A 57,671-nucleotide genomic window follows, 5' to 3' on the forward strand; every position below is an offset into this window, starting at 1 on the left:
ACGGCAGTGAGGGCGTAGCCTTTCCCTTGACGGCCTACCCAGAGATGGCTACCATCCAAAATGGACGAAAGTGTGAGCATGAGTTAATATCATTCTCTATATGTCCAAAGTTCGGGGGTTAATCCGTATAAAAGTGTTATGTTCCAATAAAAAAGCACCTGAGTGGGTGCTTGATTTCTCAATGAATCATATCTTTCTGGCAATTCGCCCGATCTCATGTAAATGGGGGATTGACATATGAAACCACCTTCCCAATATCTATATTCATAGGAAGCAGTTCCATTTTATATGAAAGTTCCTCGGTTGAAAATAGAAAAGTTCAGATTTTAACTCAAATTTTTCCGATGACGTTGACTTTTAAAATGAAAAGGCCGGGTTTAGCAATACCCGGCCTTCTTGGTGATAAAATCATGGAACAATTACGTGTCCTTTTTTATTCCTGGGCGGGGGAACAGGGGAGACCAAACACTCAGTAGAGTCCAGTATAGTGTGTAAAGTTGGGTTGGCTGCAAAATAGAAAGAGTCACTAACACTCCTCCTCTTTGGTAGGAATTGTTTTGCCACGAAAGGAGTATGAATGACTTGATCGGCAGCAAGTCGAAAGTTATATCCGTTTTTAATGGTGCCAAGTTAAAGGTTTTCTATTGCCTCTGCAAACCGTTCAAGCAAAAATTCATAGAAGTTACTAAACTCTTCTTTTCCGACATTACCAAAGCAATCCCAGTCAACGACCGGACATTCTTTGTTGTTCATTCGAGAAGTATCAAGGCAATATAACCATTCATCAACATTTTCAATCACTACAAACGCTGGAGGAAGTCCGTATCTTCTATAATTAAGCGTTGTTTTTAAGGTAGTTGAGACCCCTTTGGAAGTAACCCCCAAGACTTCGATTCCTGCTACTCCACCGTGACCAAAAGTTTTTATAAACCACTTATAACTATCAGGTAGAATAACATTCAACTTTACCTCAATCTGTTGAATGTGTTCATATGATATATTTCCGCTAAAGTCGTCTTCTTCGCCATACTTAGCAATTAGTTTAATGATTTCCTTTTTACTCACTATTCTCCTCCTCTTCAGTCTATCTGATCTTTTTCCAGTTGTTCTTTTACTTGTTTGTATCGCCACCTCCAATATTTCCTGCGAAAATTATCATATTGTTTACTTAAAACAGGATCGTTTCTAAAGCTATTCCCGTCTTCTACTAATTTATGTAGCTGCTTATGGTATTGGTCATGAGTCAACTCCATAATTTCCACCATTGGTCCAGCTTCTTTTTGGATAACATGGTGAAGTTCAATTTGTTTGCCATCAGGTCCAATTGGGGGCCGACCTTTTTTCATTCTTTGAAGGTTTGTTAAACCCTCATCATCAACAGCATTCCAGTCAATACCTTTTCTTTGATAAACTCTTCGACTTACATCCCTAGTTTTTCCGCCTACTTTTACTGTACCTTGGAATTGTACAGGAGTGTAGGTTTTGGATTGTTTTAGTTTGCTGTAGACAGAGCTTGCTTTATCTATTTGTTTTGTTGCTTGTCCCGTGTCACTCTTCCCAGCAGCCTTATTATACCCATCCGCCGCTTCATCCGAGCCCTTGATCCACGGTATCGCAAGGGTTCCATCGCCGCCGACTTGGATGTTCCAACCAAACTGCTTCATCGCATGAGCCAGGGGTGGAGCGGCTTTATCGATTAAGATCCCGCCGCCGAAGGTGAGCGCACCAATCACTCCGCCGCTGATCAAAGCTTTCTTCCAATTGAACGTTCCTTCTTTCATCCAATCGAAGGAAAACAGATCGGCGAAGGCTCCGCTTCCACCCCCAAGCTTCGCGGCAACCACTTGCTTAAAAACGGGCCGGCATATCTTCCGACCAAAGAGCCGACACCTTTGTAGGCGGCACCGCCGACACCCAAACCGATCATACCCGCCAGTCCGCCATAGAACATCGATGAGCCGACATCGTGGCCGGAAAACCCCGAAAGGACACCATTCACGCTGCTGCCGCCAAGGATGCTGAATCCCAACGGTCTCGCTCCGGGAACGGGTACAAATAAAAGTCCAACTCCAAGCACATTTAACAGAGTAGCTCCCGGGTTGTCTACGATCCATTGATTGAGATCAAAGCCGGTTAACTTTCTCAGTTTCCCGGAAATCGACCCGAGAGGAGAACCATCCAAGAACCACTTGATTTGGTCCTTCGGACTTCCTTCCTTGAAATCGTCCCATTCCGCTTGGAGTCCGTCGGACAGTTCATCTTTCACCCTTTGAAACTCGTCAGATAGAGTATCGTATCCGGCTTTGGCTCCCTCCATCGCCTTGTCCCAGGTATCAGACAGGTCGTCCCCAAGCTTCTCGAAAAAACCTTTTTCTTTTTGGGGATGGTCCTTCGATGACATTTCGGATTCGGAGTCTGTCCCGCTGGATGAACCACAGCCTTTGAAGTCGTCGTTTCCAACCTTTTGGTTGATACAGTCGATATGAGCCTGGATACCCGCAATAAAAAGCTTTTCCATCGTCGTGGTATACAACATCGCCGCCAGCAAAGCTCCTACAGCCATCATGATGACATACTCGACTGTAGGAGAGCCGGAACGGTCGCATAAAACCTTTTTCAACCGGGTGAATAAATGCAATGAATGCCGGCTCCCCTTTTTCTGAAATCATCAGTAACTTGATTGTACCTAATTTGTAGAAAGACAGGAAATAGTATAAAAGTGTTATGTTCCAATAAAAAAGCACCCGAGTGGGTGCTTGATTTCTCAATGAATCATATCTTTCTGGCAATTCGCCCAATCTCATGTAAATGGGGGATTGACATATGAAACCACCTTCCCTACGGAATATTCATAGGAAACAGTTCCATTTTATATGAAAGTTCCGTGATTGGGAATCGTGTCAATCCGAACAGACAGGATCCCGGGGTTGGGATACCGAATAAAACAAGATGGTCAGAAAGGAGGATCGTCAAGATGCCTGATGAAGCGCTTGTAACCAGCCCATTCGGGGTGGGTGCAGTCATTACATCGTTAATCGCTTTATCCTTTTGGTTGGATCGCAGATTTCGGATGTTTTCCTGGTTGGGGACCGCGATTCTCGTCATAACCGGCGGGGCGGTGTTGGTCAATATCGGCGTGATCCCCCCTTCCATCGGTGTCGAGGAGCTGAATCCGATTTACACCTTCGCCGGCGAATACGGGATTCCCATCGCTATCGTTCTGCTTCTCTTGTCGGCGGATTTGCGGAATTTGCCCAAGGTGGGAAAACCGGCCCTGATCGCTTTTATTTTGGGAGCGCTGGGAACAGCGGCGGGGGCTTTGCTCGGCGTCTGGTTGACGGCTGGGGGGATCGGACCCGAGGCGTGGAAAATCGGGGGACAATTTACCGCCAGTTATATGGGAGGGGGAGTCAACTACGCGGCGGTGGGAAGCTCTCTGGAGACGTCGGAGACGATGTTCGCCACGGGAGCCGCTGCAGATAATATCATGACCAACATTTGGATGATTATGACGGCAGTGATTCCGGTCCTGCTCCGACGTTATTACCCCCGGATGCGCACTCGTGCATCAGGCGGGGAACCTGGCGGCGCGTTCTGGAAGAGAAAAGAAGTTTCCATCTACGACCTGACCACATTGGCGGCAACCGTCTTTGTTATCATCGCCGTTTCCGACTCGGCGGCCCCGGTGATCAACGCGGCAGTCGGCTTTGACATTCCGCCCATTCTCTGGTACACCACCTTGGCCCTTTTGGTGGCTGTACTGACTCCCGCCAACCGTCTCAGAGGCGGGGAGGATCTGGGCAATTTTATTCTGCATTTCTTTTTCGCCACTATGGGGGCGGGTACGGTTTTAAGCACACTGGTTGATAAAGGTCCGACTGTCTTTCTTTTTTTATGCGTTCTGGTGGGGGTCCATGCCTTGATTCTGTTCGGGTTGGGCCGCTGGTTCAAAGTGGAGGTGGAGATGCTGGCTGTGGCCAGCCAAGCTTGTGTCGGCGGCCCTTCTACCGCTCTGGCCCTGGCTTCTTCCCGGAGGTGGTTTTCCCTGGTGACACCGGCGGTTCTTTTGGGCGTTCTCGGTTATGCCGTGGGAAACTATGCGGGAATCGGGATGGCACAATGGATGCGCTGGATGTTGGGAGCGGGTTAAAGGGTTTCCGGTGATTCGGGTTTTTGCGTCAACACCCGGATTAGGAAATCTTTAAAGTCCACGAGTCTCCAGTGTTCGGGTCTTTGGTCCGTTCCTGTGATGATGCAGGGAATCAGCGAATCGGTTTGATGCAGGGAGCCGTGACCCCCGCCTCCCAGATGAGTGGGGGAAGACGGGATCGCCAGTTCATAACCGGGCCGGACGTTGACGACGAGGAAACGCCCCGGATGGGAGTGGTGCGCTCCCCACAACCGGCTGAGCGGATCGGGGTACTCGCCGTATGTGAGCTGTTTTTCCCGGGGATCCTCCTGAAGATCCAGGGTTTCGATGTCTCCTCGGATCTCCCACTTCTGACGGTATGGATCTTGCCAGGGGCCTCCGGGCCGAAATTGAAGTTTTTTATCCTGTCCTGCGTGAAGGACATGAACGTCTTCGTTTTCCTTCCAGGAAATCAGGTCGATCCTGGAATCTCCTTTTAAAACGTCAACCAATTCTCTTTCTCGAATCGAAGGGTTAAGGGTATAGACATAAGCCATTCTTTCATTGACACAGAGAACCAGATCCGTCTCCGGAGTCGCCTTTTGCCCCGGAGCCAGCTGGTTATATTGTTTCAAATGTTGATCGAGGCGTACCACGGCTTCCTTTTTTTCGGATTTCAACCCGGTCTGGCCGCTGTCGCCGGAAAGGATCCATACGGCTTCATTCAATGCCTTTTCCCAGGAACCGAAACTGTCCAGCAGGGATTGCAACTCTTTGTCAAACTTCTTCAACCCGCTGAGATCGGAGGGTCCCTTTTTATGGACGGAGTGATCGGCATCAGAGAAATAGACAAAGGAAAAGTCGGGTAGGCGATTTTTCTTGATGAGATAACGGGTGACTTCCAGGGGAAACGGATCGCTGAATCCGAAACTGCGGGTGATCCCGTCGGGTAAAGAAACCTTTCCTTCCAACGGGTTGGCAAAGGCGCCGAAGGTCAGGAAGTCCGGTCCTTTGACTGGGAGTTCCCGGGGAAGGGAGGTGGGTGCCGAGATCCAGGCCGGAAAGGATAAGGTGTGATCGGTTTTTCCCCGATAAATCAAGCCGTTGATGGAAGCGGACGTAATCCCCCGATCCGCCAAATCTTCATACAGGGTGGGGGTTTGGGTGTTCAGATGTTTTTGGTTCAGGTGGATGATGGCATCCTTCAGGAATTGGTTGGTACCGTCGCGAATAATCTCTCCCAATCCCGTTCCGTAGTTGACGACCCGTTTTTCCGTTTCATCGTACCAGATCAGTCCCGGCACCCGATGTTGATCCGGGTATGTACCTGTCAGGATAGAACTGTCGATGGTGACGGACATGGTGGGGAAAGGACTGACGACCTCCCGCTGATAATGTCCGTGCTTCGTTAAATAGGAGAGCGCGGGCAAATCTCCATTTTCAATTCCTTGGTCAATCGCGTGGGCCATCATGGAATCCACCATCAGCCAGATCACTTTTTTGGAAGAGGGTGCTTTCTGAAGTTTTTTCATATCCTGCTCCTGTTGACGAGGTTTTATCCATTGAAAGGTTAACATCACAACGATCAGAATCAGAGCGGTGAATAAAATCCATTTCATCGTACAAGCTCCCTGTCTGTTGGACTCCGATATTTCAATCGTTTATCAATCCCGCCCCTTTTATTCATGAATGATTATTCACTCATTTCATGGTATACTGTGAACGAACGGAATGGGGAGGGCGAAGAATTGAAACACGAATTTGAATTGACCGTACGCTCCACCGATGTTGACATGATCGGTCATGTGAATCATGCCCAGTACCTCGTTTATATGGAATGGGCCCGTGTGGAATGGATGCGGGGATTGGGCCTGACACTTGGTGAATTGAAGCGAAGACAGATCCTTCCTGTGATTGTCAATGTCAAGGTGGACTATCTCAAAGAGTTGTTGTATGACGAAAAAGCGAAAGTGATCTCCGAACCCCTTCGTAAGGGAAATAAGAGCAGTGTGATCCGGCAGCGGATCCAGAACGGTTCCGGGGACGTGGTTTGCGAAGCGGAAATCACATGGGTGATGATGGATGCGGTTCACCGGAAAGCGACTTCACTGCCCCGGGAAATGGAAGATTGGTTTCAGGCGGTCACCTGTTGAAAAAATCCCCACTGGTGCGCTCGTTGAGTGTATCAGTGGGGATTATATTTTTCCTCCGAACTTCTATTGATGGCTGATCATCATGCTTGGTTTTACTTTTTTCTTTCCGGTGTATTAACATAGAAACGACGTGTGAACAACGTGAAAGACCGATCAACATGTCTGTAGAAGGGGAACGAAGCGGATGCTTGAGACGTTACACTCCAAGACAATACAACAGTTGATGTCTGTCTATCAGGAACTGGAAAGACGACAGGATGAGGTACATTCTTCTAAACTGCTGGATGTGATGCGAAAGGTCTATCGCCGGGAATGGATCGTCGCTTTTTGCGGGCACTTTTCAGCGGGAAAGTCGACGATGTTGAATGCTTTGTATGGAAAAGACTTGTTGCCGACCGGTCCGATTCCAACGAGTGCCAATGTCGTCGAAGTTCGAAGTGGAGCGGATCGTGTGGTTCTTTCTCTGCGTTCCGGCGAAAGGTATGAGTACTCCGGCGAGTATAGCGGTGAAGAGCTGAAGCGGTTGTGTAAAAACGGAGACGAAGTGATCGGCGTTCAGGTTTTTAAAAACACCCAGCACTTGCCTAAGGGGGTGGTGTTGATGGATACCCCCGGCATCGACTCTACCGACGACGATCATCGGATGGCTGCCGAATCAGCGCTTCACTTGGCCGATGTCATTTTTTATATGATGGATTACAATCATGTTCAATCCGAAGAAAACCTGCAGTTTATCAAGGAATTGAAACAGCGTGGGAAACAGGTTTTCCCGGTGATCCATCAGATTGATAAACATCGGGATTCCGAGCTTTCCTTTGAAAAGTATCGGGAGAACGTTGAAGCCTCTTTCCGCCATTGGGGGATTCCGGCGATGGATCTGTTTTTCACGACTCTGCACCAGCCGGACCATCCGTTTAATCAGCTAAACGGGTTGAAAGCGTGCATTCAAAGATGGATTCAGGAAAGAGAAGAGCGGATCGGAGCGAGTGCTCGGAAGGAAGCGGAATACCTCATCCGGGAACACCTCACCCTTCAGGAGACCGCCGACAGGGAAGTCATCCGATCGCGAACCGAGGCGTTGGGGGGCGGACCCGTTCCTCCTTTGGAGGAGTTGGAGGCGAAGTACGACTCCCTGAAACGGGAGAAAGAATCACTGCTTCAGGAGCGGGACCGGGGTCGGGCGGTTTATCTCAGTGGAGTGGAGGAGATTCTGCGGAATGCCTATCTGATGCCCTATGAAGTTCGGGAAGCAGGCGAGCGTTATCTGGAAACGGTCTTGACCGATTTTAAAGTGGGATGGTTTTTTTCAAAAAGAAAAACGGCAAAAGAGCGGGATCGACGCCTCGGTTCCTTCTTCGACAAGCTGAAGAAAACCGTGGACACCCAACTGGATTTTCATATCAAGCAGTATGGGGTGCAGTTTTTAAAACAAAACGGGATTTATACTGAAACCCTGGCTGAACAAATCTATCGCATGGAGAACCCTTTAACCCCTGATCTGTTACAGCAGGCGGTCAAAAGCGGGGCCGGCATGACAGGGAATTATCTTCTCAAATATACGGATGATTTGGTCGGGGAAATCCAAAAATCTTATCGTCGACAGGCGGAATCGATGTTTTCCTACTTTGCCGAACCGCTTCAAAAACGCCTGGATGCCCGGCTGCACGAGGTGGAGAACCAACTGGAATCCTGTGGGTTATATCGGGAAACCGCCCGGTGGATCGCCGAATCGAAACAGCGGCATGAAACATACAGCCGGCATTTGTTTGCACTGTTGAGGGGAGAGAAGGAGCCGGATCCCGATCTGGACCTGTCACCGTTGTTAACGGAAAAGGAACCTGTCAGGGGCGGGGATCCGGCTGCTTCCTTCTTCCACCGTGGAGAGGCGGAAGTGTCTGCAACAGCGGTGGAGGCACCCGGAGCGGAAGAATCGGTCGATATTTCCGAACAAGCGATCGATTCCGTGGAGGGAGTGCTTTCATCCGTCCGTATTTGCGAATCTTCATTGAAGGGTTTGAAGGGGTTTGAAGCTTTCCGAGAAGAGCTGTCGGAAAAGCGGCGAAGAGTGGAAAACAGGCGGTTTACGGCAGCCCTCTTCGGTGCCTTCAGTGCCGGAAAAACCTTCTTTGCCAACGCTTTGATCGGTGAGAAAATGCTCCCCGTCTCGCCCAATCCGACGACGGCCGCCATCAACCGCATCGCTCCGCCGACGGATCAGCACCGCCACGGTGAAGGAATGATTCGGTTTAAATCCCGTGAAGTCCTGTTTCAGGATTTGAACCAGGTTTATCGCCTGTTTCAAACGGAGGCGAACTCCTTGGAAGAGGCGTTACAGGGAATTGATGATTTGCTTTCCCGGTCCTTCCCAAGCCCCCGGCAACAGGCGGCCTTTCCGTTTTTGCGGGCGGTTCAAGCCGGGTATTCCGCCTTTGCCGATTGTTTGGGGATGGATTTAACGCTGGATGCAAAGGCGTTAGGCGATTATGTGGCGGATGAAGGAAAAGCTTGTTTTATTGAAGAGGCGGTCCTGTATGTGGACACCCCTTTAACGGAGAGCGGAGTCACCCTTGTCGACACGCCGGGGGCCGATTCCATCCACGCCCGGCATACGGAGGTGGCCTTTCAGTATATGAAAAAGGCGGATGCCGTCCTGTTTGTCACCTATTATAATCATGCCTTTTCCCGGGCGGATCGCGAATTCCTGATCCAACTCGGTCGGGTGAAAGACATCTTTTCCATGGACAAGATGTTTTTCATTATGAATGCCGCTGATCTGGCCTCGTCCCGGGAAGAGAGGAAAAAGGTGGAGCAATACATTCGGGAACAATTGGTACAGTACGGAATCCGTCATCCCCGGTTGTTTCCGGTGTCCAGTTTGCAGGCCCTGGAAGAGAAACGGGGATGGCGATCCGGGAGAGATTCCGGGCTGGACGTTTTTGAACAAGCCTTCACCGGATTTTTGAAGAAAGACTTGATGCAAGTTTCCCTGAACGGCCTGAGGGGAGAGGTCGAACGGACTCGACAGGCCCTACTCGATCATATCGGGTTTGCCTGTCAGGGGATGGAAGAGCAGGAGCGAAAAAAAGAGGTTTATGCAAAAGAGAAAGTCGCGTTTCTTCAGGTTTTATCGGAATACGATGCCCGGACGGAAGAGTACGGGTTGCGCCAGGAAATCGAGGAACTTTTTTATTACGTGCTCCAACGCTTATTTTTGCGGTATAACGATGCCTTTACCGAAATCATTCACCCCTCCGCTTTTCGGAATAGCGGCGGTGATTCGAAGCGCATCTTGAAGTCCTGTCTGATGGAATTGATGGATTTTGTGCGTCATGATTTAATGCAGGAACTTCGCGCCACCTCCCTGCGGATCGAAGAGTGGATGAGAGGGAAGCTGGAAGCTCATGCCGATGCGATAAAAGGCGAATCCCGAAGGATCAACGAGAATTTGTCATTTTCAGAACCGACCGAGGGAACCTATACCTCTCCCGGACTGGAGACGCCCTTTGAAGCGTTGGATGTGGATTCCTTCAAAAAAGCGCTTTCCACCTTTCGAAACAGCAGATCCTTTTTTGAAAAGAACGAAAAGGTTCGCATGCGGGATGAGGTGAAAAAGGTGTTAGAAAACGCGGCGGCGGAGTACATGGATGAACAGCGGGAGCGGTTTTTGATGCATTATCGGAACGAATGGCGGGAATCGGTGGAACGTCTGAAAGAAAGGATGAGAAAGGAAGGCGTCCGATCTTATGACCTGGTCCTGAGCGGTGAGTCCGAAGCGTCGAATGTTGCTGACTATGAGAAAGCTGAGCGGGAACTGGGGCAACAGATCCTTGCCATGGATCGGTTATTGCAGAGGGAACCGGATAAAACCGTATAGTGAAGAAGAGGAAGAGGCGGCTCCGCGAGAGCCGCCTTTTGATCAAAGTTCGATAAATTTGATCAAAAGGCGTATATTGACAGAAATACCTTCAATCTTTCGTAAAAGTTAAGGTCTTTACGAAGGCTTCAAACAAAATGAATAATAAGAGATGCAACTGTTAGGAGGGATTGAATGGACGGTTATTTTTTCCGCCTCATCAATGGTATGGCGGGGGAAAGTGCTTTTTTAGACGGAATTATGATCTTCATGACGGATTATGCACCGTATTTGTTTGCTTTGGTGCTGATGGCCATGTCCGTGGATTGGACATCCGCCAAAAGGCGGATCGGCGGATGGTTTACCGGGGTTTCCCTCATTATCGCCTTGGGAATCAGTTATGTGATCGGGCAATTTTGGGACCGGGATCGTCCTTTTGTCACCCTTGAAGATGTTCAGGTTTTGGTTCACCATGATGCCGACTCCGGTTTTCCCAGCGATCATACGACAGCGGCTTTCGCCATTGCCTTCGTCCTGTGGAACTACAATAAAAAGCTCGGGGGCGTCATGCTGATATTAGCGGCCTTGATCGGACTTTCGAGGCTGTTTGTCGGACATCATTATCCAACGGATGTATTGGCGGGTGTGGTGGTCGGTTGGATCGCCGCTCAGGCAGCGAAGATGATTCAGAGCAAAGTGATGAAGAAATCTTCCCGTCCTGCGTCGGATCATGCATCCGGCTGAATGAAGCCGCAAACCGAGCGGTTCACTGCAGTCAAAACCCAGCATCCAACCTTTGGTTGGATGCTGGGTTTTTCCATGTTTTGACCGCTTAGTCCGCGTTGATGTACAATTGGCCGTCGGCGGTTTGCCGTGTTTCATTTCCGTATTCATCCTTGAGGATGATCTCGATCTCCGCCCCTTTGATATCTTTCAGATTGGAGGTGGCGGTGTAGAAACCGGCGTAATGCCCTTCCTCCGTTTCCTGCAGCGGGATTTCGGTGAAGTTGGAGGGGAAGTGGCCCTGAGGCAGTCGGATGATGAAGGATGCGTCGAGACCCGGTTCGCTGTCCAGTTCGATTCGGACGGATTCACCGGATTTCAGGTGGATATCCTCTTCGGGTTTCAGCTCGGATACTTCGGGGGCGTGGAATTTAGCGTAGACCACGATTTGTCGGGTCGTCCGGTTCCCGGCTTTATCCGCGGCAGTGACGGTGACGGGGTTCTTTCCTTCATCCAGCAGGATGCGCCGGGTATAGGAGCCGTCTTTCTCCACATCGGCTTTTTTTCCGTTGACTCGCACTTCCTCCAGGTGTTCGTCCGTCGCTTTTCCCCGGACCGTAATCGCTTCTCGGTTGGTTTTCCAGGTATCACGGGGCTCATCGATGGACAAGTCCGGCTGGTCCCGGTCCAGAAAAACCTTGACCGTCTCAGAGGGTTCTGTGGAGCCGTTCTCGGTGGAGGCAGTGGCGGTAAGCGCATTTTCCCCTTTGTTTAACGGAACCTCAACGGTAAAGGAGCCGTCGTCTCGGGCCGGAGTGGAGGCGGTTTCTTCCCCGTTGTTTTGAATGGTCACTCGGGTGGTTGGTGCGGCTTCGCCTTCTACAGTGATGCTGGGATCATTAGTATATGTCCCGTCTTTCGGGGAGGTGATAGACGGAGAGGTGACTTCATAGTCCACCCGGGCGCGGATCATGTAGTTTCCTTCATCTTGGGGACTGGGAGCCCAGGATCCGTCCACCCATTGCCAACTGCGACCGGCATTTTCGCCGTTTTCATCGGTGGCGAGACCGGGGCTGTCAGGGTAAGGATCCGTCTGAATATAGACCATGTAGAAATCGTCGTCTACGAGAATTCCTCGATCGGAAAGATCGACAACGGTCCACTCGCCATTTCTCTGGGCGGTGGCGTCAAAGGGACCGGCAATTTTTCTGCCGGGGGCTCCGTCTTCTCCGGAGGCGTCATAGACCGCCACTTGAAAGTCTGTTCCTCCGGGAGTCGGCCATTCGGTATCCCAGAAGCGGAAAACACCGGAAGTGATCATCGCCCGCTCTTGCCCTTCCTCCAAGGACATTTTGACGGCCCAGCCGTCTCCGGCGTTGTGGAAGGCTCTGGCGTTTTCAGCGGTACCGTCGTCATAACCGATTTCTCCGGGATAACCGATAAAGGGCTTCAGTTTGATATCCTTTTCGGTGGTTTTCTCCCCTTTAACGGTGACAGTGTCCTCCTGTGCATAGTATTGGGGAGCCGACACATGCAGGGTATAGGTCCCCTCATAGGCGGTGATGGAGTATTGTCCGTTTTCATCGGTTTTCACCGGTGCCACAGCCGCATCCTCCATCAGCGTTACGGTGGCACCTTCGACAGGCTTCCCGGTTTCTTGATCCATTATGGTACCGCTCACGGTTCCCCGGGGAATCGGTTCCAGGATGAAGTTGGCATCTGCCGTACCGTCCCGGGGGATCTGGACCTGTTGGTCGGCGGAACGGTATCCGTAGGCTTCCGCTCGAAGGGTGAACGTGCCGGCGGCGTGGGACATCGAGTAGCCGCCGTCCGCCGGATCCGTGGTGACGGATCGCCCGGATTCCAGGACACTCACTTCGGCGCCGAGAGGAAGGGCCGACGGCTGAACGGATGGCTTGTCGCCGGGGGAAGCGGCGGGGGATTGCATTTTTTTCATCCCGGTGGGTTTCAGTTTGGAGGGATCCACTGGTTTCTTCTTTTTGTCCGGGGTGTCCCGATTCTTTTCTTTACCCGGCTTGGTCGGATTCGGGGAATCCAGGGGCGTTTCCCTTAGATAGAGATCATCCAGATACCAGCCCTTTTTCGTAATGCTGTTATCGGATTGGACCTGAAACGCGAGATAAACCCGCTGACCGGCGTATTCCGACAGGTTGGCCTGACCGTCGATCCAGCCGTTGGAGGAGCCGTTGAACTCTTCCAAGGGGTCCCAGTCCTCCTGATCCGTTGATACGAGGACTTGGCCGTAATCATAATCGGTTTCTAACTCATACCATTGCTTGAATTGGAGATAGGTTTCCCCTTCCGGCAGATTGACAGGGGGAAGCAGCAGGGTCATATTGGCTCCGTTTTCATAGTCGCCTTCCAAATTGGTAGCGTATACTTTTTCGCCGGAGACGGCCTCATCCGGTCCGGAGGCGGGTGTCCCCCATTCCCAGGAGTTGTGAAAACCATACGAGATCCAACCGATGGGTATCGACTCAAAATCCTGGCTGTACCCCCGGGTAATGCCGGATTGTACCGGGATTTCATAGGCTTCGGAGGTGACGGGGTTATCTCCGTAGTCAACGATTTTCCAGCGATAGGCGATGTTCGGCTTTTGTACGTCGTCGGCGGGGATGGTCGCCTGGTAGGTTCCTTCCCGATAGTCGCCGGAAGTGCGGGAGGCATTCAATCGCTTCCAATCTCCGTGATCTCCGGAGCGGTACTCCAATACCACCCGGGTTACGCTGACGTTATCCCGGACATCGATGGTCAGGGGAAGTTGCATCTCTTGGAAAGCCTCTGCAGGGGTCTGGTGCCGGTAAGTTGGTTTTTCCTCGTCTTCTCCCTCTTTCATCACTTGTCCGCGGACTTTACCGATGCCCTCGCGGATGGAGGCTACTGCGTCATAGGCGTTGACTCTTCCGTAACCGTAACCGTTGTTGGGGGAGTCGGGAAATTTGCTGTCCGTTCGGGGGACGGCTGTGGTGAGCAAAATCTGTTCCAACTCGTCCACCGTCAGAGAGGAATCAGCCTGTCTCAACAAGGCGATGACACCGGAGATATGGGGACCCGCCATGGATGTTCCGTTCCATCCTCCTTCATATTGACTGCCGGGAACAGAGGAACGGATATTGACTCCCGGGGCGGTGATTTCCGGTTTGATTTCGTCATAGGGAGACGGTCCCCGAGAAGAGAAGGAGGCCAGTTTCTGATCGATATCGGTCGCTCCGGTGGCGAAGGATTCCGGATAGTTGGACGGAGCGGCGATGGTTTCTGCATCATCCCCGCTGTTCCCTGCGGAGAATTCCGGAAAGATATCCGCCGCTCGCCAGTTTTGCACCATGGGTCGGTACCATTCGTTTAAACCCGGTCCGCCGCCCCAGGAATTATTGACGACATCCGGGGCCTTTTCCGGATGGGGATTGCCGTCGGCGTCTGTCGGAGCCAGGATCCACTCCCCGGCCGCCAAAAGGTCAGCATCTGTTCCCCCGGCGGCGGTAAAGGCTTTGACGGCGATCCACTCCGCCCCGGGGGCGACGCCGACAGGGTTGGAACCGTCGGGCTCAGCACCAACCATGGTTCCCATGGTATGGGTTCCGTGTCCGAGATCGTCATAAGGTTCCGTCTGACCCTCCGTGGCGTCAAACCAGCTATATTCGTGGTCGGGCCGATCTGGTCGCTCCGGGCGGTAGCCTCGGTATTGCTTCTTCAGGGCCGGGTGATCCCACTGAACTCCGGTGTCGATATTGGCGACAACGGTTCCGGAACCGTCGATCCCTGTGTTCCAGACTTGGGGAGCGCCGATTTGTTCAATATTCCATTCGATCGATGAGGGATTCGGTGTTTCGTTTGTTTTTTTACCGGCTTTTTGTTTCTCTGCTCCGATCAGCTTTCGGGTCTCGTTGGGGAGGACCTTGTCCACTTCCGGAAGGGAGGCCAGCTGGTTCATCACTTCTTCCGTCCCCGTCACCGCCATCGCATTGACGATAAAGAAGGAACGCATCTCTTGGACACGCCCGTCCTTTTTCTCTTCCTTCACAATATTCTTTGTCCGGTGTTGTGCTTCTATAGCGGTGGATCGAAGGGCGGAGACGACGGCGGAACGCTTCCTCCGTTTCATTTCGGCGGCGGTCTGCTTTTGTTTTTTTGCCTTTTTCAGGGCTTTTTCAGCCGCTTTTTCCGTATCGGCCTGTTCCTTGAACTTGATGAGGAAAGTCACTGTCTTCTTTTGACGAAACTGGTTTTTCAGTTTTTTACTCACTTTGTTCCCAGCGGCGGTTGACTCCTCCGAAAAGGAGGTATTTACTTCGGAAGCGGTTTGGGCAAGGGCGGTTGGAGGTACGATCGTCGACACTATGAGCAGCGCGCTCATCCACCAACTAAAAATGAGAAATCCACGCTTTTTACTTCTTGCCATCGGATTCCCTCCCAAAAATCAATGGCGTATCGGGTCAGTTTCCATTTGATAACCGTGGAGAAACTCTTACGGGGCGGGTTTCTTTGACATTACACCACCTCCTTCAGAGGTTTAGAGCAAAAATTCAATCATTTATCAACCTATTTTATACTATATCGGAAAATATTTCATCCCCTATTTCAATCCCTGTAGAGAGATAAGGGGCGAGGAAGGAGAAAAAGAGGAAAAAACGAATAAAAGAAAAGGTGGGTTTCGGTAATAGGATCGATTGGATTTGTTTTTGAGTGATCAATCATGGTATGTTCCACTGCGGCGATTATCGAAGGGTTGCAGCAATCCTTGTTGACGGATGACATGAAAAAGAGGTGTGAATCGATGGAACCAATGGGTTTACCCACTGAAAACACGATGATTGAACGATTGGGGATCGAATCCCTGAAGTTGTCGCCGGAGAGAGTGGTGATGAAGATGCCTGTCGACTCTCGGGTCCATCAGCCTTACGGCATCCTTCACGGCGGGGCTTCCGCGGCATTGGCGGAAACGGCGGCCAGCATCGGTGCCTGGCTCCACTGCGATACAGAAAAAGAGATCCCTGTCGGATTGGAGATTAACGCCAACCATATCCGGTCTAAACGGGACGGCTATGTCGTCGCTGAGGCCATCCCCTTGCACAGGGGGCGTTCCACCATGGTTTGGGAGATTAAAATCCGGGACGAAGAGGAGAAGTTGATCAGCGCTTCCCGCTGTACGATGGCCATTGTTCCGAATAAGAAGTAAAGGGAGCGGCTTCAGCCGCTCCTCTTTTTGTTTCTATAATGATGAATCTTTTTTTGAGGGGATCAGGTTCAACCGGTAGGTTTCATCTTTGTCACTCGGCGTCATCCGGGTTGGATGATACTGGCCTTGGGTCCAAGGTACGGCCTGGTCATGGTACCAGGGACTCATCACCTGGCCTGATTGGCCGGGGCCGACGACGTCATAGCTGACTCCGGGGTTGGCGAGATCGATGACGGTACGCCAAGAAGCGCCGTGATCCACTTCTCCGGATTTTTTGTTCCATCCCGCGGCCATGACGGTCATTTTACTGCCGCCGACGGGGATGGCTTCCCGGTTAAATAGGAGGTGAAGGGGTTTGATGTCTCCAAGGGGGTGAGAGAAATGCACCTGGTGAAATTGTCCCCATTTCCATTGATCGGAGTTGTCCCCCTGCAATTTTTCCGCCCGATGGACCGCTTGGCGAAAGGATTGGAAGGCCAATTGTTTCAGACCGCCGGCTTCCCGGATCCAGATGCCCGGTTTGCCTTTTCCCGCTTGTCGGATCAGCCGGTCGGTGATGAGATCCCTCCCTTCGAACAATTCCATGGTTTCTTCGTCGATCGAACGGTACAGTTGTTTGGTCAGCTCATCCATCCACAGGTGGAAAATCAGAGGAGCCCCTTGATCGACCTCATCTTGAAAGTCCCATTTTTGAAGGAGTTGTAAGGCGTCCTTTTCCAACGGACGAAGAGATGTGTCGGGCAATTCCTTTAATAAAACGGGGAGCAGGGTTTGGGCTTGCAGGTTTTTCGTGTCGGTTTGCAGTTGTTGCATATCTTCTTTGGTAAAGGTTTGATTCCGGTTGAGTACGTCCCGGATCCGTTGGATTCGATAAGGGGCCGACCAGGTGTGGGTCAGGTGGTAAGGATAATCCTCGGAAGTGATTCGGTTGTTCGCGGTGGCGATGAATCCTTCTTCCGGGTTGTGGAGTGTGGGCAATTCGTCCCAGGGGATAAAACCTTCCCACTCATAGTCGTCGGTCCAGCCGGGTACCGGAAGCAACCCGTCCCCTTTTTTGCGGATGGGGATCAAACCGTTGGCCCGGTAGGCGATTTCTCCGTCCTTGGAAGCGAAGACGAAGTTTTGCGCCGGAACGTGGAAATAAGTGAGGGCTTTTTTGAAATCGCTCCAATTTTCCGCCTGGTTGAACCGGAGAATCGCTTCCAGTTCCGTAGTGGGATCGAGAGCGGTCCAGCGCATGGACAAAGCGGTGGCATTCTTTTTTTCGGGAAGAGCAAATTCGGTGACGATCGGTCCGTGGCGGGTGATCAGAACCTCATGGCGCACGGTTTTCCCGTCTTTGACGGGGATTTCTTCCACGATCCGCTTCGCTTTCTCCCATTCTCCTTCGTATTTGAATTGACGGGGGTTATCGGGGTTTCGCTTTTCGATGTACAAGTCTTGGACGTCCGGATTGACATTGGTTACCCCCCAAGCAATCTGTTCGTTGTGTCCGAGGATGATGCCCGGAACTCCGGCGAAGGTGACCCCGCTCACCTTTCGATCCGGGGAAATCAGCCGGGTTTGGTACCAAATGGCCGGTGCGGCGATGGAGAGATGGGGATCGTTGGCCAAAAGGGGTTTGCCTGATTCGGTTTTGTCCCCGGAGAGGACCCAGTTGTTACTGCCATTATTCTCATGAGGAACAACGGCGGCGGAGAGGAGTTTCGGCAAATGAAGCGAACTGTTTTGGGCTTGTTGGATTACCGTCGGTCCGTCGGGGTTTTTCGGAAACAGTTCCATCGCTTTCTTTTTGGGAAATTGTTGCAGCAAGGTATGGCGGAAGGCTTGTCCTTTCCAGCGTCCTCCCAAGTCATAAGCCATATACTTGCCGATGACGAGAGAGTCGACAGGCGTCCAGGGACGGGGCTGATAGTCCATCAACCGGAATTCCGCCGGCAGTCTTTTTTCCCGGATCGCTTTGTCCATATAAGCGTTGACTCCCTTAGCGTAGGCATTCAGGACTTTTTTGGCACGATCGGAGTACTCCGGCAGGGAGGCCTTTGCCGCTCTCCGTAAACCCAAGGTCCGGAAAAACTTATCCTGATCCAGGGTGTCCCGACCGACCACTTCACTCAGCTGTCCGGAAGCCATTCGTCGGCTCATATCCATCTGAAACAGGCGATCCTGAGCGGTGACATATCCCTGGGCGAAGAAAAGGTCGTTCGCGTTTTCCGCTCGGATCCGGGGAATGCCATGACCATCCCGGAGAACTTCCACTTTTTCCTTGAGTCCGGCCAGGGTAAGGGTACCCTCCACTTGTGGAAGCCGGTCTGCCAGCCACCACCGGCCGTACCCGAGAAAAGCGGCTGACACGGTAAGGAGCAGGGCCAGGCAGATGATGAGTCCCTTTTGCCATCGGCGTATCCGTTTTTTTGGACCGGTTGGCGAAGTCTGGGGTTGTCCGGTCGTCTTCATCGCGATCCCTTCCTTGTCAGAAAAATATTAAAATCGGTGATTGAATACCATTGTATCGGAAAAATTGGAAATCTGCGAGAGGGGATCTTTTATGAGAGGAGTGGCGGTGTCCATTTTTAAATAACCTGTTAAGATAGAGATAGTGCCCCATCGGGTAACCCAGTAGGGAGGGTGGCAGGCTGGCGTAGATCCTTTGCACTCAGGGGAGCACAAGTCTCGCCTGAGTGCAAGAGATCGGAGACAGCCTGCCAGCCCGACCGTCCCCAGCAAGAGATCAAAAACAGATCAAAGTGGCTTGAAGGAGTAATAGATTAAGAAGGAGGAGAAACATGCCGGATCAGAGGATGGATAAAGAACAGACGGTGATGGAAAGCGGAATCCATCGAGACTTTACGGATGATATGACCTACGGAGACTACCTCCAGCTGGATAAAATTTTATCCAGTCAGCAACGGTTGTCCGGCCACCATGATGAGATGTTGTTTATCATCATCCACCAGGCCAGCGAACTGTGGATGAAGCTGATCCTTCACGAGTTGGATGCCGCGATTGCCTGTGTTCGCCGGGAGGAGTTGGAGCCGGCCTTCAAGATGTTGTCTCGGGTGTCGCGGGTTCAGCTTCAGCTGATTCAATCCTGGGAGGTCTTGTCGACCTTGACGCCGGCGGAGTATATGCAGTTTCGGGACCGGTTGGGCCGGTCATCCGGGTTTCAATCCTATCAAAATCGACTGATCGAGTTTGCACTCGGGTATAAGAACCGCGATGTTCTAACGGTTTATCGCCATCAACCGGAACTCCATCAACGACTGAGCCAAGCGTTAAACGAGCCGAGCCTTTACGATGCGGCGATTCGTGCTTTGGCGGCGAGGGGGTTGCCTATCGATCCAGAATGCCTCGACCGGGACTGGTCTCGGGATTATCAGGCAAATCCCAGCGTGGAGCAAGCTTGGCTGACTGTATACCGGGATGTTGGAAAATATTGGGATTTGTATGAATTAGCGGAAAAACTGGTGGATATCGAGGATCGGCAGCAACAGTGGCGGTTTAACCACATGAAGACCGTGGAGCGCATTATCGGTCACAAGACAGGGACAGGGGGTTCCTCCGGGGTCGCCTATCTGAAGCGCGTGTTGGACCATCGCTTTTTTCCCGAACTTTGGAACTTGCGCACACAACTGTAAACCACCAAAAGGGGGAACTCGTATGACACGATCTTTCGACCCGTCCCTGGAGAAAGCGAAAGCACTGGATCGGGAAGATGACTTGTCCGGTTTTCGCGAGGAGTTTTATATCCGGGAAGGGAACATCTATCTGGACGGAAATTCCCTGGGACTCATGTCCAAACGGGCGGAGGCCGCGCTTTCGGAAGCGGTTGCGGCTTGGCGGGATTACGGGATTGATGGTTGGACTGACGGGAAGTACCCGTGGTTTACCCTGTCGGAATGGTTGGGAGAGAAAACAGCTCCCCTGGTAGGGGCAGAGGCCGATGAGGTAGTGGTTACCGGATCCACTACCGTCAACCTTCATCAACTAACATCCACCTTTTACCGGCCTGTGGAAAACCGGACGAAAATCCTGGCGGATGCCCTCACCTTTCCGTCGGATATTTATGCTTTACAGAGTCAGTTGCAAATTCGCGGACTCGACCCGGAAGAGCATTTGATCCGGGTTCCCAGCCGGGACGGCCATACGCTGCGAGAGGAGGATCTGATCGCGGCCATGACAGAGGAAGTGGCTTTGATCGTCCTCCCCTCTGTCTTGTACCGAAGCGGTCAGCTGCTGGACATGAAACGGTTGACAGCGGCGGCGAAGGAGCGGGGGATTCCGATCGGTTTCGATCTGTGCCATTCAATCGGAGCGATCCCTCACCGGCTGTCGGAATGGGGGGTGGATTTTGCTTTCTGGTGCAATTACAAGTATTTGAACAGCGGTCCCGGGGGAACCGGCGGTCTATACGTCCATCGAAAGCATTTCGGCCGGTCGCCGGGGTTGGCAGGCTGGTTCAGTTCCCGGAAGGATGTCCAGTTTGATATGGATCATCGGCTGACCCCGGCGGCAACCGCCGGTGCCTTTCAGATCGGCACTCCCCATATTCTGAGTGCCGCCCCCCTGATCGGATCCCTGGAGCTCTTTGCGGAAGCGGGTATTGACCGATTGCGGAAAAAATCCCTGTCCCAAACCCGCTATTTGATGGATCTGGTGGAACACGAACTGGCCGGGATGGGCTTTTCCTTCGGCCATCCGACGGAGGATGAACGTCGGGGAGGCCATGTTTGTCTTGTCCATGACGAGGCCGTTCGGATCTCCAAGTCCCTGAAGGAATACGGTGTCGTTCCGGACTTTCGGGCACCGGACGTGATCCGGCTGGCCCCGATAGCCCTGTACACCTCTTATACTGAGGTTTGGGAAGCGGTGCGGCGTTTGAAGAAGATCATGGAGGAGAAGCATTACGAAAAATACGAGAAAAAGCGGGGGGTGGTCGCCTGATGTGGATCGATATTTCGCAGCGATTGGAAGAAGGGATTCCTAGTTGGCCCGGGGATACGCCTTTTTCCTATGGGGTGGTCTGCACCAAGGAGGAGAGCGGATCGGTCAATGTGGGTCAGATCACGATGAGTGCCCACACCGGTACCCACATTGATGCTCCCTTTCATTTTGACAGCCAGGGGAAACGGGTGATCCAGCTGGAAGTGGACCGTTACACCGGCCCGGCCCGAGTGATTCATCTCCCCGGTGTCCGCCGGATCGATCGGGAAGCATTGAAAAAGGCGGATCTCGATGGGGTGTCAAAGCTTCTGATTCGGACCGATGCTTGGACCGACCGCCGCTCCTTTCCCCGATGGATTCCTCCGGTGGAGCCGGAAGTGGCCCCTTTTCTTGCGGAAAAGGGCATCCGATTGATCGGGCTGGACGTTCCATCCGTCGATCCCTTGGACAGCAAGGAACTGCCGGCCCATCACGCTCTGGCCCGCTCAGATATCCATATTCTTGAAGGGGCGGTGTTGGACCGGGTGAAAGCGGGAAACTACGAACTCATCGCGCTCCCTCTTCCTTTGACAGACGCGGACGGAAGCCCGGTTCGGGCCGTTCTTCGCCCCTTGTAATCCCTTGACTCCAACCACCCTTTTCCCCCGAGGGGAAAGGGTGGTTTTTATTGTGGATTTATGAATTTAAAAGGACATAAAAAAGATTAAAGTTCAAGTTTGATTCGTTTATCCAATATTACGATTAGCTAAATAAAATCCACCGATTGCGATGATTGCCGGTATAAATGGGGATAGAAAGCCTTTTGTGCATTTTGAAGTCCGTCCATCCATTCACCTAAACTGAAATAACAACCGAATATCCCATCCATTAGCTTAAAGTACCGAATTTATTTCTGGAATTTCAAATCGGGAGGGGATTAATGATGTGTGGAATCGCCGGTTGGGTGGACTGGGAACAGGATTTAACCCATCAACGTCCCGTATTGGAGGAAATGGCCGAAGCCCTCTACTGGCGGGGGCCGGATACCAGCGGGTTCCATCTTTCTTCGCGGGCCGCTTTTGCTCATCGCCGTTTAATTGTGATCGATCCCGAAGGCGGCGTTCAACCGATGGTATATCGTCAGGGAGATCATACTTATGTCTTGACGTACAACGGAGAAATTTATAACTTTCAGGAGATCCGGAAGGAGTTGCGGGACCAGGGCCATCGTTTTAAAACTCGTTCCGATACGGAAGTGGTGCTGCGCGCCTATATGGAATGGGGGGTGGATGCCGCCAAGCGGATGAACGGCATTTTTGCCTTTGCTGTCTGGGACGAAGGAAAACAGGAATTGGTATTGGTCCGGGACCATTTGGGAGTCAAGCCTCTTTTTTATGCCCGGCGGGGTTCTTCCATCATATTCGGCTCCGAGTTGAAAGCATTGTTGGCTCATCCCGATGTAGAGGCGTCGATCGGGAAGGATTGGCGGAGCTGTTTGCGATGGCACCGACGAAAACACCCGGTCACGGGATTTACCGGGATGTGAATGAAGTTCGGCCGGGTCACTTTATCCGGTTCAGCAGAGACGGAGTCCAGGAGCGGGCCTACTGGAAGCTGGAGAGCCGTCCTCATACCGACGATTTGGAAACAACGGCTCAGCGGGTGCGGGAACTGCTCCACGATACGGTGAAGCGCCAGCTTGTCGCCGATGTTCCTGTGGTTTCCCTTTTGTCCGGCGGACTGGACTCCAGTGGATTGAGTGCGATCGCTCAACGGTTTTACCAACAGGAAGGGAAAGATCCGCTGCATACCTATGCCATCGACTTTGTCGGCAGCAGCCGGGACTTTCGGGAGGACCCGATCCGGCGCAGTCTGGATACACCGTGGATTGAAAAAATGGTGGATCATATCCAAACCTCTCACCATATGGTGACGCTGGATACCCCGGATTTAATCGAAAATATGGACGTTCCGTATCAGGCTCACGATTTACCGGGAATGGGGGAAATGGAAACGTCGCTGTACCTTTTGTTTAAAGCGATTAAAAAGGATGCGACGGTGGCCCTGTCCGGGGAGTCCGCCGATGAGGTGTTCGGCGGTTATCCCTGGTTTCACTCCCGGGAGGTGTTAGAAGCCGACACCTTCCCTTGGTTGGTGACGATGGGGGATTCCGATCGCCGTTTCCGGATTCTGTCCGACGATGTGAAGCGGGCGATTCGTCCGGAGGAATATATCCAGGACCGATATCGGGAAGCGATTCATGAAGTGCCCCGTTTACAGGGGGAGAACCGAAAAGACGCCCGGATTCGGGAGCTGTTCTATTTGAACCTCACCCGCTTTCTGCCGTTATTGTTGCACCGTAAAGACCGTATGAGCATGGCTTGCGGGTTGGAAGTCCGGGTGCCTTTTTGCGATCATCGTTTGGTGGAATATGTCTGGAACATTCCTTGGGAGATGAAAACCGTCGACGGAATTGAAAAGGGGATTCTGCGTCGGGCTTTTGCTGATGTTTTGCCGGAAGGTGTGACCAAGCGGCGCAAAAGCGCTTATCCCGCCACGACCAACCCCACTTATTTGGAGGCGGTTCGTTCCCGGACGGAACAAATTTTGGACGATCCCTCGTCGCCGATCCTTCCTTTGATCGATCAAGAGAACATCCGTCGGGTAGTCCGCGGAGAGGCACAGGATGTGGATTCGTTCGGTATGAAAGGGATCCTGGAGCGCATCATCCAAATCGACGGTTGGTTGCGGGATTATCGAGTTAAGGTGTCCTTATAAGATCCGCGGCATGTGGAACCGGAAAAACGATCCGCCCCCTTCGATGTTCGAAGGGGGCGGATTCATATACAGACAAACCGCGATGGATTCAATCCGGGGACTCCTCTCCGATATATTCCGGAAACTCTTCCAAAAACGTGCGGGCGGCTCCTTCGTATTCCTCATCGGGGATATCCTCCAGCCGGTCGCCTTCAAGGGCGAAGAAATAGAGATCCCGGTCCGGTTGTTCGCGGTTGTAATACATCCCGATCAACCGCCCCTGATAGTGAAAAGTGGCTCCCAGTACGACAGAAATGGTCGTGTCTTCAACCTCCAACTGTCGGAAGAAAACGGGCTCCACCTGGTCCAGCACCATTTCTGCATAGGTTTCTCCGGGGTATTTCAAATGGAGGGAATCCCCCTCCTCTTCAGCGAGAAAGAGCTGTTTTTTCGCCTCTTTGGACCAGACAAGCAAGAGATGTTTGACATTTTCATGGACAAATACGTATTGATGAGGCGTTTGAAAGCGAACGTTCATCAAAAAAGTCCCCCTTCTCCGGTACGTCCGTAAGCCCACTATATCACGGGGCTGGAGTGGGAGAAACAGGGTCTTCCCTTGACATGGAACACGGTCGCCTGCATGGGCGACCGTTGTTTTACTAGTACCCCACAGGCAACTTTGATCTGTTTGATCCCTTGCTGGGGGTGGTCGGGCTGGTAGGCCGTCTCCGATCTCTTGCAAAAAACGCATAGTGAGACCGGGGAGCGGAGCGAACGAGGCGAGACTTGTGCTCCCCTAAGTGCAAAGGATCTACGCCGGCCTACCACCCTCCCAACTTGGACCAGATGGGGCACTAGGACTCAGGATTCCTGATCCAGCACTGTAATATAGGCGATCATCGGGCCGTTGGCCTCAGCGGTGTGATGGTTGTGGCAAACCAGTTCATAGGTGCCGGGTTTGTCGGCGACGAAGTTGATGGTTGTCGTTTTACCCTTTTTTACGGTTCCCTTCCGGTCGTATCCCTGAAGGGTGAAATCATGCTGTTTTCCATGAACACCGTGCAGTTTCAATTTCACCTTGTCTCCCCGGTTGACCACGAGACTTCCCGGATCCCACCGGTATACCTCTAGTTCTTTTCCATCGACTTTTGTTTTGTATTCTGTTGTCACCAGGTGGAAGGTTTTTTCTGTCTGGGTTTCCGAAGAAACCTGCTCTACCTCCTCAATCACCGTTTTCCCGCCGAACCACGGGATCGGGAGCAGGGCAGAGGTTGCGATGAGAACAAAGGCAAAAGCGATACTCAGATACAGCCACTGTCGCGAGGTCGTCATGCAAGACCTCCTTTCTCTGTTTTTTATCCAATTATCGACGAAAGAAACCCAATACAAACCTAAAATTTGGATATTGTATAACAGGTGATGTCCTGCATATAATAAGAACAAACGTTCTGGATGTGATGCAAATGGTGGATCAGGTGTTAAAACGGGGATGGAGACGGGGCGAGGTAACACAGATCATCTACCTGGACCGACAAGGACGGATGACTCAGCGCCGTATTCGGATTTATACACTCAACGGCGAAGAAGTTGAAGCGTACTGTTGTGAGAGGCGCGCTTTCCGCCGCTTTAAGCGGCAGGGAATCCTGGCGGCGATGAAGGAGGAGAGAAGAAGTGGACCGTGGCAATAAACTGTGGGAAGGGCATCGCATGATCCTGCCCGAGCATGTGGAACAGTATCAGGAAAGTCGACAGAAACAGTTTGTTCCTCCGGTACTGGACGAACAGCAGATGGAAGAGTTGAATCGGACTGTACGATATGCAAAGGAGTCGGACCGCCGGCTTCGGTGGCGGGTTTATAATGATCAAGGTCCTTATGAGGTGGAGGGGCGAGTCGGACGGATCCGGCCCGTTCAAGGCTGGGTCGAAGTGATCGCCGACGGGGGACGGATACGGATCTGGATTTCCCGGTTGTTAGATGTACAGCCGATTTAGGCGGGATTTTGCGTTTTCGAATCTTCACAGAGGGGGCTGTGCCGGTATTTTCGTCGACTCTGAACCATGCTATACTGTACAGGGAACATCGTGAGCAAGGCCGCGCGGGGGGTCACAAATTCGACGGATCATCCCGGGCGATTCAGGAAAGCAGGAGGGTGAGGAAGGATGACGGACACAAGTTCCAACCATGAAAACCGGGAAAATGATTTCCTCGATATGGTGATCGGTACGGCTGTAGCAACCGGTTTTTTTATGGGGATTGCCTTGATCGGGGGCATTCTCGCTGTCATATTGAGGTGAAACGCGCCGAGAAACAGAGGGCTGACCAAACAGCCCTCTGTTTTGTGGATTTTATGTGAATCGCGGGGTCCTACATACGAAGGGGAAGAGGTTGGCAAAACCCCTTGACTATTCTATACTTTAAGAGAGCCGAGAGGTTGACCCGGTGGAATGCTGCGCGATGCGTATCGATAGACGGACTGGCGGTCTCTTGCCGGGACATTGACCACTTGCCGCGTCCCTTCAAAATCGCGATCTGGTCGTCATCGCCTGATCACGGGGAAAACTGATCCGGTCTTTTTCGTGTGTCATGAAGAAAAACAAATCAGAGGATAGGGGGATGGGGCATGAACGTACATGAATATCAAGGAAAAGAAGTATTGAGACAGTACGGGGTTGTCGTTCCCCGGGGCCAAGTTGCCTTTACACCGGAAGAGGCGGTGGAGGCGGCCGAAAACCTCGGCGGCGAGTTGTGGGTAGTCAAAGCGCAGATCCATGCCGGTGGTCGCGGGAAAGCCGGCGGGGTGAAACTGGCCAAGAGTCTGGATGAAGTGAAACAGTTTGCCTCAGAATTGCTGGGGAGCACCCTGGTGACTCACCAGACCGGCCCGGAAGGAAAAGAAGTGAAGCGCCTTCTGATTGAAGAAGGTTGCCGAATTAAAAAGGAATATTATGTCGGTATGGTGATCGATCGATCCAACAGCCGGATCACCATGATGGCTTCCGAAGAAGGCGGCACGGAAATCGAAGAGGTGGCGGCGCGCACGCCGGAAAAGATTTTCAAGGAAACCGTCGATCCGACAGTGGGACTGCAACCGTTCCAAGCCCGTCGTCTGGCCTTTTCCATCGGAATTCCCAAAGAAATGGTCGGCAAAGCGGTTAAGTTTATGCTGGGTTTGTACCGGGCATTTGAACAAAAAGATTGCTCCTTGGCGGAAATCAATCCCCTGATCACCACTGAAGATGGACAAGTGATGGCCTTGGACGCCAAACTGAATTTTGATGACAATGCCCTGTACCGGCACAAGGATATCGCGGAATTCCGGGATCTGGACGAGGAGGATCCCAAGGAAATCGAGGCATCCAAGTACGATTTGAGTTATATCGCTCTAGACGGCAACATCGGATGCATGGTGAACGGAGCCGGTCTGGCCATGGCCACGATGGACATTATCAAACACTACGGCGGGGAACCGGCCAACTTTCTGGATGTAGGGGGCGGCGCCACAGCGGAAAAGGTGACGGAAGCCTTCAAGATCATCCTGGATGACCCGCATGTGAAAGGGATTCTTGTGAATATCTTCGGCGGTATCATGAAGTGCGACGTCATCGCCGAAGGGGTCGTGGAAGCGGCGAAACAAGTCGGTTTGGACCGTCCGTTGGTCGTCCGTCTGGAAGGAACCAATGTGGAACGGGGGCAACAGATTCTGGGTGAATCCGGACTGAAAATCACTGCGGCGGATTCCATGGACGACGCGGCGGAAAAAATCGTTTCGCTGGTCCGATAAGGCAGAAGCTCCATACCATCTGGAAAGGCGGGTTCAATCTTGAGCATTTTTGTCAATAAAGACACAAAACTGATCGTTCAGGGAATTACCGGATCCAATGGTCTGTTCCACACCAAGCAGGCGATTGAATACGGGACACAAGTCGTCGCCGGAGTCACCCCCGGTAAGGGAGGGACCGAGGTGGAAGGTGTTCCGGTTTTCAACACCGTCGACGAGGCGGTTAAAGCGACGGGAGCCAACGCCTCCGCCATTTACGTTCCCCCGGCTTTCGCCGCTGATGCCATCATGGAGGCAGTGGATGCGGAATTGGATTTGGCGGTCTGCATTACCGAGCATATCCCCGTTCAGGATATGGTCAAGGTGAAGCGGTACATGGAGGGCAAGAAAACCCGGTTGGTCGGTCCGAACTGCCCTGGTGTGATCACCCCCGGTGAGTGCAAAATCGGAATCATGCCCGGATATATTCATACGCCGGGAAAAGTGGGTATCGTTTCCCGCAGCGGGACGCTTACTTATGAAGCGGTTCATCAGTTGACGGTCCGGAACATCGGACAGTCCACCGCCGTCGGAATCGGCGGAGATCCGGTCAACGGGACCAACTTTATCGATGTGTTGCAAGCTTTCGAAGCAGACCCGGAAACCGCCGCGGTAATCATGATTGGTGAGATCGGCGGAACGGCGGAAGAAGAAGCGGCCGAATGGATCCAAGAGCACATGACCAAGCCGGTGGTCGGCTTTATCGGCGGTCAAACGGCACCTCCCGGAAAGCGGATGGGACATGCGGGCGCGATCATTTCCGGCGGTAAAGGAACGGCGGCGGAAAAGATCGCCAAGCTGGAAGAGTGCGGGGTTACCGTCGCTCCGACACCGGCGGAGATCGGAGAAACTCTGAGTCGGGTCCTGGATGAGAAAGGGCTGCTTTCTGACTGCATCACGAAGAATTGACATCTGACGCTTTGGGCTTCCCCGGGGACCTCGATGAGAGGTCCCTGATTTTTTTGGAAAAGGGGATATGTCGGTGAAAAAAGACTGGGATGAGCGGGCTGGGCTGATTGCTCTTCATCAACTGCAGGGAGTGGGTTGGCACACGCTGAATAAGATGGTACAGGCGGGTTGGGAGCCGGATCGACGAATGACGGAGAGGGAAGGAACACGGTTGGTCGAGGCGGGGGTTCCTGGAAAAACCGTCGACCGGATCCGTGAAAAGTGGACGCCGGATTTTGTGCGGCGGGTGATAAAGGAGTTGGACCGGCGGGAAATTATCCCTTTGACCCTGTGGGATTCGACCTATCCTCAGATGCTCAAAGAGTTGTCTCAGCCTCCTTGGGTGCTTTATGTCAAAGGGGATTCATCGTTATTGTCCGGCCCGTGTCTCGCTGTTGTGGGGACGCGAAAACCGAGCTCCTACGGGAAACAGGCGACGCATTCCCTATCGGAAAACCTGGCGGCTCAGGGCTGGGTCATCGTCAGCGGCATGGCGGCAGGTGTGGACGGTGAAGCCCATCGGGCGGCATTGGACGCGGGAGGGAAGACTGTGGCGGTTTTAGGGTCGGGAGTGGACGTCGTTTATCCGAAACACCATCGATCCCTTTACCAAGAGATTTTGAAGCGGGGGGCCGCTTGTTCGGAAATGCCTCCCGGAACTCAGCCTCACCCCGGACTTTTTCCCCAGAGAAACCGGGTGATCAGCGGGCTCAGCTTCGGGTCGCTGGTGGTGGAGGCGGCGGAGCGGAGCGGATCGCTGATTACGGCAGATTTCAGCATGGAACAGGGAAGAGAGGTTTTCGCCGTTCCGGGTCCGATCACATCGGAGAACAGCCGAGGAACCAACCGTCTGATTCAACAGGGAGCCAAGTCTGTCCTGCAAGCGGAGGATGTACTGGAGGAGTTCCCATACTTGACACAACTCCGACCGGTGATGGAGGCGGAAGATCCACTTCCGGAACTGGGTGAATCCGAGAAAGAGCTGTTGTCATTGTTCACAGAGAGCCCGGTGGCAGTAGATGCATTGGCAGAGAAGTCGGAACGCCCTATCGGGGAAATTCATCAACATCTCTTGTCCTTGCAAGTCAAGGGGTATATTCGACAGCTTCCCGGAGCACAGTTTATAAAGGTGTAGGGTGTTGAGCGCCGGACGGGGAATCTTTTCATCCCTGTCTGGTCTTTTTTTGCTTGAAAATTCCATTTTTATGAAGCGGCCTTTGCTCAACGGTGGTATGGTTCGAACACGATCCCGCCGCCTAAAATATATGGATTCATATACCTGGATGCGAGTGTGATGATTCTTTAAGAGAAAGGCAAGACCGGGGTAGGTACTGGCGTTTGAGCGGAAAGCGTGATAAGGTGACAGGTGTCCGTCTTCCTTACCCAGCCAAAAAATTTAACGGATATTGCTTGATTCACCAAAAATTTGTTATGTTACAGGGGTAACCGTTGGAAAGGGTACCAAGGGCTCGGTTCCTTCAGCGCCGCTGAAGGAATCCTTGAGTTGTGATCGTGGAGTATAGAGGGGAGGTCACGGGATGGCGGATTCACTCGTCATCGTTGAGTCGCCCGCAAAGGCAAAAACCATCGGCAAGTACCTGGGTAGAAAATACATCGTAAAAGCGTCGATGGGTCATGTGCGGGATTTGCCCAAAAGTCAATGGGGCGTGGATACAGAAAATCAATTTAAACCGAAATACATTACGATCCGGGGCAAAGGGGATGTGCTGAAAGAGCTCAGGAATGCCCGTAAGAAAGTGAAGCGGGTTTATCTGGCGGCAGACCCCGACCGGGAAGGGGAAGCGATTGCTTACCATCTGGCACACAGCCTCAACTTGGAAATGGATGAACAGTGTCGGGTTGTTTTTAACGAAATTACGAAACCCGCTGTGAAGGAAGCCTTTAAGCATCCCCGAAAAATCGATATGGACCTGGTGGAGGCACAGCAAGCCCGGCGCATCTTGGATCGCCTGGTCGGTTACGGAATCAGCCCGCTTCTGTGGAAAAAAGTGAAAAAGGGTTTGAGTGCCGGGAGAGTCCAGTCCGTCGCCGTCAAGCTGATTATCGATCGGGAAAAGGAGATCCGTAATTTCCAACCGGAGGAATACTGGACAGTGACGGTTCAGCTGCTCGCCGGTGAGGAGATCTTTGAAGCCAAATTTTACGGTTACGGCAAGAAGAAAACCGAGCTCAAGTCCGAAGCGGATGTAAAAAAGCTGTTGGAAGCCGTGAAAGGGAAACGCTATTCCGTTGAGGACGTAAAGAAGAGCAAACGGCGAAAAAACCCCGCTCCTCCTTTCATCACTAGTTCGCTTCAGCAGGAAGCCGCCCGAAAACTCCGTTTTCGCGCCGCCAAAACAATGGCCGTGGCTCAACAGCTTTATGAAGGAGTGGAACTGGGCAAAAAGGAAGGCAGCGTCGGTCTGATTACTTATATGCGGACGGATTCCACCCGGATCTCACCGACGGCACAGAAAGAAGCGGGGACATATATCAAAGAGAAGTACGGTGATTCTTATTTACCCGATAAACCCCGCACTCATAAAAAGAAGGCGGGGGCTCAGGATGCCCACGAGGCGATCCGGCCCACCTCCGCCCTGCGCACTCCGGCACAGATCAAACCTCACTTAAGTCGCGACCAGTACCGACTTTACAAGTTGATCTGGGAACGTTTCGTCGCCAGTCAGATGGCACCGGCGGTGTTGGATGCGATCTCCGCCGATATCCGGGCGGGGGAGGCGCTGTTTCGGGCGACAGGGTCCAAGGTGAAATTCCCTGGTTTCATGAAGGTGTATGTGGAGGGCAATGACGACGGAAAAAAGGAAGAGGACAAATTTCTTCCCGCTCTGGAACCCGGTCAGATGCTAAAAAAGAAATCGATTGAACCTAAACAGCACTTCACCCAGCCCCCGCCGCGCTATACCGAGGCCCGCCTGGTCAAGACCCTGGAAGAGAAGGGAATCGGACGCCCCAGCACCTATGCTCCCACACTGGATACGATTCAGAAGAGGGGCTATGTGATGCTGGAAGACAAGCGATTCGTACCCTCGGAGTTGGGAGAAATCGTCCATTCTTTAATGGAAGAGTTCTTTCCGGAAATCCTGGATGTCACCTTTACCGTCCATATGGAAGAGGAATTGGATCACATCGAGGAAGGGAAGGTAAACTGGGTCGAGATCCTGGAGCGCTTTTACGAGAAGTTCGAAAAACGGCTTGAAGTGGCGGAAGAAGAGATGAAGGAAGTGGAGATCCGCGACGAGGTTTCCGATGAGGTGTGCGAGAAGTGCGGCGAACCGATGGTTTATAAGTTCGGCCGCTACGGTAAGTTTCTCGCTTGTTCCGGTTTTCCCGACTGTCGCAACACAAAACCCATCCTTAAAACCACCGGCGTCGATTGTCCCAAGTGTGAAAAAGGGGAAATTGTCGAAAGGAAAAGCAAAAAGCGGCGGACTTTTTACGGTTGCGATCAGTATCCCGAATGTGACTTTGTTTCTTGGGATAAACCGATTCCCCGGAATTGTCCCAAATGTGAAAGCATGCTTGTGGAAAAGAAACGCAAAAAGGAAACCATGATTCGGTGCACAAAATGTGATTTTGAAGAGGAGAAGAATTGACCGTTTCGGGGCGGCTGCGACCTTGGGTTGCAGTCGCCTTTGAAGTGGCAGAATCAGTTCTGTTCCTCTTGTCCTCAAACATTCAGAATTTTATCCTGCGATTATACAATTCGTCTTGCGGTCCGGAAATCCCTGTGTTACCATGAGATGGAGTTTTGACTGGGAAGGATTAACACTTTCTGTTACTTTCTATTCCTTCGATCAAAAACGGATACAGGAACGGAGCCGGAAACAGCAGTGTAGCAAACGGCTGTTTTTTTCTTCTTGGCGGCTTTGAGACGCGTTCAAAAATTGTTTGAAATCATTCCGTAACCTGTTTCGATCCAGGACGTTTGAAGGGTTAGAGAGTTTTTCGGATTACCGTTATGTTGAAGTTGAAATGGAGGAGGAAAGCCGATGGAGACTTTCCACGCGACAACGATTTTTGCGATTCAGCACAACGGGGGCGGGGCGATGGCCGGAGACGGTCAGGTTACCTTTGGCAACCAAGTGGTGATGAAACATAGTGCCAAAAAAGTGCGGCGTTTGTACCGGGGCCGGGTGGTTGCCGGGTTTGCCGGTTCCGTGGCTGATGCGGTTACCCTGTTTGAAAAATTCGAAGCCAAACTGGAGGAGTTTCACGGTCATCTGCCCCGGTCGGCGGTGGAGCTGGCCAAGGAGTGGCGGGCGGATAAAGTGCTCCGCAAACTGGAAGCCATGCTGATCGTGATGGATCAAAATGACCTGTTGTTGGTCTCCGGTAACGGGGAAGTGATCGAACCGGACGACGGGATGTTGGCGATCGGATCCGGGGGCAGTTACGCTTTGTCGGCGGGCAGATCCCTCTCCCGGTATGCCGAGGGTTTATCCGCCCGGGAAATCGCTGAGGCCGCTTTAAACGTCGCCGGGGAAATCTGTGTCTTCACCAATGATCAAATTGTAGTCGAGGAGGTATGATGATGGCGGCAGAAGATCGGAAACCGACACTGAAAGAATGGACCCCGCGGCAGATCGTCAGTGAGCTGGATAAATACATTGTCGGACAGAATTCGGCTAAAAGGGCGGTAGCGGTGGCTTTGCGAAACCGTTACCGGCGGTCGAGGCTTCCGGAGGATCTGAGGGATGAAGTGGTTCCGAAGAATATCCTGATGATCGGTCCGACCGGTGTGGGGAAAACGGAGATCGCCCGACGTTTGGCCCGGTTGGTGGGAGCTCCTTTTGCCAAGGTGGAGGCGACGAAGTTTACTGAGGTCGGCTATGTCGGCAGAGATGTGGAATCGATGGTGCGGGACTTGGTGGAAACGGCGATTCGCATCGTCAAGGCGGAAAAGATGGAAGAAGTGAAAGAAAAAGCGGAAGATCTGGCTGACGAGCGCATTGTTTCCATTCTCGTTCCTGAGGGGTCCAGCGGCAACCAGTTTAAAAATCCCTTAGAGATGTTCTTCCATTCGAATCAGACCTCCCAGCGGTCCCATGACCCGAAGGAGGGAGAAAAGAACCAGGAGTTGGAACAAAAGCGGCGTCAGGTTCGATTCCAACTGAAGAGCGGACAGTTGGAAGACCGGGTGATCGAGATCGAAGTAGAGGATCAGTCATCGATGCTGGATATGTTTGCCGGCTCCGGTGTGGAGCAGATGGGAATCAACATGCAGGAAATGTTGGGCCAATTCATGCCCAAAAAAACAAAAAAGCGACGCCTGCCGGTTCGTGAAGCCCGTAAAGTCCTGATTCAGGAAGAGGGACAAAAGCTGATCGATATGGACCGGGTGCAACAGGAATCGATGAAACGGGTGGAGGAATCCGGGATGATCTTTATCGACGAGGTGGATAAAATCGCCGGCAAGGATCAACAGGGCGGCCCCGATGTTTCCCGGGAAGGGGTTCAGCGGGATATTCTTCCGATTGTGGAAGGGTCGACTGTGATGACCAAATACGGGCCGGTCAAAACGGACCATATTCTGTTCATCGCCGCGGGTGCCTTCCACACGACCAAGCCTGCAGACATGATTCCGGAATTGCAGGGTCGTTTTCCGATCCGTGTGGAGCTGAACGATCTGACAGCGGAGGATTTTGTACGGATCCTGACAGAGCCCAAGGGGGCCTTGTTGAAACAGTACAGCGCCCTGTTGGAGGCAGAAGGCATCCGCGTTCGGTTTACTGATGATGCGATTACGGAAATTGCCAAGCTGGCGGCGGAGGTAAACCGAGGAACTGAGAATATTGGCGCTCGACGTCTCGCTACCATGCTGGAGCGACTCTTGGAGGAGCTTTCCTTTGAAGCTCCGGAGATTACACTGGAAGAAGTTACGATCACGCCGGAATACGTGCGGGAGCGCCTTGACGATATCGTACAAAACCGCGATTTGAGCCAATATATCTTATAAAGGAACCAGCAACCATAGGAGGGTGAATGATGGATTTACGGATGAAAGCACGTGAGATCAATCGTCTTCTGCAGAAGACCGGGGGACAGGCGGTCAGTTTCATGGAAATGGCGGAAGTGCTCCGGGATGTGATCTCCGCCAATATCTACGTAGTCAGCCGCAAGGGGAAAATCCTCGGTTACGGAGTGGTTCAGGAGTACGACGCCGATGAGATGCATCAGGGAGTGTTAAAGGAAGGGCGGTTGCCTGAAGAATACAATGAGTTGTTAAAGTCGGTCCGGCAAACCTCCTCCAATCTGGATGAAGAAAGCGACTACAGTTTCACCCATCATGTGGCCGGCCCCTTCCAACACCGATATACAACCGTGGTACCGATTATCGGCGGCGGTGACCGATTGGGCACTCTTCTTTTAACCCGTTTTGACCAGCCTTTTGTCGATGATGATCTGATTCTGGCCGAATACGGGGCGACCGTAGTCGGGATGGAAATTCTTCAGGTCAAAGCGGAGCAGGCGGAGGAGGAAGCCCGCAACCGCGCCGTGGTTCATCTGGCTGTCGATTCTCTTTCCTACAGTGAATTGGAAGCGGTGGAACACATTTTTGCCGAGCTGGAAGGAAATGAAGGGATTCTCGTGGCCAGTAAAATCGCCGATCGAGCGGGAATTACCCGTTCCGTCATCGTCAATGCTTTAAGGAAACTGGAAAGTGCCGGAGTGATCGAATCCCGTTCCCTGGGTATGAAAGGGACCCATATCAAGATTCTCAATGAAAAGCTGATTCCCGCTCTGGAGAAAGCGAGACGGTAGTGTAAAAAGCCTATTCAGGGAGGGTTGGGGTCAGCAGATCGTTTCCCGCAAGAGCGTGTCCCGGGGAGAATGAATCGGTTCTTGCGACAGGGTGTTTCCTTATGGTATATTAAGTAGCGGTGTGAACACACACGCCGGCGGATGCGGCCGGTCGGTGCCGGCGCAACCGGTCCCGGGCGCAGCGGATGCCGGCGGAGGTAAACAACCAAAAGGAGGAATGTTTGATGGCGGTCGTTTCAATGAAACAGCTGCTGGAAGCGGGTGTTCACTTCGGGCACCAGACCCGTCGTTGGAACCCCAAGATGGAAAAGTACATTTTTACGGAGCGTAACGGGATTTACATCATCGATCTGCAGAAAACGGTCAAGATGATGGAGGATACGTACAACTACGTGCGTGACCTGGCCGCCCGGGACGGCAAGATCCTGTTCGTCGGAACGAAAAAACAAGCACAGGACGCCGTCAGGGAAGAGGCGGAGCGTTCCGATATGTTCTATGTCAACCACCGCTGGCTCGGCGGGACCCTGACCAACTTCCAGACCATCCGCAAGCGGATCAACCGTCTGCACAAGTTGGAAGCGATGGAGGAAGACGGGACTTTCGACGTCCTTCCCAAAAAGGAAGTCGTCATGTTGAAGAAGGAACAAGCTCGCCTGGAGAAATTCCTCGGCGGAATTAAAGGGATGAAAGAGCTTCCGGATGCCGTCTTCATCATTGATCCTCGAAAAGAACGGATTGCCGTGGCGGAAGCCCGCAAGCTGGGAATTCCGATTATCGCGATTGTGGATACAAACTGTGATCCCGATGAGATCGACCACATCATTCCCGGAAATGATGATGCGATCCGTGCGGTTCGCCTGTTCACCTCGAAAATGGCGGACGCAGCTTTGGAAGGGAAACAGGGAGAACAGAATGCGTCCTGAATGAACGCAAGGGGTGGTCGCGGGATGCGTGACCACCTTTTTTATAACTTTAAGGGAGGAAGATACGGATGGCGATTTCCGCGTCTCAGGTGAAAGAACTGCGCGAAAAGACCGGCGCAGGTATGATGGATTGTAAAAAAGTACTGACAGAAGCGGACGGCGACATGGAAAAGGCCATGGAACTGCTCCGGGAAAAAGGGCTGGCCAAGGCCGAGAAAAAGGCGGGGCGTATCGCCGCCGAAGGGATTGTCGAATCCTACATACACGCCGGCGGTCGGATCGGCGTATTGGTGGAAGTCAACTGCGAAACGGATTTTGTCGCCAAAAACGATGATTTTAAGAACTTCGTCAAAGATGTGGCGATGCAGATCGCCGCGATGAATCCGAAATACGTCAGCCGTGAGGAAGTGCCGGCTGAAGAAGTGGAAAAAGAGCGGGAAACCCTGCGCACCCAAGCCCTGCAGGAAGGCAAGCCGGAACACATTGTTGACAAAATGGTGGAAGGCCGGCTTGGAAAATACTACGAGCAAATCTGCCTGCTGGAACAAGCGTTTATTAAGGATACCGACAAAACGATCGGTGAAATGGTAAAGGAGAAAATTGCCAAAATCGGCGAGAACATCTCGATCCGCCGCTTTGTTCGCTATGAACTGGGTGAAGGCCTCGAGAAGCGGGAAGAAGACTTTGCAGAAGAAGTCATGTCCCAAGTCAACCAGTAACGGGGACGGAAAATCCTTTGGGAACACGGCGTGTTCCCTTTTTTTGCAATGACGGAGGGGAGGAATCCCCTTCACCGTGTCGAATTGGATGAATGGGTGGAAACGGGGGTATTGGATGGAACGGCCGCGATACGAACGAGTGGTGTTAAAGCTGAGCGGTGAAGCTTTAGCCGGTGGGCAGGGCTATGGAATCGACCCCAATGTGATCCATTCCATCGGTCAACAATTAAAAGAAGTGATCGAATCGGGAGTAGAGATGGCCATTGTCGTCGGGGGAGGAAACATCTGGCGGGGAATGGCCGGCAGCGCCAAAGGAATGGATCGGGCGACGGCGGATTACATGGGAATGTTGGCCACGGTAATGAATTCTCTGGCTTTGCAGGACGCTCTGGAGAGCGAGGGGGTTCCGACGCGGGTACAGACCTCTATCGAAATGCGACAAGTGGCGGAACCCTACATACGCCGGCGGGCGATTCGCCATCTGGAAAAGGGGCGGGTTGTGATTTTTGCCTCCGGCACTGGAAATCCGTATTTTTCCACGGATACGACGGCTGCACTGAGGGCGGCGGAGATCGAGGCGGATGTGATCCTGATGGCCAAAAACAAAGTGGACGGTGTTTACTCCGCCGATCCGAGCCGCGATCCCCATGCGGTGAAATACGATTCCCTTACTTATATGGAGGTATTAAACCGGGGTCTGGGTGTGATGGATTCTACTGCATCATCTCTGTGTATGGATAACGATATTCCATTGATTGTTTTCAACATCGATCAGCGAGGCAATATTCGCCGCGCCATATTCGGTGAACAAATCGGTACTGTGGTTAGGGGGAATGATTGATGCTGTCAGAAGTGAAACAGCAGACGACGGAACGGATGGAAAAGACAATCCAGAAGCTGAAGAAAGACCTGGCCACTCTGCGGGCCGGCCGTGCCACCCCTTCTCTGTTGGATAAGGTTGTTGTGGAATACTACGGTAGTGAAATGCCGATCCACCAGATGGCCAATATTTCAGCTCCGGAACCTCGTCTCCTGGTGATTCAACCCTGGGATAAGTCGGCGCTGGGAGAGATTGAGCGGGCGATTCTGAAGTCCGATTTGGGCTTGACTCCCAATAACGACGGCAATTTGATCCGTATCTCCATCCCGGCCCTGACGGAACAGCGTCGGGCGGAACTGGTGAAAGTGGTGAAAAAAACCGGAGAAGAGGCGAAAGTGGCTGTCCGAAACATTCGTCGCGATGCCAACGACGAAGTGAAAAAACTGGAGAAGGGCGGAGAGATCTCCGAAGACGATTCCCGCCGCGGTCAAGACGAAGTGCAAAAACTGACCGACCGCTATATCAAAGAGGCGGACCGTTTGGTGGAAGCGAAAGAAAAAGAGATCATGGAAGTATAACAGGGTTCGGCCCCCCTGCTCTGGCAAGGGGGTTTTGTTTTAACCGCATTTCCTTTGTCGGTGAGGGATGGACGCCAACCGCCGAATATTTGTGCAAAAACCCCTCTTTGCTTGCTGTAGAAAAGAGAGGGGAAAGCTGGTATGCTAGAATTGCGTACAAATGCACGTTTAACCGACTTTATGAAAAAGCAAAGAAGCTCTCATCAAAGGATGCGAGGGCTCTGACATCAAGAATTTGCTCATGGGTAGGATAGCGGAGGAATGAACATGATCCAAACGCTGAAACAATGGTTGGCAGGCTATAAAGCGGAGGAAACGCCATCCGAGTCGATTCAACGGAAAACGGCTGAGTTGCAAAAAGGGCCGTTACCCCGTCATGTGGCGATGATCATGGACGGGAACGGCCGGTGGGCAAAGAAGCGCGGATTGCCTCGCATCGCCGGTCATCGCGCCGGGATGCAGACAGTGTGTGATATCATCCGCGCGGCTGATGACTTGGGAATCGAAGTTTTGACATTATATTCCTTTTCTACAGAAAATTGGAAGCGGCCCAAGGAAGAAATCAATTATCTGATGGGTTTGCCCGAGGAATTTTTAAAGATGTATTTAAACGAAATCATGGAACGAAATATCCATGTGCGGATGTTGGGACAGGAAGAAGGGTTGCCCGGTCATACTGTGAATGCTCTTCACCGGCTGAAGGAAGCGACAAAGGATAATACCGGTCTGGAACTTTGCTTTGCGATGAATTACGGATCGCGGTCGGAGATCCTGCGTGCGGTCGAGCGGATTATAGATGATGTCAAATCGGGTAAGATGGATAAGAGCCAACTGAATGAATCTCTCTTCAGCAGTTATCTTTTTACCGCGAATCTGCCGGAGCCGGATCTGATGATCCGCACCAGCGGAGAAGTGAGGATCAGCAATTTTATGTTGTGGCAGCTGGCCTACAGTGAGCTCTGTTTTACTGAGGTGCAGTGGCCGGACTTTTCGCGGGAGAGGTTCTATCAGGCGATTGAAGATTTTCAACGTCGTTCCCGCCGTTACGGGGCGGTATGACGGAAGACGGGTGAGGTTGCGGATGAGACAGCGTATCGTGACGGGGGTGTCGGGGGGATCCGTTTTCCTGGTATTGCTGTGGGTAGGACACTGGTGGTATGCCGGCTTTATCAGCGCTTTGGCGACGATCAGTTATATCGAATTCTGCAGCATGAAAGGCATCCGGTTTAGCCGTCCACAGGCTCTCATCGGATTATGCCTGATGTGGCTTCTTCTCCTTACCGGCATGGCCGACCAGCAAATGATCGGCCCGGGCTGGTTCTTGGACAGTCCGGACAACATTTTGGCAGGGATGATTCTGTTTCTCGTGTTCATGGTTTTGAGCCGGAACCGGCTTCAGGTCGATGAGGCTGCATATCTGTTTTTAGGTTCTTTATACATAGGTTATGGTTTTTCATACATGATCCAAGCCCGGATGATCGTGGACGGATTTATCTGGTCATTGCTGGCGTTGGTGGTTACTTGGGTCAATGACACCGGCGCTTATTTTACGGGAAAACGATGGGGAAAACGAAAGCTTTGGCCTTCCGTTAGTCCCAATAAAACAGTGGAAGGCTCCTTGGGCGGTATTTTTTTATCCGTTCTGGTCAGCGGGTTGTTCGGGCTTTTATACCCGGAGCTCGGTGTCTTTTCCACCGTTTTGTTCATCGGATTTTTGGTCAGTGTCGTCGGACAGGTGGGAGACCTGGTGGAATCGGCACTGAAACGGACAACCGGCGTAAAGGATTCGGGTTCTTTACTCCCCGGTCATGGGGGGATTCTCGATCGGTTTGACAGTTTACTTTTGGTTTTCCCTGTGTTGTACCTCATTCAGTTGATCTAAAAGCGTCCTAAGGAGGATATCGAATGAAACGGCGGTTGATCATCCTGGGCTCTACAGGGTCCATCGGGCAAAATACGCTGGAAGTGGTCCGGGAACATCCGGAGCGCTTTGAAATCGTCGGGTTGGCGGCCGGGAGCAATGTGGACGAGATGGTTCGACAAGTGAACACGTACCGTCCGCCGTTGGTGTCCATGGCTACCAAAGAAGCGGCGGAAGAAGTGCGTCTCCGGTCGTCCTTCCCGGTACGGGTGGTTTATGGGGAAGAAGGATTGTTGGAGGCCGCCCAACAACCTGATGCGGATTATGTCGTTTCCGCCCTGGTGGGCAGCCGGGGTCTGCCTCCCACATTGGCCGCGATCCGGGCGGGTAAGACGATCGGCTTGGCCAACAAAGAATCTCTGGTCATGGGCGGATCCATCGTGATGGAAGAGGCGAAAAAGGCCGGAGTGTCCATTCTGCCCATCGACAGCGAACACTCCGCTTTGTTCCAATGCCTGAACGGAGAGCGGGATGCCTCGGTCCGGCGGATGATATTAACCGCTTCCGGAGGAGCCTTCCGGGATTGGCCCCGGGAGCGCTTGAAAGCGGCGACAAAAGAGGAGGCCCTCCAGCATCCCAACTGGTCGATGGGTGCCAAAGTAACCGTCGATTCCGCGTCCTTAATGAACAAAGGACTGGAAGTGATCGAAGCTCACTGGCTGTTCGGTCTTCCTTACGATCGGATCGATGTCTTGGTTCATCCCGAAAGCATTATTCACTCCATGGTGGAGTTTGAGGACGGGGCGGTTATGGCACAGTTGGGTACACCGGACATGAAAGTACCGATTCAATACGCCCTCAGCCATCCGGAACGGTTGTCGCTGTCGGCAGAACGTCTGGATTTGGCCGCCATCGGTAAGCTGCATTTTCGGGAGCCGGATTTTGAGCGGTTTCCCTGTCTGAAAATCGCTTTTGACTGCGGTCGTGCCGGAGGTACGCTTCCGACGGTGATGAATGCCGCTAACGAAGTGGCTGTGAACCGGTTTTTGGAAGGGGGCGTTCCCTTTTTGGCGATCGAGGAGATCATCCGAGAGGTTCTCAACCGGCATACGCCGACGGCTCGACCTTCGTTGGATGAATTGTTCGAAGCGGACCGTTGGGCGAGAGAGGCGGCACAGCACAGCGGTGCCGCCGTCTGAACCGGGTGGGGATCAATCAAGGGGGTGACAGATCTTGGTGCAGACCATCCTGTGGTTTATCCTGTTGATCAGTTTGCTGGTATTTATCCATGAGCTTGGCCACTTCATCTTTGCCAAACGCGCCGGGATGCTGGTAAGGGAGTTTGCGATCGGCTTCGGTCCAAAGCTGGTTTCCTGGTTTAAAGGGGAAACCCTCTATTCCATCCGTATTTTACCCTTAGGCGGTTATGTCCGGGTGGCAGGGGAAGACCCGGAGGTCTTCGAACTGAAAACGGGTTCTCATTTGGTTCTGGATCGGGATGAAGAGGGACGTGTCGTGCGCATTCGGGCTCCGCAACCCTCCCGGGAAGGGAGTACCTTGCCGATGGAGCCGGAGTACGGAGAAATTGACGACCCGACCGGCTCCGATCTTCCGGGACACCTTCCACCGGTTACTTCCAGCATAGGCGGGAAGCTGTTGGAAGCGGATCTGGAGGATCAGTTGTTTATCCGGCTGGAAGACGAAAACGGTCTCGATACCCGCTACAGGATCCATCCCCAGGCGCTGATTCAATACGACGAAAAAAATATTTCGCAGATTGCGCCTCTCAACCGCCAGTACGGTTCCAAGACGATTCTGCAGCGGGGACTGTTTATCGCGGCGGGTCCGGTGTTTAATTTTTTCCTGGCTGTTGTTTTGCTGGCGGGTTTGACCTTGGCTACCGGTATAGGGACCAAAGTGACGGTCAAAGATACCGTTCCGGGCTCACCGGCGGAGAAGGCGGGTCTGAAGCCCGGGGATACCGTTCGGGAAGTGGAAGGAAACAAAGTGAAGGAATTCAACGATATCAGCGTCCCCCTTCAGGAAGCTCGAGGGGATGAAGTGACCCTGAAAGTGGAACGGGCCAACCAGCTCTTCGAGACCCAGATCGAACCGGAAAAGCGGAACAACCAGTTTATCATCGGAATCCAGATGGAGCAGGAACGGCGTAAAGCGACGATCTCCGAAGCCTCTATAGCCGGCTTTACAAAGACTTATGACTTGGCGGTGATCATGGGACGGGGGATCAGTCGACTCGTCACAGGTCAGGTGGGGATGGAGAGTCTGGCCGGCCCGGTGGGGATTGCCGATATTACCGGGAAAGCCGCCGATGCCGGGTGGTTGAACCTTGTTCACCTCGCCGCCCTGTTAAGTTTGAACCTGGGTATTATTAATATCTTGCCCTTTCCGGCCTTGGACGGCGGACGGTTGACCTTTCTGATCCTGGAAGCCCTGAGGGGAAGGCCGATCGACCCCAACAAGGAGGGCGTGGTTCATTTCGTGGGGTTTGCCCTATTGATGATGTTGATGATGGTGGTCACTTACAATGATATCGTGCGTGTATTTTTTAAAGGTTGATTCGTGAAGGGTGTCGAGCTTCTCGGTTTGCAGGCGCCTCGGACATGAGAGGGGATCCCTTCCGGGGCCTCCTATCAATCAAGGCGGTGATGGATGTTGATACAGACCATCGTGTCGTTTATCCTGTTGATCAGTTTTCTGGTTTTTTTTCATGAATTGGGCCACTTTATCTTTGCCAAACGGGCGGGTATTCTCGTCCGGGAATTTGCCATCGGTTTTGGTCCGAAGCTGTTTTCCCGGTTTAAGGGAGAAACATTGTATTCTTTGCGGATTCTTCCCTTGGGCGGCTATGTGCGCATGGCAGGGGAAGACCCGGAGATCATCGAGCTGAAAACAGGATCGCGATTGGTCTTGGACCGGGACGAACAAGGCAGGGTTGTGCGGATTCACTCTTCCAAGCCCGACCATCCCGGTGCCGGACCCCGAGATGAAACCCTTCGGGAATATGGGGAGGATGTTACCGAGGCGGATTTGCCGGAGCATCTGCCTCCGGTTCATTCGACGAAAGCCGGGAAGCTGCTGAAGTGCGATCTGGAAAAGGATCTGTTTGTCCTGTTGGAAGACGAAAACGGTCGGGAAGTTCGATACCATCTTCATCCCCGGGCCGTGATCCGCTACGATGAGAACCATATCGTTCAGATTGCCCCGATCGATCGACAGTTTCATTCCAAGACGGTCCTGCAACGGGCTCTGACGATTGTGGCGGGCCCATTGTTCAACCTGATTCTGACTGTCGTCCTGTTGACGGGGATTGCCATGGCGGTCGGAGTGGAGGACAAGGTGTTGATTCATGATGTGGTTCCTGATTCCCCGGCGGAACAGGCGGGGCTGCAACCGGGGGATGCTCTGCGGGAAGTGAACGGGGAACCGGTGAAGAATTTCACCGAGGCCGGCACCTTGATCGGTGAATCCGGAGGGAACTCGGTTACGCTGAAAATGGCACGGGACGGGCAGGTCTTTGAAACGGAAATTCAACCGAACCGAGAGAATCGGATTGGTATCGAGATGAGACAGGGGATGCGGGAAGCTTCCCTGAGCGAATCGATAGCGGCGGGCTTTTCCAAAACATATGATTTAGCTGCGTTAATGGGGGATTTTCTTTCCCGTCTCATTACCGGCCAAGCTGGAATGGAGCAATTGTCCGGGCCGGTGGGGATCGCCAATGTGACGGGAAAAGCCGCCGAGGCGGGTTGGGTGCCCCTGGTTCACTTGGCGGCTGTCCTAAGCCTCAACCTCGGGATTTTAAACATTTTACCCTTTCCGATGCTGGACGGCGGACGGTTGGTTTTCATTATGGTGGAGGGAATCCGGGGACGACCGATCGACCCAGGGAAAGAAGGGGTGGTCCATTTTATCGGATTCGCCCTGTTAATGTTGTTGATGTTATTGGTCACCTACAATGATATCGTACGCCTGTTCAAAGGTTAAGAGCGGGCAGATGGGGAGTAAAGGGGGACGAGTTTTTGAGACAGAAAACGATGTTGATTCCGACACTGCGCAAGGTGGGGGCGGAGGCGGAGATGGCCAGCCATCGCTTGATGCTGCGGGCGGGAATGATTCGGCAGTTGGCGGCGGGAGTTTATACATATCTTCCCTTGGCTCATCGCACTTTGTACAAAGTGGAGCAGGTGGTTCGGGAAGAAATGAACCGTATCGGTGCTCAGGAGATCCTGATGCCTGCTTTAAACCCGTCGGAATTATGGCGGGAGACGGGACGGTGGGACACTTACGGCCCGGAGTTGATCACTTTGCAAGATCGGCATGAACGGGATTTCCTGCTGGGACCTACCCATGAAGAAGTCATTACCGACCTCTTGCGCAATGAGGTGAACTCCTACAAGCGGCTGCCCATGTCTCTCTATCAAATCCAGACCAAATACCGCGACGAACGGCGTCCCCGATCCGGGCTGCTCCGGGGGCGGGAGTTTTTAATGAAAGATGCCTATACTTTTCATGCGGATCGGGAGACGTTGGACCAGGCCTATCAGGGCATGTATCACGCTTATGAGCGGATTTTTACCCGATTGGGTCTGGACTTTCGGGCAGTGGAAGCGGATTCCGGGGCGATCGGCGGTACAGAAAACCATGAGTTTATGGTGTTGGCGGATTCCGGTGAAGATACACTGACCCTGTGTGACTCCTGCGACTATGCCGCCAATATCGAAACGGCTAGGGTAGGCGGCCATGAAGGGGAGAAGTCCCGTCCCGTTGCGGAAGAGATTTCCACAGTGGAAAAGGTATCCACGCCGAAGGCATCCACTATCGAACAAGTAACGAAGATGCTGGATATCTCTCCTCATCGACTGATGAAGAGTTTATTGTTCGATGTGGATGGTGAGCCGGTACTGGTCTTGGTACGGGGGGACCATGAAGCCAATGAGGTGAAGGTGAAGCATGCTTTGGATGCGGATCAGTGCGAATTGGCGGATGAGGCCGTGGTACAACGGGTAACCGGGGCTCCAAGCGGGTTTGCGGGGCCTGTCGGGTTGAAAGAGAAGGTCCGGATCATCGCGGATCACGCGGTTCGAGATCTTTTCGATGCGGTCACCGGGGCTAATGAAGCCGACGCTCACTTGCTTCATGTCACCCCGGAACGGGATTTCCAGGTGGATCACTTCGCCGATGTTCGGACGGTGCAGGAAGGGGATCCCTGCCCTCATTGCGGCGGCACACTCCGCTTTTCGCGGGGCATTGAGGTCGGGCATGTGTTCAAGCTGGGTACCAAGTACAGCGAAGCGATGCAGGCGACCTTCCTGGATCGGGAAGGGAAGGAACAGCCGTTAATCATGGGTTGTTACGGAATCGGAATTTCCCGGTTGGCGGCGGCGATTATCGAACAGCACCACGACGACAACGGCATCACTTGGCCTTTAACCGCCGCGCCTTTTGCCGTCCATTTAATCGCTGTCAACATGAAAGACGAAAACCAAGCCCGGCTGGCGGAACAACTGTACGGACAGCTGGTCCAAAACGGTCTCGAAGTCCTCTTTGATGATCGACAGGAACGGGCCGGTGTCAAATTCAAGGATTCCGACCTGATCGGAATCCCGCTGCGAATCACAGTCGGTTCGAAGGCGGCGGAAGAAGTGGTGGAGTATAAAATCCGACGCAGTGGAGAAAGTGGGCATCTCTCCGCACAAGAACTTTCGAATCAGCTTCCGGAACTGCTGAAGCAAGTCGATGGATGAGTATGATCGTTCCAGCTGAGCGGAGGGACTGACTCTCAAGCGGGTATATCAACGGACCAACCTCCTCCTGAATACCGAGGCGGGGTTTCCTGATAAGGGAAACCCCGCCTTTTTAACCCTGCCGAGAAGTGCGCTCTAGTCCATCCCGCCTCTTTCTGATACACTCATTGGAGACGCAAACGGACGAACCGAAAGAAGTCATGCGTAAAGGCGGAAAGGGTCGGAGGTGAAATCGGATGACCGCAACAACAATCAAACGTCAGCGATGGGAACAAGTGCTGAAAAAAGCCGAGATCCCGTCGGAAGTGGTTCAGCAACATTTTGCGGGGGCGTACATAGAAAAGGTGAAAGTGAGCCGTTTGAAACGGACCTGGACCTTCTATCTGAAACTGGAACAGCCGGTTCCGCCCCATGTGATGTTCCGGGTTCAGGAGAAGGTGGCTGAGGCTTTTTCGCCCGCCGTTCAAACATCGTTTGTCGTTCGGTATGAGGGAGCCGATTTGGAACAGTTGATGGAAATGTATTGGCAATGGATCCGGAAACGGGTGGCGGAGGATTTGTCCCCGTCGGCGGCGGGTTGGCTTTCCCGATCGGACTGGCACTTGGAGGGGGAGTTGTTAACGATCAACTTTCCCAATCAGATGATGACCCAAATGGCTGTCAGCAAACAACTGGATCAGGTCGTCGCTTCTCTGTTTCAGGAAGTGTCAGGTACACGGTTACAAGTCGCCCTATCCTACCGGGAATCCGACACAGCCCGGGAACAATTCCAGGAACGGCGGGAGGAAGCCGAACGAAAACTGGTAGAAGAGGCGATGGTCCACTTGGAGGAATCAGAGCCGCCGCCGGAGGAGGAAGCGGACGAGGGCCCCGTGGCCATTGGTTACGATTTTCGGGATGAACCGATTCTGACCAAGGAAATCACGGATGAAGAACGGCGCGTATGTATCCAGGGCTGCGTTTTCAAATCGGAGGTGCGCGAGCTCCGCAGCGGACGGACGCTGCTTACCTTTAATGTGACGGATTACACGGATTCGATCGCAGTGAAAGTATTCGCCCGGGATAAAGAGGATGCAGCCGTCCTGGGACGGGTCCGTGACGGAATGTGGGTTCGTTTGAGAGGGTCCGTTCAGTTTGATACTTTCGCCCGGGATCTGGTAGTGATGGCGAACGACTTGAAAGAAGTCCCTCCATACAAGCGGCAGGATACCGCTGATGAAAAACGGGTGGAACTTCATCTGCATACTGCGATGAGCGCCATGGACGGAGTCTATGATCCCGAGAAGATGGTGAAACAGGCGGCGGAATGGGGTCATCCGGCGGTAGCGGTAACGGATCACGGAGTTGTGCAGGCCTATCCCGAGGCATACGCCGCCGGACAGAAATACGGGGTTCAGGTGATCTTCGGCTTGGAAGCCTATCTGGTGGATGACGGTGTGCCGATCGTGATGAATCCTGTAAACCGGGAACTGAAAGAGGATACCTACGTGGTGTTTGACGTGGAAACCACCGGTTTGTCAGCTGTTCACGACGAAATCATTGAGTTGGCCGCAGTGAAAGTGAAGGGCGGGGAGGTCGTCGACCGGTTTGAATCCTTTGTCAACCCTCACCGCAAACTGACAGCGATGATTACGGAATTGACCAGTATCACCGATGATATGGTCGAGGACGCTCCCGATCTGAAAGATGTCTTGCCGAAGTTTTTGGCGTTTGCCGGGGATAGCGTATTGGTGGCCCATAACGCCCGCTTTGACATGGGTTTTTTGCAGATGGGGGCGAAAAAAATCGGCGAACAACCGGTGACCAACCCGGTGCTGGATACCCTGGAGTTGGGCCGGGTGTTGTATCCTCAGATGAAAAACCACCGGCTGAACACATTGTGCAAGAAGTTTGATATCGACTTGGAACAGCATCACCGGGCGATTTACGACGCGGAAGCAACCGGTTACCTCCTGTGGAAGATGATCGGCGATTGTGTCGAGCAGGGGATCACTCGTCTCGATCAGGTGAACGACTCTACCGGGGAGCGGGATCTGAGCCGGCTTCGCCCTTTCCATGCCATCATCCTGGTGGAGAATTACACGGGATTGAAAAATTTATATAAATTGGTTTCCTTTGCCCATTTGAAATACTTCCACCGGACCCCCCGCATTCCCCGCAGTTTGCTGGAAGAATACCGGGAGGGGCTGATCATCGGTTCCGGGTGTGAAAAAGGGGAGCTGTTTGAAGCCGCTTTGCAGAAATCACCGGAGGAAGTGGAAGAGATTGCTCGGTTTTATGATTATCTGGAAATACAACCCATTGAAGTGAACCAACACCTTGTCGACAAAGAGATCGTGGACAGCCCTGAGCGCTTGCGGGAAGCCAATCGTCTCCTGGTGAAACTGGGTGAGCGCTTGGACAAGCCGGTGGTAGCCACATCTAACGCCCATTATCTAAATGAGTGGGAAGGAACGTTTCGGGAGATCCTCGCCATGAACCAGACCGGGGGATTTCGCAAGAAAGGCCCTCTGCCCCGAACTCATTTTCGTACGACGGATGAGATGTTGGAGGAGTTCTCCTACTTAGGCGAGGAAAAGGCTCGGGAAGTGGTTATAAAAGCCCCGGGGGAGATTGCGGACCGGATTGAGGAGATGAAGCCCTTTCCCGACGATCTGCATACTCCGATCATCGAAGGGGCCGACGAAGAGCTGCGCCGAATCTGTTATGAGACGGCGGAAGGGTTATACGGGTCCCCTTTGCCGGATATTGTGAGGGAGCGACTGGAAAATGAGCTGGGCAGTATTATCAAGCACGGATTTGCTGTGATTTATCTCATTTCTCACAAGCTCGTGACCAAGTCCCTGGAGGATGGCTACTTGGTTGGCTCCCGGGGTTCAGTGGGTTCTTCCTTTGTGGCTACGATGAGCAATATTACTGAAGTGAATCCGTTACCGCCGCACTATGTCTGTCCCGGCTGCCAATACAGCCGTTTTATCAATGATGGAACCGTGGCATCGGGGTTTGACCTTCCTGATGAACAATGTCCGGAATGCGGCAGTGATATGAAAAAAGACGGACACGATATCCCCTTTGAAACGTTCCTCGGATTTCAAGGGGACAAGGTTCCGGATATCGATCTCAACTTCTCCGGGGAGTACCAGCCTCGTGCCCACAAATATACCGAGGAGCTTTTCGGAAAGGAATACGTATATCGTGCCGGAACCATTTCCACCGTTGCTCAGAAGACGGCTTTCGGATATGTGAAAAAGTATGAAGAGGAGAAGCAGTACCAGTGGCGCAACGCTGAAGTGGACCGAATGGTGGAGGGGTGCAGCGGTGTCAAAAGGACCACCGGTCAGCATCCCGGAGGTTTGATGGTGATTCCTCAAAACAAAGAGGTGTACGATTTTACACCGATTCAGCGCCCGGCGGATGATGTGAAGTCGGAGACGATCACCACCCACTTCGACTATCACGCGATCAGCGGGCGGCTTTTGAAGCTGGATATCCTGGGTCACGATGATCCGACGGTGATCCGGATGTTGCAGGATTTGACCGGTATTGATCCTCAGACGATCCCGATCGATGATCCTGAAGTGATGAAGCTGTTCGGCAGTACCGAATCCCTGGGTGTCACCCCCGAGGAGATCGGGACGGTGACGGGAACACTGGGAATTCCCGAATTCGGGACCCGCTTTGTACGTCAGATGCTGGAAGATACCAAACCGACCACCTTCGGCGAGTTGGTGCGCATCTCCGGCCTTTCCCACGGAACCGACGTGTGGCTCAATAACGCCCAGGACCTGATCCGCAGCAAGACAGCCGTTCTGGCGGAAGTGATCTCCACCCGGGATGACATCATGGTTTACCTCATTTACAAGGGGATGGATCCGTCGATCGCTTTTAAGCTGATGGAAAAGGTCCGCAAAGGGAAAGGGCTGACCGAGGACGAAGCCGACCAGATGCGGCAACACAATGTACCTGATTGGTATATCGATTCCTGCCGCAAAATCAAGTATATGTTCCCGAAAGCCCACGCGGTGGCTTATGTATTGATGGCGGTCCGTATTGCCTGGTTCAAGGTGCATTATCCCATTCAGTACTATGCCACTTATTTCAGCGTTCGGGCTGATGACTTCGACCTGGAGTTGGTGGTGAAAGGGGCGGACGCTATCAAAAAGGCGATCGAAGAGACTAATGAAAAAGGGGTCTCCGCCACCCCCAAGGAAAAGGGGTTGCTTACCGTGCTGGAATCTGCCCGGGAGATGTTGGCCCGGGGGCTGAAATTCCGAAACCTGGACCTTTACCGCTCCCATGCGACCCATTTTTTGGTGGATGGAGACAGTCTCATCCCCCCTTTCTCTTCTGTCAACGGGATCGGTGTCAATGCCGCCAAAAACATCGTTGAAGCGAGAAAGGACGGCGAGTTCCTTTCCGTGGAAGATCTGCAAAAGCGAAGCCGTATCTCCAGTGCGGTGGTGGAGGTGCTCAAACGCCTGGGTTGTCTCAACGACATGCCGGAGAGTAATCAGCTGACGCTTTTTTAACGTTTGGAGACGGGTTCGGCGAAGCGGGATGATCGCCGGTGAACCGGCCCTGAAAATTGCGTGCCAAGGGTTGGTTGTGTTATAATCTTTTTGGCTATACTGATAGAAGATACGTCCGGCCGGAAAGAGTGGGTTGTCGCCCACTCTTTCCCTTTGTGGTTAGATATGAGGGGCGGGACGAGGCGGATATGAAGGAGGGAAAGGGATTGAGCCGCAAAGTGTCGGAAGCGGTGGAACGTTTGGCCGTACCCATTCTTGACGAAGAAGGATTGGAGTTGTACGACACGGAGTTTACAAAGGAAGGGAAGAACTGGTTCCTGCGTGTCTACATCGACCGCCCGGAAGGAAAGGTGGACTTGGATGATTGCAAACGGATCAGTGAGCGGCTCAGCACGGAGCTGGACCGTCAGGATCCGATTTCCGGCGCATATTATCTGGAAGTTTCATCTCCTGGAGCGGAAAGGCCTCTCAAAAGGGATTGGCATTTTAAACGCGCGGTGGGAAGTCCGGTCTTCCTGAAAACCTATGAAGCCATCGACGGTCGAAAAAAATTCGAAGGGAAACTCATCCGCTATACACCGGAATCGGTCACGGTGGAGATCGAGGGCGAACCGGTGGAGATTCCGACGGATAAAGTGGCGAAGGCTCGACGGGTGCTCGTGCTTTAATCGAAGGGAGGAGAATGAAACGATGAATGCAGAGTTCATCGAAGCCCTCAATCAGTTGGAAAAAGAGAAGGGCATCAGTAAAGAGGTGTTGATCGAGGCGATCGAAGCCGCTTTGATCTCCGGTTATAAAAGAAATTTTCACTCGGCACAGAACGTCCGGGTGGATATTGATCGGGACACGGGACACGTCCGTGTCTTCGCCCGCAAAACAGTGGTGGAGGAGGTGCTGGACCCGCGCCTGGAAATTTCTCAGGAGGCTGCGGAGGAGGTGAATCCTTCATTTCAATTGGGAGATATCGTAGAGATGGAAGTCACCCCGACCGACTTTGGCCGGATCGCGGCCCAGACCGCCAAACAGGTGGTGACCCAGCGCATTCGTGAAGCGGAACGGAGCATCATCTACGAGGAGTTTGTCGACCGGGAAGAAGATATTGTGACAGGGATTGTTCAGCGAGCTGACAATCGGCACTACTATATCGACCTGGGACGGGTAGAGGCGCTTCTCCCCTTTGCGGAGACCATGCCGGGAGAACGGTTTAAGCACAATGACCGGGTAAAATCGTACATTACCAAAGTGGAAAAATCGACGAAAGGTCCTCAAGTTTTTCTTTCCCGCACTCATCCGGGTCTTTTGAAGAGATTGTTTGAACTGGAAGTGCCGGAAATTTACGAAGGAATCGTTGAGATCCGTTCCGTGGCCCGGGAAGCGGGTCATCGATCCAAGATCGCCGTCGCTTCCCGGGAAGATCAGGTGGATCCTGTCGGTGCCTGTGTCGGACACCGGGGAATGCGGGTTCAAACCGTCGTCAACGAGTTGCGGGGGGAAAAGATCGACATTGTCCGATACTACGAGGATCCGGTAGAGTACGTTTCCAATTCTCTCAGCCCATCCAAGGTGATCAGTGTGGAGATTGAGGAAGAAGAAAAAGTGGCCCGGGTCATCGTTCCGGACCATCAGCTTTCCCTGGCGATCGGGAAGGAAGGGCAGAATGCCCGTCTGGCCGCGAAATTGACTGGTTGGAAAATCGATATCAAAAGTGAGTCCGAAGCGGCCCAGGAGGAAGAAGAGGGTTTCGATGAACCCCTTTCTGAGGAAACGGATGAACCGGCCCTGGATGAGGGCGATATCGCCGAAGAAACGGAGTGGAATTCCGTGGATGACAGCGAGGAGGAAGAAAAAGCTCCAGAAAGCCCGGAGGCCGGTGAAGCCGGAGATGAAGTGTCGTCAAGGACGGAAGAACCGAAAGCTGAGTGACAGAATGGATTATCACTCGGCATAAGAAATCATCCCCGAGGAGGTGGGTGGATGATGAAAACGAGGAAAGTACCGATGCGCAAGTGTGTCGCATCTCAAGAGATGTTTCCGAAAAAAGAGTTGATTCGCGTGGTTCGAACGCCGGACCATGAGATTTTGATCGATCCGACGGGTAAAAAATCCGGCAGAGGGGCTTACCTCTGTGCCAAACCGGAATATGTGGAAATGGCCAGGAAGAAAAAAGCCCTGGACCGGGCCTTAAAGACCAAAGTGAAGGAGGAGGTCTACGATCGCCTCCAAGAATACATTGCCACCGGAAAACTCGATGGATAAACTGTATCAATTACTGGGTTTGGCGGCCCGGGCAGGCAAATTGGTTTCGGGGGAAGAGCAGGTCTTGCGTGCGATCCGTTCCGGGCGGGCTTTCTTGGTCCTCATCTCTCAAGATGCGGCAAAAAATGCCGCCAAAAAGATTGCGGACAAATGCACTTATTATCAGGTTCCGCTGTCGCAAGCGGGGTCCAGGCGCCAACTGGGTCGGGCCGTCGGAAAAGGGGAACGCGTGGTCGTCGCTGTCGTCGATCCCGGTTTTTCCCGGCTCATGCGGAATAGGATCCGAGTAACTGACGGGGGTGACTAATTTGACGAAGATTCGCGTATACGAATACGCCAAAAAAATGAATATGAGTAGCAAAGAGGTTTTGACCATCCTGAAACGGATGAACATGGAAGTCAATAACCATATGAGTGTCATGAACGACGAAATGATAAAGAACGTCGAGAAGTTTTTCAAAGATGTCAAACAGGGGGCGGAGAAAACGGAACAGAAAGCATCGAAGACGCAGAAAGAGACGAAACAGGGGAAACAACATCAAACCCGGTCCGGCGGGAAGCAGACCAAGGCGGGAAGTAAACCGCAGGGGTACCAAAATCAAGGTCAGAATCGAGGCGGCCGCGGCGGGAACAAGTCCAAGGGCGGCGCTTCCGAAGCCGGGGGACGCAATCACTCTCGCCGCAACAACCGCAAAAACGGCTCGGGAAACAACCGTTTCGGAGGGTCCAACAATAAAGGAGGGCACCGCCGCGGTCGTCGTGGCGGCAACCGCCGGGACAAACGACAGTACACCCCGAAACAGGCTCCGGTCCTGCCGACGGAGATCGAAGTCACCGGCCCGATGAGCGTGGGCGACCTGGCTAAACTGTTGCGCCGGGAAGCATCTGAAGTGATTAAGAAATTGATGAAACTCGGGACGATGGCTACGATTAACCAGGAAGTGGATGTTGACACAATCACCCTGGTGGCTGAAGAGTTTGGAGTTCATGTGAACTACAAGGAAGTTGTCGATGAATCGGCCTTTGAGGAAATCGAAGAGGAGGACGCACCGGAAGATTTGGAGGAACGTCCTTCGGTTGTAACGATCATGGGTCATGTCGATCACGGGAAAACGACCTTGTTGGATACGATTCGCCATACCAAGGTGACGGCGGGGGAAGCCGGCGGAATTACCCAGCATATCGGAGCGTATCAGGTGGAAAGCAACGGAAAGGAAATCACTTTCCTGGATACTCCGGGACACGCCGCCTTTACCACGATGCGCGCCCGCGGTGCCGAAGTGACGGATATTACCATCCTGGTCGTTGCCGCCGATGACGGTGTCATGCCGCAGACGGTGGAAGCGATCAATCACGCCAAAGCCGCCGAAGTTCCGATTATTGTCGCCGTCAACAAAATGGATAAACCGGAAGCCAACCCGGACCGGGTGAAACAACAATTGACAGAACATGGGTTGATCCCGGAAGAATGGGGAGGCGAAACGATTTTCGTTCCTGTTTCCGCTGTAAAGGGTGAGGGGATCGATGAACTTTTGGAAATGATTCTTCTCGTGGCGGAAGTACAGGAATTCAAAGCAAACCCGAACAAGCGTGCCCGGGGCATCGTGATCGAGGCCGAGTTGGATAAAGGACGCGGTGCCGTGGCGACGATTCTGGTCCAAAACGGAACCCTCAAGGTGGGGGATGCGATTGTGGCCGGCAGTTATTTCGGAAAGGTGCGGGCCATGATCAATGACCACGGCCAACGCGTCAAGTCTGCCGATCCCTCCACGCCGGTGGAGATTCTGGGTCTTTCCGACGTGCCGCAGGCAGGGGATCCCTTTATCGTATTTGAAGATGAGAAAAAAGCCCGTGAAGTCGCCGAGAAGCGAAACGAGAAAAAGCGGGCGGCGGAACTGGGTGTCAATAGCCGCGTCACCCTCGATGATCTGTATCAACAGATCCGTGAAGGCGAGATGAAAGACCTTAACATCATTATCAAAGCCGACGTCCAAGGATCCGCTGAAGCTGTACGCGGTTCCCTGGAAAAAATCGACGTGGAAGGGGTTCGTGTCAATATCATCCATGTCGGTGTCGGGGCGATCACCGAATCCGATGTCATTCTGGCTTCGGCTTCCAATGCCATCATTGTCGGGTTTAACGTCCGTCCGGAACCCAATGCTCGTGTCATGGCGGAGCGGGAAAAAGTGGATATTCGTTTGCACCGAGTGATCTACAATGCGATCGAAGAGATCGAGTCCGCCATGAAAGGAATGCTGGATCCGGAGTACCGGGATAAGATGGTGGGCCGTGCCGAAGTGCGTCAAACCTTCAAGGTGTCCAAAGTGGGAACTATCGCCGGCTGCTACGTTACTGAAGGAAAAATCGTTCGGGACGGCAAGGCGCAACTGATCCGGGACGGCGTTGTCATCCACGAAGGGGATATCGACACCCTGAAGCGGTACAAAGACGACGCCAAAGAAGTTTCCCAGGGTTATGAGTGCGGTGTGACACTGAAAAAGTTCAACGATATTAAAGAGGGAGACACCCTCGAAGTCTTTGTGCTTGAGGAAATTCAGCGGTAATGGTTGTCGCTGTTTTGGAATGTCGCTGCCGCATTTTGGGATCCACCTCGCTTAAGGATAAGCGAAGGGCTGTGAAAAGCGGTCTTTCCCGAATTCGGAGCCGGCTCAACTTGTCGGTGGCGGAGGTGGGTTCCCAGGATGACCGGCAGTTTGCCGATCTGGCCGTGGCTGGCGTAGGAAGCGGCAGTCGAGTAGTGGAACAGGAGTTAAGACAGGCCCAGAGCCTGTTGGAGAGTATAGAAGGATTGGAGATTATTGACGCCGAAATCGCGTTTTTATGACGTTTACGTCGTCATAGCGGCGTGAAAGAGGCATGTAGGAGGTGTCGGCGGTGGCCCGCATACGAGCGAGTCGTGTCGGCGAACAGGTAAAAAAAGAGTTGAGTTTTGTTTTACAACACGAGATGAAAGATCCCCGAATCGGGTTTGTCACCATTACCGCTGTGGAAATGAGCGGAGATTTGCAACAGGCGAAGGTGTTTATCAGCGTATTGGGGGATGAACAGCAAAAAAGCCAGACGTTGGAGGGTTTGGCTAAAGCAAAGGGTTTTTTGCGCACTGAAATCGGACGCCGGATTCAGCTTCGTCACACTCCGGAGTTGATTTTTAAGTTTGACGAGTCCATCGAGCACGGTCAACATATCTCCAAATTGTTGGAGGAAGTGAATCGGAATGAGCAAGGCGAGTGATGTATGGGAGCAGGCGGATCGTTTTGTCCTGGACAATGACGAATTTCTGGTCGTCTCCCATCTTCATCCTGACGGGGATGCCATCGGTTCTACACTGGCCGTCGGTTTTATTTTAAAAGCTCTCGGTAAGCGGTACGTGATGGTGAATGAATCTCCGGTTCCACAGAAGTTTCGCTTTTTGCCGGGAGTGGAGGATATTCTATCACCTGAGGAGGTTCAAGCGCGGGAAAAACCTTTTCGCCGCGCGATCGCTGTCGACGCCGCCGATGCCGATCGGATGGGAATCACCTGGAACCTGTTAGGGTCGGATGCGGACATTCTCAATATCGATCACCATCCGACCAATGATCGTTTCGGTACAGTTAACGTGATCGATTCCGATGCGGCGGCGACGGCGGAGATCCTTTGTCTGTGGGCGGACCGGTTGCAGGTAACATGGGACCGTGATCTGGCTTCCTGTCTGTATACCGGGCTGTTGACGGACACCGGAGGATTTCGCTACTCGAATACGACCCCGAAAGTGATGGCATTGGCTTCCCGCCTGCTCCGCTGCGGTGTGGATGCGAGCGGGATCGCCGATCGAGCTTTGGAGACCATGACCCGGGAGCAGATCGCGCTGGTTCGACGTGCATTGGACTCTCTTTCTTTTTCCGAGGATGGCCGAATTGGTTGGATGTGGTTGAAACGGGAAGATTTTCAGGAGACGGGTGCCGATGAAGAAGAGCTGGATGGAATTGTCAATTACGCCCGAAACGTCGTCGGGGTGGATGTCGGGATCTTGTTCCGGGAGACAGAGGAAGGTACAGTGAAAGCCAGTTTCCGCTCCCGGGAGATGGTCGATGTGGGAAAACTGGCCCAGTCTTTCGGCGGAGGCGGTCACGCCCGGGCGGCGGGGTGCTCCCTGAGTGAGTCCGGAGAAAAAGTGGAACGAGCCGTTTTGGAACAGGTTACCCGGGCGCTCCAGGGGGGAGGATCCTGATGCTGCACGGTGTAATCCCTGTCTGGAAGCCCGTCGGGATGACTTCCCACGATGTAGTGGCCCGTGTTCGCCGGTTGGCCGGGCAAAAACGGGTCGGACATACCGGAACCCTGGATCCTGATGTAGCTGGGGTATTGCCGATTTGTCTGGGGCAGGCGACCCGCATCGTCGAATATATCCAAAAAGCCCCTAAGCGGTACCGGGGGTTATTAACCCTCGGTGTTTCCACGGATACTCAGGATGCCTCGGGAGAGGTATTATCCCGAGTCGAGGCAGGAACCGTTCAGCCGGAAGAGGTGGATGCGGTTTTTCACCGTTTTGTGGGTGAGATTGAGCAGTTGCCTCCGATGTACTCCGCCGTCAAGGTTCAGGGTCGCCGGCTGTACGAATGGGCCCGTGAGGGAAAAAAAGTAGCTCGAAAGCCTCGCCGGACGGTGATTTATCGACTGGAGCGAACCGGTTGGGACCCGGGGACTCATCCCGAAGTTTCCTTCGATGTGGTATGCTCGAAGGGAACCTATGTGCGGACCCTTTGTGTTGATATCGGGAAAGCTTTGGGCTTTCCCGCTCACATGTCCCATCTGATCCGAGTGGAAAGCGGTCCCTTTACGAAGAGTGATTCCTTTTCACTGGAAGAAATAGAAGAAATTTCGGAGAAGGGGAACTGGGGGGATATACTGGTGGGCCCGGGAGAAGCCTTAGGTG

Annotated in this window: 46 protein-coding genes and 1 pseudogene (1 of these 47 running past the window's edge); 39 read left to right on the top strand and 8 right to left on the bottom strand. The window is 52.8% G+C overall.

Annotation, left to right across the window (positions count from 1 at the left end; all coding sequences use genetic code 11):
- Positions 1–630: 630 nt before the first annotated feature.
- The 3 genes from CHM34_RS00005 to CHM34_RS00015 are packed head-to-tail and all read right to left on the bottom strand — an operon-like array spanning position 631 to position 2,638.
- Positions 631–1,065 carry an SMI1/KNR4 family protein gene (locus CHM34_RS00005; RefSeq protein ID WP_169713503.1) on the bottom strand — a complete coding sequence of 145 codons (435 nt, stop codon included), beginning with the start codon at positions 1,063–1,065 and terminating at the stop codon, positions 631–633.
- 14 nt (positions 1,066–1,079) lie between these two features.
- Positions 1,080–1,748, bottom strand: a complete 669-nt coding sequence (locus CHM34_RS00010; protein ID WP_240511793.1) for an HNH/ENDO VII family nuclease — start codon at positions 1,746–1,748, stop codon at positions 1,080–1,082.
- A 29-nt stretch (positions 1,749–1,777) separates the two neighbouring features.
- On the bottom strand, positions 1,778–2,638 hold the full coding sequence (locus tag CHM34_RS00015) for a hypothetical protein (protein ID WP_094262551.1): 861 nt from the start codon (positions 2,636–2,638) through the stop codon (positions 1,778–1,780).
- A gap of 336 nt (positions 2,639–2,974) precedes the next feature.
- Between CHM34_RS00015 and CHM34_RS00020 the strand changes: the two genes are divergently transcribed.
- Entirely contained in the window at positions 2,975–4,150 is a 1,176-nt protein-coding gene (locus tag CHM34_RS00020; protein WP_094262552.1) for a DUF819 family protein, read from the top strand.
- Here the strand turns inward: CHM34_RS00020 and CHM34_RS00025 are convergent.
- Positions 4,147–5,748, bottom strand: coding sequence for an alkaline phosphatase family protein (locus tag CHM34_RS00025; protein ID WP_240511794.1), 1,602 nt, complete (start codon positions 5,746–5,748; stop codon positions 4,147–4,149). The genes CHM34_RS00020 and CHM34_RS00025 overlap by 4 nt on opposite strands.
- 129 nt (positions 5,749–5,877) lie before the next feature.
- Between CHM34_RS00025 and CHM34_RS00030 the strand changes: the two genes are divergently transcribed.
- The 3 genes from CHM34_RS00030 (at position 5,878) to CHM34_RS00040 (ending at position 10,879) form a co-directional block, all read left to right on the top strand.
- On the top strand, positions 5,878–6,282 hold the full coding sequence (locus CHM34_RS00030; RefSeq protein ID WP_094262553.1) for an acyl-CoA thioesterase: 405 nt from the start codon (positions 5,878–5,880) through the stop codon (positions 6,280–6,282).
- A gap of 184 nt (positions 6,283–6,466) precedes the next feature.
- Positions 6,467–10,156: a dynamin family protein gene (locus CHM34_RS00035; protein WP_094262554.1), complete on the top strand. Its 3,690-nt coding sequence runs from the start codon at positions 6,467–6,469 to the stop codon at positions 10,154–10,156.
- Positions 10,157–10,330: 174 nt separating this feature from the next.
- Positions 10,331–10,879 carry an undecaprenyl-diphosphatase gene (locus CHM34_RS00040; protein ID WP_094262555.1) on the top strand — a complete coding sequence of 183 codons (549 nt, stop codon included), beginning with the start codon at positions 10,331–10,333 and terminating at the stop codon, positions 10,877–10,879.
- A gap of 88 nt (positions 10,880–10,967) precedes the next feature.
- Here CHM34_RS00040 and CHM34_RS00045 read toward each other — a convergent pair whose 3' ends face one another.
- Positions 10,968–15,278: a S8 family peptidase gene (locus tag CHM34_RS00045; protein ID WP_094262556.1), complete on the bottom strand. Its 4,311-nt coding sequence runs from the start codon at positions 15,276–15,278 to the stop codon at positions 10,968–10,970.
- Positions 15,279–15,662: 384 nt separating this feature from the next.
- On the opposite strand from CHM34_RS00045, the gene CHM34_RS00050 reads away from it, so the two are divergent.
- Positions 15,663–16,055 (top strand): PaaI family thioesterase, encoded by a 393-nt coding sequence (locus CHM34_RS00050; protein ID WP_206093736.1) that lies wholly within the window; start codon positions 15,663–15,665, stop codon positions 16,053–16,055.
- 33 nt (positions 16,056–16,088) lie between these two features.
- Here CHM34_RS00050 and CHM34_RS00055 read toward each other — a convergent pair whose 3' ends face one another.
- On the bottom strand, positions 16,089–18,512 hold the full coding sequence (locus CHM34_RS00055) for a penicillin acylase family protein (protein ID WP_094262558.1): 2,424 nt from the start codon (positions 18,510–18,512) through the stop codon (positions 16,089–16,091).
- 329 nt (positions 18,513–18,841) lie between these two features.
- Here CHM34_RS00055 and kynA point away from each other — a divergent pair, with 329 nt between their 5' ends.
- The 4 genes and pseudogenes from kynA to asnB all read left to right on the top strand — a co-directional run bounded on the left by kynA (position 18,842) and on the right by asnB (position 23,756).
- Positions 18,842–19,693, top strand: coding sequence for a tryptophan 2,3-dioxygenase (gene kynA / locus CHM34_RS00060; RefSeq protein WP_439116296.1), 852 nt, complete (start codon positions 18,842–18,844; stop codon positions 19,691–19,693).
- Between the two features lie 22 nt (positions 19,694–19,715).
- Positions 19,716–20,999 (top strand): kynureninase, encoded by a 1,284-nt coding sequence (kynU, locus tag CHM34_RS00065; RefSeq protein WP_094262559.1) that lies wholly within the window; start codon positions 19,716–19,718, stop codon positions 20,997–20,999.
- Positions 20,999–21,616: an arylformamidase gene (gene kynB, locus CHM34_RS00070; protein WP_094262560.1), complete on the top strand. Its 618-nt coding sequence runs from the start codon at positions 20,999–21,001 to the stop codon at positions 21,614–21,616. Before kynU ends, kynB begins: the two co-directional genes overlap by 1 nt.
- 305 nt (positions 21,617–21,921) lie before the next feature.
- A pseudogene (gene asnB, locus CHM34_RS00075) lies at positions 21,922–23,756 on the top strand (asparagine synthase (glutamine-hydrolyzing)).
- 88 nt (positions 23,757–23,844) lie between these two features.
- Here the strand turns inward: asnB and CHM34_RS00080 are convergent.
- Together CHM34_RS00080 and CHM34_RS00085 are read right to left on the bottom strand one after the other, a co-directional pair.
- Positions 23,845–24,273: a hypothetical protein gene (locus tag CHM34_RS00080; protein ID WP_094262561.1), complete on the bottom strand. Its 429-nt coding sequence runs from the start codon at positions 24,271–24,273 to the stop codon at positions 23,845–23,847.
- 323 nt (positions 24,274–24,596) lie between these two features.
- Complete coding sequence (locus tag CHM34_RS00085; protein WP_094262562.1) at positions 24,597–25,067, bottom strand: cupredoxin domain-containing protein; 471 nt, start codon at positions 25,065–25,067, stop codon at positions 24,597–24,599.
- A 131-nt stretch (positions 25,068–25,198) separates the two neighbouring features.
- Between CHM34_RS00085 and CHM34_RS00090 the strand changes: the two genes are divergently transcribed.
- The 30 genes from CHM34_RS00090 to truB form a co-directional block, all read left to right on the top strand.
- Positions 25,199–25,423: a hypothetical protein gene (locus CHM34_RS00090; RefSeq protein WP_094262563.1), complete on the top strand. Its 225-nt coding sequence runs from the start codon at positions 25,199–25,201 to the stop codon at positions 25,421–25,423.
- Complete coding sequence (locus CHM34_RS00095; RefSeq protein WP_094262564.1) at positions 25,407–25,727, top strand: YolD-like family protein; 321 nt, start codon at positions 25,407–25,409, stop codon at positions 25,725–25,727. Before CHM34_RS00090 ends, CHM34_RS00095 begins: the two co-directional genes overlap by 17 nt.
- 168 nt (positions 25,728–25,895) lie before the next feature.
- Positions 25,896–26,030 (top strand): hypothetical protein, encoded by a 135-nt coding sequence (locus tag CHM34_RS19930; RefSeq protein WP_276207668.1) that lies wholly within the window; start codon positions 25,896–25,898, stop codon positions 26,028–26,030.
- Between the two features lie 326 nt (positions 26,031–26,356).
- Positions 26,357–27,517, top strand: coding sequence for an ADP-forming succinate--CoA ligase subunit beta (gene sucC, locus CHM34_RS00100; RefSeq protein ID WP_094262565.1), 1,161 nt, complete (start codon positions 26,357–26,359; stop codon positions 27,515–27,517).
- A 39-nt stretch (positions 27,518–27,556) separates the two neighbouring features.
- On the top strand, positions 27,557–28,462 hold the full coding sequence (gene sucD / locus CHM34_RS00105; protein WP_094262566.1) for a succinate--CoA ligase subunit alpha: 906 nt from the start codon (positions 27,557–27,559) through the stop codon (positions 28,460–28,462).
- A gap of 73 nt (positions 28,463–28,535) precedes the next feature.
- Positions 28,536–29,636, top strand: coding sequence for a DNA-processing protein DprA (gene dprA / locus CHM34_RS00110; protein WP_169713504.1), 1,101 nt, complete (start codon positions 28,536–28,538; stop codon positions 29,634–29,636).
- Positions 29,637–30,039: 403 nt separating this feature from the next.
- Positions 30,040–32,115 carry a type I DNA topoisomerase gene (gene topA / locus CHM34_RS00115; RefSeq protein WP_094262568.1) on the top strand — a complete coding sequence of 692 codons (2,076 nt, stop codon included), beginning with the start codon at positions 30,040–30,042 and terminating at the stop codon, positions 32,113–32,115.
- A gap of 396 nt (positions 32,116–32,511) precedes the next feature.
- Positions 32,512–33,051, top strand: coding sequence for an ATP-dependent protease subunit HslV (gene hslV, locus CHM34_RS00120; RefSeq protein ID WP_094262569.1), 540 nt, complete (start codon positions 32,512–32,514; stop codon positions 33,049–33,051).
- Between the two features lie 2 nt (positions 33,052–33,053).
- Positions 33,054–34,478, top strand: coding sequence for an ATP-dependent protease ATPase subunit HslU (gene hslU / locus CHM34_RS00125; RefSeq protein WP_094262570.1), 1,425 nt, complete (start codon positions 33,054–33,056; stop codon positions 34,476–34,478).
- A 29-nt stretch (positions 34,479–34,507) separates the two neighbouring features.
- Entirely contained in the window at positions 34,508–35,284 is a 777-nt protein-coding gene (gene codY / locus CHM34_RS00130) for a GTP-sensing pleiotropic transcriptional regulator CodY (RefSeq protein ID WP_094262571.1), read from the top strand.
- A gap of 224 nt (positions 35,285–35,508) precedes the next feature.
- Positions 35,509–36,207, top strand: a complete 699-nt coding sequence (gene rpsB, locus CHM34_RS00135) for a 30S ribosomal protein S2 (protein WP_094262572.1) — start codon at positions 35,509–35,511, stop codon at positions 36,205–36,207.
- 68 nt (positions 36,208–36,275) lie between these two features.
- Positions 36,276–36,926, top strand: coding sequence for a translation elongation factor Ts (gene tsf, locus CHM34_RS00140; RefSeq protein WP_094262573.1), 651 nt, complete (start codon positions 36,276–36,278; stop codon positions 36,924–36,926).
- Between the two features lie 115 nt (positions 36,927–37,041).
- The gene (gene pyrH, locus CHM34_RS00145; RefSeq protein ID WP_094263040.1) at positions 37,042–37,767 is read left to right on the top strand and encodes a UMP kinase; all 726 of its coding nucleotides are present in this window, start codon (positions 37,042–37,044) and stop codon (positions 37,765–37,767) included.
- Positions 37,767–38,324: a ribosome recycling factor gene (gene frr / locus CHM34_RS00150; RefSeq protein WP_094262574.1), complete on the top strand. Its 558-nt coding sequence runs from the start codon at positions 37,767–37,769 to the stop codon at positions 38,322–38,324. The genes pyrH and frr overlap by 1 nt, the downstream gene beginning before the upstream one ends.
- 267 nt (positions 38,325–38,591) lie before the next feature.
- Positions 38,592–39,383: an undecaprenyl pyrophosphate synthase gene (gene uppS / locus CHM34_RS00155; RefSeq protein ID WP_094262575.1), complete on the top strand. Its 792-nt coding sequence runs from the start codon at positions 38,592–38,594 to the stop codon at positions 39,381–39,383.
- A gap of 22 nt (positions 39,384–39,405) precedes the next feature.
- Positions 39,406–40,206 carry a phosphatidate cytidylyltransferase gene (locus tag CHM34_RS00160; protein ID WP_141201597.1) on the top strand — a complete coding sequence of 267 codons (801 nt, stop codon included), beginning with the start codon at positions 39,406–39,408 and terminating at the stop codon, positions 40,204–40,206.
- A 23-nt stretch (positions 40,207–40,229) separates the two neighbouring features.
- Positions 40,230–41,384 (top strand): 1-deoxy-D-xylulose-5-phosphate reductoisomerase, encoded by a 1,155-nt coding sequence (locus tag CHM34_RS00165; protein ID WP_094262577.1) that lies wholly within the window; start codon positions 40,230–40,232, stop codon positions 41,382–41,384.
- Between the two features lie 37 nt (positions 41,385–41,421).
- Positions 41,422–42,762 (top strand): RIP metalloprotease RseP, encoded by a 1,341-nt coding sequence (rseP, locus tag CHM34_RS00170; protein ID WP_240511828.1) that lies wholly within the window; start codon positions 41,422–41,424, stop codon positions 42,760–42,762.
- A 93-nt stretch (positions 42,763–42,855) separates the two neighbouring features.
- The gene (rseP, locus tag CHM34_RS00175; protein ID WP_240511795.1) at positions 42,856–44,190 is read left to right on the top strand and encodes an RIP metalloprotease RseP; all 1,335 of its coding nucleotides are present in this window, start codon (positions 42,856–42,858) and stop codon (positions 44,188–44,190) included.
- Positions 44,191–44,225: 35 nt separating this feature from the next.
- A complete protein-coding gene (locus tag CHM34_RS00180) occupies positions 44,226–45,950 on the top strand; it encodes a proline--tRNA ligase (RefSeq protein ID WP_206093723.1) in 1,725 nt (574 codons plus the stop codon).
- 236 nt (positions 45,951–46,186) lie between these two features.
- A complete protein-coding gene (locus tag CHM34_RS00185) occupies positions 46,187–50,479 on the top strand; it encodes a PolC-type DNA polymerase III (protein WP_094262579.1) in 4,293 nt (1,430 codons plus the stop codon).
- 206 nt (positions 50,480–50,685) lie between these two features.
- Positions 50,686–51,147: a ribosome maturation factor RimP gene (gene rimP, locus CHM34_RS00190; protein ID WP_094263043.1), complete on the top strand. Its 462-nt coding sequence runs from the start codon at positions 50,686–50,688 to the stop codon at positions 51,145–51,147.
- Between the two features lie 22 nt (positions 51,148–51,169).
- Positions 51,170–52,402 carry a transcription termination factor NusA gene (gene nusA / locus CHM34_RS00195; RefSeq protein WP_094262580.1) on the top strand — a complete coding sequence of 411 codons (1,233 nt, stop codon included), beginning with the start codon at positions 51,170–51,172 and terminating at the stop codon, positions 52,400–52,402.
- Positions 52,403–52,456: 54 nt separating this feature from the next.
- A complete protein-coding gene (gene rnpM, locus CHM34_RS00200) occupies positions 52,457–52,735 on the top strand; it encodes an RNase P modulator RnpM (protein ID WP_094263045.1) in 279 nt (92 codons plus the stop codon).
- Entirely contained in the window at positions 52,728–53,042 is a 315-nt protein-coding gene (locus CHM34_RS00205) for a YlxQ family RNA-binding protein (protein ID WP_094263044.1), read from the top strand. Before rnpM ends, CHM34_RS00205 begins: the two co-directional genes overlap by 8 nt.
- Positions 53,026–55,299: a translation initiation factor IF-2 gene (gene infB / locus CHM34_RS00210; RefSeq protein ID WP_439116300.1), complete on the top strand. Its 2,274-nt coding sequence runs from the start codon at positions 53,026–53,028 to the stop codon at positions 55,297–55,299. The genes CHM34_RS00205 and infB overlap by 17 nt, the downstream gene beginning before the upstream one ends.
- On the top strand, positions 55,299–55,580 hold the full coding sequence (locus CHM34_RS00215) for a DUF503 domain-containing protein (protein ID WP_094262582.1): 282 nt from the start codon (positions 55,299–55,301) through the stop codon (positions 55,578–55,580). Before infB ends, CHM34_RS00215 begins: the two co-directional genes overlap by 1 nt.
- Before the next feature lie 50 nt (positions 55,581–55,630).
- Positions 55,631–55,987, top strand: a complete 357-nt coding sequence (gene rbfA, locus CHM34_RS00220; RefSeq protein WP_094262583.1) for a 30S ribosome-binding factor RbfA — start codon at positions 55,631–55,633, stop codon at positions 55,985–55,987.
- On the top strand, positions 55,971–56,966 hold the full coding sequence (locus tag CHM34_RS00225) for a DHH family phosphoesterase (RefSeq protein ID WP_094262584.1): 996 nt from the start codon (positions 55,971–55,973) through the stop codon (positions 56,964–56,966). Before rbfA ends, CHM34_RS00225 begins: the two co-directional genes overlap by 17 nt.
- Positions 56,966–57,671, top strand: partial view of a tRNA pseudouridine(55) synthase TruB gene (truB, locus tag CHM34_RS00230; protein ID WP_240511796.1) — the 5' portion only. 200 nt of this gene lie beyond the right edge of the window; 706 of the gene's 906 nt are visible here — the first part of the coding sequence; the start codon lies at positions 56,966–56,968; the stop codon falls past the right edge of the window. Before CHM34_RS00225 ends, truB begins: the two co-directional genes overlap by 1 nt.

The sequence above is a fragment of the Paludifilum halophilum genome, from assembly GCF_002245355.1.
Lineage (GTDB): Bacteria > Bacillota > Bacilli > Thermoactinomycetales > DSM-45169 > Paludifilum > Paludifilum halophilum.

Coding starts and splice junctions, on each gene's coding strand:
- hslV (WP_094262569.1), top strand. CDS start 32,512: ATGGAGACTTTCCACGCGACAACGATTTTTGCGATTCAGCACAACGGG.
- rseP (WP_240511795.1), top strand. CDS start 42,856: ATGTTGATACAGACCATCGTGTCGTTTATCCTGTTGATCAGTTTTCTG.
- rpsB (WP_094262572.1), top strand. CDS start 35,509: ATGGCGGTCGTTTCAATGAAACAGCTGCTGGAAGCGGGTGTTCACTTC.
- CHM34_RS00085 (WP_094262562.1), bottom strand. CDS start 25,067: ATGACGACCTCGCGACAGTGGCTGTATCTGAGTATCGCTTTTGCCTTT.
- CHM34_RS00080 (WP_094262561.1), bottom strand. CDS start 24,273: ATGAACGTTCGCTTTCAAACGCCTCATCAATACGTATTTGTCCATGAA.
- CHM34_RS00090 (WP_094262563.1), top strand. CDS start 25,199: ATGGTGGATCAGGTGTTAAAACGGGGATGGAGACGGGGCGAGGTAACA.
- pyrH (WP_094263040.1), top strand. CDS start 37,042: ATGGAACGGCCGCGATACGAACGAGTGGTGTTAAAGCTGAGCGGTGAA.
- CHM34_RS00055 (WP_094262558.1), bottom strand. CDS start 18,512: ATGAAGACGACCGGACAACCCCAGACTTCGCCAACCGGTCCAAAAAAA.
- kynU (WP_094262559.1), top strand. CDS start 19,716: ATGACACGATCTTTCGACCCGTCCCTGGAGAAAGCGAAAGCACTGGAT.
- rnpM (WP_094263045.1), top strand. CDS start 52,457: ATGAAAACGAGGAAAGTACCGATGCGCAAGTGTGTCGCATCTCAAGAG.
- tsf (WP_094262573.1), top strand. CDS start 36,276: ATGGCGATTTCCGCGTCTCAGGTGAAAGAACTGCGCGAAAAGACCGGC.
- codY (WP_094262571.1), top strand. CDS start 34,508: ATGGATTTACGGATGAAAGCACGTGAGATCAATCGTCTTCTGCAGAAG.
- CHM34_RS00035 (WP_094262554.1), top strand. CDS start 6,467: ATGCTTGAGACGTTACACTCCAAGACAATACAACAGTTGATGTCTGTC.
- kynA (WP_439116296.1), top strand. CDS start 18,842: ATGCCGGATCAGAGGATGGATAAAGAACAGACGGTGATGGAAAGCGGA.
- CHM34_RS00160 (WP_141201597.1), top strand. CDS start 39,406: ATGAGACAGCGTATCGTGACGGGGGTGTCGGGGGGATCCGTTTTCCTG.
- frr (WP_094262574.1), top strand. CDS start 37,767: ATGCTGTCAGAAGTGAAACAGCAGACGACGGAACGGATGGAAAAGACA.
- CHM34_RS00185 (WP_094262579.1), top strand. CDS start 46,187: ATGACCGCAACAACAATCAAACGTCAGCGATGGGAACAAGTGCTGAAA.
- CHM34_RS00020 (WP_094262552.1), top strand. CDS start 2,975: ATGCCTGATGAAGCGCTTGTAACCAGCCCATTCGGGGTGGGTGCAGTC.
- CHM34_RS00205 (WP_094263044.1), top strand. CDS start 52,728: ATGGATAAACTGTATCAATTACTGGGTTTGGCGGCCCGGGCAGGCAAA.
- CHM34_RS00045 (WP_094262556.1), bottom strand. CDS start 15,278: ATGGCAAGAAGTAAAAAGCGTGGATTTCTCATTTTTAGTTGGTGGATG.
- CHM34_RS00050 (WP_206093736.1), top strand. CDS start 15,663: ATGGGTTTACCCACTGAAAACACGATGATTGAACGATTGGGGATCGAA.
- hslU (WP_094262570.1), top strand. CDS start 33,054: ATGGCGGCAGAAGATCGGAAACCGACACTGAAAGAATGGACCCCGCGG.
- CHM34_RS00215 (WP_094262582.1), top strand. CDS start 55,299: ATGGTTGTCGCTGTTTTGGAATGTCGCTGCCGCATTTTGGGATCCACC.
- CHM34_RS19930 (WP_276207668.1), top strand. CDS start 25,896: ATGACGGACACAAGTTCCAACCATGAAAACCGGGAAAATGATTTCCTC.
- CHM34_RS00025 (WP_240511794.1), bottom strand. CDS start 5,748: ATGAAATGGATTTTATTCACCGCTCTGATTCTGATCGTTGTGATGTTA.
- CHM34_RS00165 (WP_094262577.1), top strand. CDS start 40,230: ATGAAACGGCGGTTGATCATCCTGGGCTCTACAGGGTCCATCGGGCAA.
- uppS (WP_094262575.1), top strand. CDS start 38,592: ATGATCCAAACGCTGAAACAATGGTTGGCAGGCTATAAAGCGGAGGAA.
- sucC (WP_094262565.1), top strand. CDS start 26,357: ATGAACGTACATGAATATCAAGGAAAAGAAGTATTGAGACAGTACGGG.
- topA (WP_094262568.1), top strand. CDS start 30,040: ATGGCGGATTCACTCGTCATCGTTGAGTCGCCCGCAAAGGCAAAAACC.
- CHM34_RS00040 (WP_094262555.1), top strand. CDS start 10,331: ATGGACGGTTATTTTTTCCGCCTCATCAATGGTATGGCGGGGGAAAGT.
- CHM34_RS00225 (WP_094262584.1), top strand. CDS start 55,971: ATGAGCAAGGCGAGTGATGTATGGGAGCAGGCGGATCGTTTTGTCCTG.
- kynB (WP_094262560.1), top strand. CDS start 20,999: ATGTGGATCGATATTTCGCAGCGATTGGAAGAAGGGATTCCTAGTTGG.
- nusA (WP_094262580.1), top strand. CDS start 51,170: ATGAATGCAGAGTTCATCGAAGCCCTCAATCAGTTGGAAAAAGAGAAG.